Annotated in this window: 51 protein-coding genes (2 of these 51 cut by a window edge); 14 read left to right on the forward strand and 37 right to left on the reverse strand. The window is 73.1% G+C overall.

Features of this window, described 5'->3' with window-relative positions; all coding sequences use genetic code 11:
- The 5 genes from ACIQ9G_RS15925 to ACIQ9G_RS15945 all read right to left on the reverse strand — a co-directional run.
- Positions 1-49 carry the 5' portion of an MBL fold metallo-hydrolase gene (locus ACIQ9G_RS15925; RefSeq protein WP_403609205.1) on the reverse strand. It extends 1,142 nt beyond the left edge of the window, so only the first 49 of its 1,191 coding nucleotides appear in the window; the start codon lies at positions 47-49; its stop codon lies off the left edge, out of view.
- Positions 46-1,293, reverse strand: coding sequence for an aminotransferase class I/II-fold pyridoxal phosphate-dependent enzyme (locus tag ACIQ9G_RS15930; protein ID WP_403609208.1), 1,248 nt, complete (start codon positions 1,291-1,293; stop codon positions 46-48). The genes ACIQ9G_RS15925 and ACIQ9G_RS15930 overlap by 4 nt, the downstream gene beginning before the upstream one ends.
- Positions 1,294-1,482: 189 nt before the next feature.
- Entirely contained in the window at positions 1,483-1,626 is a 144-nt protein-coding gene (locus ACIQ9G_RS15935; protein WP_403609210.1) for a hypothetical protein, read from the reverse strand.
- Entirely contained in the window at positions 1,623-2,600 is a 978-nt protein-coding gene (locus ACIQ9G_RS15940; RefSeq protein ID WP_403609212.1) for a hypothetical protein, read from the reverse strand. Before ACIQ9G_RS15940 ends, ACIQ9G_RS15935 begins: the two co-directional genes overlap by 4 nt.
- A 167-nt stretch (positions 2,601-2,767) precedes the next feature.
- Positions 2,768-3,562: an RNA polymerase sigma factor SigF gene (locus ACIQ9G_RS15945; RefSeq protein ID WP_403609215.1), complete on the reverse strand. Its 795-nt coding sequence runs from the start codon at positions 3,560-3,562 to the stop codon at positions 2,768-2,770.
- A gap of 346 nt (positions 3,563-3,908) precedes the next feature.
- Here ACIQ9G_RS15945 and ACIQ9G_RS15950 point away from each other — a divergent pair, with 346 nt between their 5' ends.
- Together ACIQ9G_RS15950 and ACIQ9G_RS15955 are read left to right on the forward strand one after the other, a co-directional pair.
- Positions 3,909-4,325 carry a DUF2795 domain-containing protein gene (locus ACIQ9G_RS15950; RefSeq protein ID WP_403609217.1) on the forward strand — a complete coding sequence of 139 codons (417 nt, stop codon included), beginning with the start codon at positions 3,909-3,911 and terminating at the stop codon, positions 4,323-4,325.
- A 141-nt stretch (positions 4,326-4,466) separates the two neighbouring features.
- On the forward strand, positions 4,467-5,018 hold the full coding sequence (locus ACIQ9G_RS15955; protein WP_403609220.1) for a type 1 glutamine amidotransferase domain-containing protein: 552 nt from the start codon (positions 4,467-4,469) through the stop codon (positions 5,016-5,018).
- 132 nt (positions 5,019-5,150) lie between these two features.
- On the opposite strand, the gene ACIQ9G_RS15960 is transcribed toward ACIQ9G_RS15955, so the two are convergent.
- Positions 5,151-5,429, reverse strand: coding sequence for a DUF6158 family protein (locus ACIQ9G_RS15960; protein WP_403609223.1), 279 nt, complete (start codon positions 5,427-5,429; stop codon positions 5,151-5,153).
- Between the two features lie 54 nt (positions 5,430-5,483).
- On the opposite strand from ACIQ9G_RS15960, the gene ACIQ9G_RS15965 reads away from it, so the two are divergent.
- Positions 5,484-6,602 carry a Vms1/Ankzf1 family peptidyl-tRNA hydrolase gene (locus ACIQ9G_RS15965; RefSeq protein ID WP_403609225.1) on the forward strand — a complete coding sequence of 373 codons (1,119 nt, stop codon included), beginning with the start codon at positions 5,484-5,486 and terminating at the stop codon, positions 6,600-6,602.
- A gap of 263 nt (positions 6,603-6,865) precedes the next feature.
- Here the strand turns inward: ACIQ9G_RS15965 and ACIQ9G_RS15970 are convergent, their stop codons facing one another.
- Entirely contained in the window at positions 6,866-8,485 is a 1,620-nt protein-coding gene (locus ACIQ9G_RS15970; RefSeq protein ID WP_403609227.1) for an ATP-binding cassette domain-containing protein, read from the reverse strand.
- Positions 8,486-8,588: 103 nt separating this feature from the next.
- Between ACIQ9G_RS15970 and ACIQ9G_RS15975 the strand changes: the two genes are divergently transcribed.
- Positions 8,589-10,079, forward strand: a complete 1,491-nt coding sequence (locus tag ACIQ9G_RS15975; RefSeq protein WP_403609230.1) for a bifunctional phosphatase PAP2/diacylglycerol kinase family protein — start codon at positions 8,589-8,591, stop codon at positions 10,077-10,079.
- Between the two features lie 136 nt (positions 10,080-10,215).
- On the forward strand, positions 10,216-11,052 hold the full coding sequence (locus tag ACIQ9G_RS15980) for a class I SAM-dependent methyltransferase (RefSeq protein ID WP_403609232.1): 837 nt from the start codon (positions 10,216-10,218) through the stop codon (positions 11,050-11,052).
- 85 nt (positions 11,053-11,137) lie between these two features.
- Here the strand turns inward: ACIQ9G_RS15980 and ACIQ9G_RS15985 are convergent, their stop codons facing one another.
- From ACIQ9G_RS15985 to ACIQ9G_RS16065, 17 genes are all read right to left on the reverse strand, one after another.
- Entirely contained in the window at positions 11,138-11,428 is a 291-nt protein-coding gene (locus ACIQ9G_RS15985; protein ID WP_356183713.1) for a gas vesicle protein K, read from the reverse strand.
- A 1-nt stretch (position 11,429) separates the two neighbouring features.
- Positions 11,430-11,612 carry a gas vesicle protein gene (locus ACIQ9G_RS15990; protein WP_356183716.1) on the reverse strand — a complete coding sequence of 61 codons (183 nt, stop codon included), beginning with the start codon at positions 11,610-11,612 and terminating at the stop codon, positions 11,430-11,432.
- Positions 11,609-12,415 carry a GvpL/GvpF family gas vesicle protein gene (locus ACIQ9G_RS15995; RefSeq protein ID WP_403609234.1) on the reverse strand — a complete coding sequence of 269 codons (807 nt, stop codon included), beginning with the start codon at positions 12,413-12,415 and terminating at the stop codon, positions 11,609-11,611. The genes ACIQ9G_RS15990 and ACIQ9G_RS15995 overlap by 4 nt, the downstream gene beginning before the upstream one ends.
- Positions 12,412-12,756 (reverse strand): gas vesicle protein, encoded by a 345-nt coding sequence (locus tag ACIQ9G_RS16000; RefSeq protein WP_403609237.1) that lies wholly within the window; start codon positions 12,754-12,756, stop codon positions 12,412-12,414. Before ACIQ9G_RS16000 ends, ACIQ9G_RS15995 begins: the two co-directional genes overlap by 4 nt.
- A complete protein-coding gene (locus tag ACIQ9G_RS16005; protein WP_403609239.1) occupies positions 12,753-13,916 on the reverse strand; it encodes an SRPBCC family protein in 1,164 nt (387 codons plus the stop codon). Before ACIQ9G_RS16005 ends, ACIQ9G_RS16000 begins: the two co-directional genes overlap by 4 nt.
- A complete protein-coding gene (locus ACIQ9G_RS16010; protein WP_356183727.1) occupies positions 13,913-14,569 on the reverse strand; it encodes a DNA primase in 657 nt (218 codons plus the stop codon). Before ACIQ9G_RS16010 ends, ACIQ9G_RS16005 begins: the two co-directional genes overlap by 4 nt.
- Positions 14,566-14,829, reverse strand: coding sequence for a gas vesicle protein GvpG (locus ACIQ9G_RS16015; RefSeq protein ID WP_403609242.1), 264 nt, complete (start codon positions 14,827-14,829; stop codon positions 14,566-14,568). Before ACIQ9G_RS16015 ends, ACIQ9G_RS16010 begins: the two co-directional genes overlap by 4 nt.
- 4 nt (positions 14,830-14,833) lie before the next feature.
- The gene (locus ACIQ9G_RS16020; protein ID WP_403609244.1) at positions 14,834-15,604 is read right to left on the reverse strand and encodes a GvpL/GvpF family gas vesicle protein; all 771 of its coding nucleotides are present in this window, start codon (positions 15,602-15,604) and stop codon (positions 14,834-14,836) included.
- Positions 15,601-16,026, reverse strand: coding sequence for a gas vesicle structural protein GvpA (locus ACIQ9G_RS16025; RefSeq protein WP_403609246.1), 426 nt, complete (start codon positions 16,024-16,026; stop codon positions 15,601-15,603). Before ACIQ9G_RS16025 ends, ACIQ9G_RS16020 begins: the two co-directional genes overlap by 4 nt.
- Positions 16,027-16,092: 66 nt before the next feature.
- On the reverse strand, positions 16,093-16,452 hold the full coding sequence (locus ACIQ9G_RS16030) for a gas vesicle protein (RefSeq protein ID WP_403609249.1): 360 nt from the start codon (positions 16,450-16,452) through the stop codon (positions 16,093-16,095).
- 103 nt (positions 16,453-16,555) lie between these two features.
- Positions 16,556-17,566, reverse strand: coding sequence for a non-homologous end-joining DNA ligase (gene ligD / locus ACIQ9G_RS16035; protein ID WP_403609252.1), 1,011 nt, complete (start codon positions 17,564-17,566; stop codon positions 16,556-16,558).
- A complete protein-coding gene (locus ACIQ9G_RS16040) occupies positions 17,563-19,410 on the reverse strand; it encodes a transketolase (protein WP_403609254.1) in 1,848 nt (615 codons plus the stop codon). Before ACIQ9G_RS16040 ends, ligD begins: the two co-directional genes overlap by 4 nt.
- Positions 19,407-20,807, reverse strand: coding sequence for an NAD(P)/FAD-dependent oxidoreductase (locus ACIQ9G_RS16045; RefSeq protein ID WP_403609256.1), 1,401 nt, complete (start codon positions 20,805-20,807; stop codon positions 19,407-19,409). The genes ACIQ9G_RS16040 and ACIQ9G_RS16045 overlap by 4 nt, the downstream gene beginning before the upstream one ends.
- A gap of 705 nt (positions 20,808-21,512) precedes the next feature.
- Positions 21,513-22,034, reverse strand: a complete 522-nt coding sequence (locus tag ACIQ9G_RS16050) for a phage holin family protein (protein ID WP_403609258.1) — start codon at positions 22,032-22,034, stop codon at positions 21,513-21,515.
- A 66-nt stretch (positions 22,035-22,100) separates the two neighbouring features.
- Positions 22,101-22,448, reverse strand: coding sequence for a VOC family protein (locus ACIQ9G_RS16055; protein WP_403609260.1), 348 nt, complete (start codon positions 22,446-22,448; stop codon positions 22,101-22,103).
- Between the two features lie 127 nt (positions 22,449-22,575).
- Complete coding sequence (locus ACIQ9G_RS16060; protein ID WP_403609262.1) at positions 22,576-24,552, reverse strand: DUF5107 domain-containing protein; 1,977 nt, start codon at positions 24,550-24,552, stop codon at positions 22,576-22,578.
- 69 nt (positions 24,553-24,621) lie between these two features.
- The gene (locus ACIQ9G_RS16065) at positions 24,622-25,164 is read right to left on the reverse strand and encodes a GNAT family N-acetyltransferase (protein ID WP_403609265.1); all 543 of its coding nucleotides are present in this window, start codon (positions 25,162-25,164) and stop codon (positions 24,622-24,624) included.
- 190 nt (positions 25,165-25,354) lie between these two features.
- On the opposite strand from ACIQ9G_RS16065, the gene ACIQ9G_RS16070 reads away from it, so the two are divergent.
- The 3 genes from ACIQ9G_RS16070 (at position 25,355) to ACIQ9G_RS16080 (ending at position 28,134) form a co-directional block, all read left to right on the forward strand.
- Complete coding sequence (locus ACIQ9G_RS16070) at positions 25,355-25,765, forward strand: PepSY domain-containing protein (RefSeq protein ID WP_403609268.1); 411 nt, start codon at positions 25,355-25,357, stop codon at positions 25,763-25,765.
- A gap of 153 nt (positions 25,766-25,918) precedes the next feature.
- Positions 25,919-26,680, forward strand: coding sequence for a response regulator transcription factor (locus tag ACIQ9G_RS16075; RefSeq protein WP_403609270.1), 762 nt, complete (start codon positions 25,919-25,921; stop codon positions 26,678-26,680).
- On the forward strand, positions 26,677-28,134 hold the full coding sequence (locus ACIQ9G_RS16080; RefSeq protein WP_403609272.1) for an ATP-binding protein: 1,458 nt from the start codon (positions 26,677-26,679) through the stop codon (positions 28,132-28,134). Before ACIQ9G_RS16075 ends, ACIQ9G_RS16080 begins: the two co-directional genes overlap by 4 nt.
- A gap of 92 nt (positions 28,135-28,226) precedes the next feature.
- Here ACIQ9G_RS16080 and ACIQ9G_RS16085 read toward each other — a convergent pair whose 3' ends face one another.
- From ACIQ9G_RS16085 to ACIQ9G_RS16140, 12 genes are all read right to left on the reverse strand, one after another.
- Complete coding sequence (locus ACIQ9G_RS16085; protein WP_403609274.1) at positions 28,227-29,150, reverse strand: LD-carboxypeptidase; 924 nt, start codon at positions 29,148-29,150, stop codon at positions 28,227-28,229.
- 105 nt (positions 29,151-29,255) lie between these two features.
- Positions 29,256-31,298, reverse strand: coding sequence for an LpqB family beta-propeller domain-containing protein (locus tag ACIQ9G_RS16090; RefSeq protein ID WP_403609276.1), 2,043 nt, complete (start codon positions 31,296-31,298; stop codon positions 29,256-29,258).
- Between the two features lie 18 nt (positions 31,299-31,316).
- Positions 31,317-32,621 carry a M20/M25/M40 family metallo-hydrolase gene (locus tag ACIQ9G_RS16095; protein WP_403609279.1) on the reverse strand — a complete coding sequence of 435 codons (1,305 nt, stop codon included), beginning with the start codon at positions 32,619-32,621 and terminating at the stop codon, positions 31,317-31,319.
- Positions 32,614-33,447: a M55 family metallopeptidase gene (locus ACIQ9G_RS16100; RefSeq protein ID WP_403609280.1), complete on the reverse strand. Its 834-nt coding sequence runs from the start codon at positions 33,445-33,447 to the stop codon at positions 32,614-32,616. Before ACIQ9G_RS16100 ends, ACIQ9G_RS16095 begins: the two co-directional genes overlap by 8 nt.
- A 116-nt stretch (positions 33,448-33,563) precedes the next feature.
- Positions 33,564-34,697, reverse strand: coding sequence for a glycosyltransferase (locus ACIQ9G_RS16105; protein ID WP_403609282.1), 1,134 nt, complete (start codon positions 34,695-34,697; stop codon positions 33,564-33,566).
- Positions 34,694-37,570, reverse strand: a complete 2,877-nt coding sequence (locus tag ACIQ9G_RS16110; RefSeq protein ID WP_403609284.1) for a CDP-glycerol glycerophosphotransferase family protein — start codon at positions 37,568-37,570, stop codon at positions 34,694-34,696. Before ACIQ9G_RS16110 ends, ACIQ9G_RS16105 begins: the two co-directional genes overlap by 4 nt.
- A gap of 243 nt (positions 37,571-37,813) precedes the next feature.
- Entirely contained in the window at positions 37,814-38,350 is a 537-nt protein-coding gene (locus ACIQ9G_RS16115) for a hypothetical protein (protein WP_403609287.1), read from the reverse strand.
- A 110-nt stretch (positions 38,351-38,460) separates the two neighbouring features.
- Positions 38,461-40,104: a hypothetical protein gene (locus tag ACIQ9G_RS16120; RefSeq protein WP_403609289.1), complete on the reverse strand. Its 1,644-nt coding sequence runs from the start codon at positions 40,102-40,104 to the stop codon at positions 38,461-38,463.
- A gap of 650 nt (positions 40,105-40,754) precedes the next feature.
- Entirely contained in the window at positions 40,755-41,480 is a 726-nt protein-coding gene (locus ACIQ9G_RS16125; protein ID WP_403609292.1) for a class I SAM-dependent methyltransferase, read from the reverse strand.
- Between the two features lie 215 nt (positions 41,481-41,695).
- Positions 41,696-44,245, reverse strand: coding sequence for a SpoIIE family protein phosphatase (locus tag ACIQ9G_RS16130; protein ID WP_403609294.1), 2,550 nt, complete (start codon positions 44,243-44,245; stop codon positions 41,696-41,698).
- Between the two features lie 146 nt (positions 44,246-44,391).
- Positions 44,392-46,794: an MFS transporter gene (locus ACIQ9G_RS16135; RefSeq protein WP_403609297.1), complete on the reverse strand. Its 2,403-nt coding sequence runs from the start codon at positions 46,792-46,794 to the stop codon at positions 44,392-44,394.
- 211 nt (positions 46,795-47,005) lie between these two features.
- Positions 47,006-47,449: an SRPBCC family protein gene (locus ACIQ9G_RS16140; RefSeq protein WP_403609299.1), complete on the reverse strand. Its 444-nt coding sequence runs from the start codon at positions 47,447-47,449 to the stop codon at positions 47,006-47,008.
- A 182-nt stretch (positions 47,450-47,631) separates the two neighbouring features.
- On the opposite strand from ACIQ9G_RS16140, the gene ACIQ9G_RS16145 reads away from it, so the two are divergent.
- The 3 genes from ACIQ9G_RS16145 to ACIQ9G_RS16155 all read left to right on the forward strand — a co-directional run bounded on the left by ACIQ9G_RS16145 (position 47,632) and on the right by ACIQ9G_RS16155 (position 51,188).
- Entirely contained in the window at positions 47,632-48,705 is a 1,074-nt protein-coding gene (locus tag ACIQ9G_RS16145; RefSeq protein ID WP_403609303.1) for an Rv2578c family radical SAM protein, read from the forward strand.
- A gap of 135 nt (positions 48,706-48,840) precedes the next feature.
- On the forward strand, positions 48,841-50,454 hold the full coding sequence (locus ACIQ9G_RS16150) for an alpha/beta hydrolase (protein WP_403609306.1): 1,614 nt from the start codon (positions 48,841-48,843) through the stop codon (positions 50,452-50,454).
- Positions 50,455-50,615: 161 nt separating this feature from the next.
- Positions 50,616-51,188, forward strand: coding sequence for a GNAT family N-acetyltransferase (locus tag ACIQ9G_RS16155; protein ID WP_403609308.1), 573 nt, complete (start codon positions 50,616-50,618; stop codon positions 51,186-51,188).
- 48 nt (positions 51,189-51,236) lie between these two features.
- Here ACIQ9G_RS16155 and ACIQ9G_RS16160 read toward each other — a convergent pair whose 3' ends face one another.
- On the reverse strand, positions 51,237-51,812 hold the full coding sequence (locus ACIQ9G_RS16160; protein ID WP_403609310.1) for an adenylosuccinate lyase: 576 nt from the start codon (positions 51,810-51,812) through the stop codon (positions 51,237-51,239).
- A 370-nt stretch (positions 51,813-52,182) separates the two neighbouring features.
- Between ACIQ9G_RS16160 and ACIQ9G_RS16165 the strand changes: the two genes are divergently transcribed.
- From ACIQ9G_RS16165 to ccrA, 3 genes are all read left to right on the forward strand, one after another.
- Complete coding sequence (locus ACIQ9G_RS16165) at positions 52,183-53,988, forward strand: 3-hydroxyacyl-CoA dehydrogenase family protein (RefSeq protein ID WP_403609312.1); 1,806 nt, start codon at positions 52,183-52,185, stop codon at positions 53,986-53,988.
- A 145-nt stretch (positions 53,989-54,133) separates the two neighbouring features.
- A complete protein-coding gene (locus ACIQ9G_RS16170; RefSeq protein WP_403609314.1) occupies positions 54,134-54,952 on the forward strand; it encodes a TetR family transcriptional regulator in 819 nt (272 codons plus the stop codon).
- A 458-nt stretch (positions 54,953-55,410) separates the two neighbouring features.
- A protein-coding gene (gene ccrA / locus ACIQ9G_RS16175; protein WP_403610043.1) for a crotonyl-CoA carboxylase/reductase crosses the window boundary here: on the forward strand, positions 55,411-55,960 show its start. It continues 788 nt past the right edge of the window; 550 of the gene's 1,338 nt are visible here — the first part of the coding sequence; its start codon is at positions 55,411-55,413; its stop codon lies beyond the right edge, outside the window.

Consider the following 55,960-nt stretch of genomic DNA (forward strand, 5'->3'; position numbering starts at 1 on the left):
AGGACCCGGGCGAGGTCGTGGACGTGGGCGGCTCGGACTGCTGCGTCATCGAGGAGGCTCCCATCGCTGAGCGTCGTCGCGGAGATCGTCGAAGACCGACCTCAAGGAGTTCAACGCGCGTTGCACATGCGGCAGTTCCAACGGCACGGGTGACGTGAGGCATTCCGCGCGCTCCTCTTCGGTGCGGCCGAGCAGCTCGCCGGTGGACAGCCGCACGCGCAGCGCGCCGAGGTCGTCGCCGAAGCGGTGGCCGCCCGGCGCGGGCATCTGGAGGCGGGCGCCGAGGAAGTCCTCCAGTTCCTGCGCGTCCCCGACCTCGCGGGCGGCGAGCGCGGAGCGCAGCGGGCCGAGTTCGGCGTACAGGTGCCGGCCCGCCTGGGGCGGCCGGGCCAGCGCGCCCCCGGCGACCACGGCGGCGTACACGGCCTGCGCCAGGCGCGCGTGCAGGCCGACGGAGGTGGTCAGGCGCGCGGTGACCGGGCCCGGTTCGTCGAGGGCGTAGGCCGCCGCGGCGGCGACCGGGTCGGCGACGCGGGCGTCGAGCGCGGTGAGCACGTCGAGCACCCGCGCGTGCAGGTCGTCTCCCGCGTCGCCGGCGGGGAAACGGGCGACGGCGGCGGGCCAGCCGGTCGGCAGGAGCGCGCCGGCGAGGTCGGTGACGACGGTGACCCGGCCGGGCAGCATCTCGGCGGGGCTGAGCAGCACCGTCCGGTGCGGCGCGTGCACGGTGTCGCGCCAGGTCTCGTCGCTGACCAGGTGCAGGCCCTCGCCCGCCGCGGCCTCCACGGTCTCGTGCAGCACCTCCGGGGGCGCGACGGTGGCGGTGGGGTCGTCGGCCACCGACAGCACGAGCAACCGAGGGTCGCCGCCCTCGGCGCGGACCCGGCGGACGGTCTCCAGCAGGGCGTAGGGGTCGGGAACGCCGCCGCACTCGGCCGGCGTCGCCACATGGAAGGCGGGCCGTCCCAGCAGGCGTGCGTACGGCGCCCACCAGGCGGCGCAGGGGCGCGGCACCAGGACGTCGCCGCCGAGCGCGGCGGTCAGCGCGAGCAGCAGGGAGGGCGCGCCGGGCGCGGCCGCGACTCGGTCGGGTTCGGTGGGCAGCCCGCGCCGGGTCCAGTAGCCGCAGGCGGCGGCGAGGAGGGGCCGGCCGCCACCGATCGGCCGCTCCGTGGTGTGGCCCGCGGCGGTGGCGACCGCCTCGGACAGTTCGGGGAGCACGGGGAGGCCGTCGCCGGGGAGGCCCGGACCGTAGCGGACGGGGCCGTGTCCTTCCGGGGCCGTCCGCCGCATGGGTACCTCCGCGCAGTCCCTGGGTGCCGTGCCGTGCGTGCCGTGCGCTGCCGTGTGCCGTCGCCGTCGCTGTCGTGTCGTACGGTCCGTGAGGGGCTGGTGTGCGCTCCGCGCGGCGCGGGGCCGGGCCCTCGGCCTCTGAGTACCCAGGGGGGCGCCGTCCCATGACCGTGTCCCGGGTCGCGCGAGTCACACGGGAGCCCGCTCCCGGGCGCGGAGGTCGACTTCGGCCCGCCGTTCGCCGGGCCCTCCGCCCGTCGGCGGTACGCCCTTCAGCCGTACGTGCGTGAGCCGTACCTGCGTGAGCCGTACCTGCGTGAGCCGCCCGCTCATCGGACGTCCGTTCGCCCGCGTCGCCACAGCCGGTGTCCCGCGGCGCCGAACGCCGCCGCGATCAGTACCCCGCCGGTGACCAGGGCCGGCAGCGACGGGGCGAAGGTGCCGCCCTCCCCGGCCTGCACACCGTGGTCCATCATGCCGCCGTCGCCGGAGCCCTGGTCACGGCCGGAGCCCTGGTCACGGCCGGAGTCGTGGCCGCCCGTGCCCTTGGAGGGGTCGCCGCCCGGCACCTGGCCGTGGGACGGATCGTAGGAGCCCTCCTTGCCGCCGTCCTGGTCGGAGGCGTCGGAGGCGTCGGGGGCGGAGTCCTGCGAGGACGACGAGGCCGGGGGACGCGACGGCTCGCGGGCGGTCTCGTCGCGGGACGGTTCGGGGGCGGCGCCCTGCGACTGCTGCGGACGGGCGAGCCCGTCCGCCCCCTCGTCCTTCGGCACCGCGTCCTGCTGCACCGTGTCCTGCTGCACCGTGTCCTGCGCCTCGGAGTCCGGCTGTTCTCCGTCCTGCGCCGAGGAATCCTGCCCGGTCGAGCCCTGGGGGTCCGCCGAGCCCCGCACGTCCTGCGTGGCCGTCGAGTCCGGCGTGGCGCGCAGGCCCAGCGCGTCCGGCGCGGCCTGCGCGTCGCGCGTGGCCGGCCCCGGTGCGGCCGGCTCGTGCGCTGCCCGGCCCTGCGAGCCGGTCGAGCCGTGCGTGGACGGGGAGCCGGTCGAGCCCTGTGTGGACCGGGAGCCGGTCGGGCCCGTCGCGCCATGCGTGGACCGGGAGCTCGGCGAGCCTCGCATCACCTGCGGTGCCCGCGTCGCCTGCGAGGCCGGCTCCGATGCGGGCGCCGGCTCCCGGGGAGCGTCCGGTCGTACGGTGGTCGCGCCGGCCGCCGGGTCCGGGGACGGGGCCGCCACGGCCGGGGCTGCTGCGCCCGCTATGACGCCCGCCAGGACGACGGCGGGCAGGGCACGAGGGGTGAGGCGCATGAGCGGGGCTCCTTGGACCGACGGCGGCTGGCGGCACGGCGTACGCGCCGTGCACAGCCATCACATCCGCTCGGGCCGCGGACCGCGCGCCGCCGGACCCCATTAGCGGGACACGAACGGCCTATCGGGTGACCCCGAGGGCCATCGCCCCACCCCGGGCCGGGCGGCTACGCCCCGTCCCGCATCACCTGGTCGCGCAGCCGGTCGCAGCACCGGGAGATCAGCCGGGACACGTGCATCTGCGAGATGCCCATCCGCTCGGCGATCCGGCTCTGCGTCATGTCGTCGAAGAAGCGCATGTAGAGAATGGCCCGCTCGCGCTCAGGCAGGGCCGCGAGCCGGGGCTTGACGGCCTCGCGGTCCACCACGGTGTCCAGGGCCGGGTCGGGCGAGCCGAGGGCGTCGCTCAGTGAGTAGCCGTCGTCGCTGCCGGGCAGTTCGGCGTCGAGCGAGAGAGCCGTGAAGCTCTCCAGAGCCTCCAGGCCCGCCCGGACGTCCTCCTCGCTCAGGTCGGTGTGCTGGGCGATCTCGGCGACCGTGGGCTGCCGGCCCGGGATCGTCTGCGAGAGTTCCTGGCGGGCGAACCGGACGCGGTTGCGCAGGTCCTGCACCCGGCGCGGCACGTGCAGGGTCCACATGTGGTCGCGGAAGTGCCGCTTGATCTCACCGGTGACGGTGGGGACGGCGTAGCTCTCGAAGGCGTGGCCGCGTTCGGGGTCGTAGCGGTCCACCGCCTTGACCAGGCCGAGAGCCGCGACCTGGCGCAGGTCGTCGTAGCTTTCGCCGCGGCTGCGGAAGCGGCCCGCGATCCGTTCGGCCATGGGCAGCCAGGCTTCGGTGATCTCCTCGCGCAGTGCGTCGCGCTCGGGGCCTGCCGACAGCGCGGCGAGCCTGCGGAAGTCCTCCGCGGTGTCGGGGGCGTCGTCGTGCGGGTGGTGCTTCGCGATCGCTTGAGTTCGCATGGTGCGTCGCAGCTCCCTCGGAGTGCTCTGGGGTGGACGGTCACCGCAGGAGATCGACGCGATCAGGCCGGACGCAGAGGTGGCGGCTCTCGGTGCCGCTCCCACGGGGGTGCCTCCGGTCCGAAGCACTGATTGTGCGCCTGCCCCGGACCCCCGGGCCCAAACACCCCGTCATGTCCGGGAAGGACACAGGGCACTCGCCTTCCGACGAAGATCCCGGGAAGATCCCGGGAAGAACCCGGGAAGACCCAGGGAAGCGCCCTCGAGGACCCACTCCCCGAAAGGCCGTGTCGGCTCCCCCTGCACGGGTACGCGGTGGCCACCCTTGAGATCTGGAGGGAGCACCATGCAGCGAGGCAGTGACCGGCTGAGCGTCCACCGTGACGACGAGATGAAGCACGAACTGCAGGGCCTGCTCAGGTCCGGCCATCCCACACGGAGCGAGGAGTGGCACGACCCCGAGCCGACCGCCGACGACGACCCGGAGTTCTGGGGCGGGCCGGTGACGCCGGGCGGTTCCCGCGCGTCCCTGGAGACCATCCGGCTGGAGCTGGTCCGGTTCCTGGGGCGCAGCTCCTTCCCGGCGGGTCCGGGCGACCTGGTCCCCGCCCTGCGCCGGAAGAACGCGCCGGACGCCCTGGTCGAGGCCGTGGAGCGGCTGCCGCGCAAGGCGCGCTGGGCCAACGTCCAGGAGCTGGCCCGGGAGCTGACGCACGGCGCGCCCGAGCGGCTCGACTGGCCCGCGCGCGAGGGCCGGACCTAGGGGGACGAAGGGCAGGGGGAACGCCGGGCGCAGCCCTCCGCACCACCGCACCGCCGCGTCCGCGGCTTCGCACCGCGCGCGGCCGCACCGCGGCGGGGAGCCGCCCGGAAAGGCCCGACAGAGAAAGGACGCTGGATCATCATGCGCATCGCATTTCTGACCGCACCAGAGGGTGTCGAGCAGGTCGAGCTGACCGAGCCGTGGAAGGCGGCCACCGACGCCGGGCACGAGCCCGTGCTGGTGTCGACGAAGCCCGGGAAGGTCCAGGGCTTCCACCACCTGGACAAGGCGGACACGTTCCCCGTCGACGCGGTCGTCGCGGACGTCACCGCCGACTCCTTCGACGGGCTCGTCCTGCCGGGCGGCGTGGCCAACCCGGACTTCCTGCGGCTGGACGAGAAGGCCGTGGCGTTCGTACGGGACTTCTTCGAGCAGGGCCGTCCGGTGGCCGCGATCTGTCACGCACCGTGGACGCTGGTCGAGGCCGACGTCGTACGCGGCCGGGTGCTCACCTCCTGGCCGAGCCTGCGGACGGACATCCGCAACGCGGGCGGCACCTGGGTGGACGAGCAGGTGAAGGTCTGCGACCACGGCCCGAACAAGCTGGTCACCAGCCGCAAGCCGGACGACCTGAAGGCGTTCTGCGAGGCCTTCCTGGAAGTGTTCGCCGAGAAGGGCGCGCAGACCGGCTGAGCCGACCTGCCGGGCGGACCGGCTGAGCCGACCGGCCGGGCGGAGCGCCCGGCGGCACGGGCGGGCGACGCCCGGCGGAGCGGGCGGGCGACGCCCGGCGGAGCGGGCGGCCGGACGGCCTGCGCAGAGGTGTCAGGTGCGGGGAGTCACGGACTCCCCGCACCGGCGTTCCCGCGCCCCTTCGCGGGTGCGGCCCGAGGCGACGGCCCGCCGCGGATTGCGGCGCAGCCACTCGCCCTCGAGCTGGGCCATGCGCTGGTTGTGGGCCCGCAGCGCGTCGTTCGAGCCGTAGAGCAGCGTGTCGTGGCGGGTGCGGTGGATGGTCTCCAGCTCCTTCATGAGCTGCTGATCGTCCAGCCGGCCCGGGTCGACTCCGGTCATCGTGGTGCCCCGCTCGTCGTGTTCGTCCATGCGGTACGGGTACCCGCCCGGAAGCACTTCTCCGACGGCACCCGGGAGGGAGCCATGGATCTCGCCTTTCTGCATCCACTGTACGAACACCCGGGCCCCTGGGCCTCCGTGTACGTCGACACCTCCCGGCACGCCGAGGACACGCCCCACGAGCTGCGTCTGACGGCCCAGGCGATGGCCCGTGAGCTGTCGGGGCAGGGTGCGGACGAGGCCACCTGCCGAGCCGTGGCGAGTGCGCTCGAGGATCTGCGCCACTCCCCCGATCCGCACGGACGTGCCCTGTTCGCGCGGGCCGGGAAGGTGGTCCTCGACCCGTGTCTGGCCCGGCGTCCGCCGGGCGGCAGCCGGGCCGTGTGGGCTCCGCTGCCGCGCATGGCGCCGCTGCTGGACCTGGCGGGCGAGGATCCGGTCGCGATCGTGGCGTACGTCGACCGCAGGGGCGCGGACTTCGAACTGCGCCGCGCGCCGGCCCGTCAGCGGGCCGGCGCGGTCGTGCGGCAGCAATGGCCCCTCCGCCGCACGAGCAGCCTCGACTGGTCGGAGCGGCACTTCCAGCTCAAGGTGGAGAACGCCTGGGAGCACAACGCGGCCGAGATCGCCGACGCGCTCAGTGTGAGCCAGGACGAGGCCGCGGCAGACCTGCTCGTCCTCGTCGGGGAGGAGCGTGAGCGGCGCGAGGTGCGCGGGCGGCTGCCGAAGCGGTTGCAGGACCGCGTGGCGGAGGCCGCACACGGGGCGGGGAGCCGGCTGCTGGACGAGGACGTGGAGCGGATCCGCGCCGCGCACGTCCGCCGCCGGGTCGAGGCCGGGCTGGACCGGTTCCGGGCGGCCCGCGCGCCGGACGCCGAGGGGCGGGCCGGGGCGGCCGAGGGCGTGCCCGCGCTGGTGGCGGCGGCCCGTGAGCACCGGATCGAGGAGCTCCTGGTCCGTCCGGACGGCCCCGACCTGCACCGCGAGGTGTGGATCGGGGAGGAACCGGACCAGCTGGCGGTGCGCCGTACGGAGCTGCGGATCCTCGGCGAGCAGCACTCCTGGGCGGCCCGCGCCGACGACGCGCTGATCCGGTCCGCAGCCGCCACGGACGCCACGGCGCTGTCCACGGCCCCGGTGACGGCCGCGACGGAGGAGGACGTGCCGGCCGGCGGACTGGGTGCCGTCCTCCGCTGGAGGTGACCCGTGTCCGGATGACGCCGATGCCCTGCCAGGCGCGCGCCTGGCGAGACGCCGACGCGCCGCCGGGCGAGCGCTGACGGGCCGCTGCCCGACGCGGCGCCCGAGCGCCACCAAGCGCGGCGCGTCCCTGCGTCACCGGGTCGTGTCCGGCACGCGCCGGCGGGCTCGGCCGGCGTAGCGCCCGCGCCGACCGAGTGAGCGCTGACGGGTCCCTGCCCGACGCGGCACCTCACCCCACCGGGGCCGTGCCCGGCGTCCGCCCCCTAGCGGGCCCGCTCCACGCGCCGCTCGTCCCAGACCGGGTCGGGGGTCTCACGGACGTGGCCGTCGCTGCCGAAGACCAGGAAGCGGTCGAAGGCACGGGCGAACCAGCGGTCGTGGGTGACCGCGAGGACCGTGCCGTCGAAGGCGTCCAGCCCCTCTTGGAGTGCCTCGGCGGACTCCAGGTCCAGGTTGTCGGTCGGCTCGTCCAGCAGCAGGGCGGTGGCACCCGCCAGTTCGAGGAGCAGGATCTGGAAGCGGGCCTGCTGCCCGCCGGAGAGGCGGTCGAAGCACTGCTCGGCCTGGCCGGTCAGCTCGTAGCGGCGCAGCCGGGACATGGCGGCGCCGCGGTCCTGTGCGTGCTCCTGCCACAGGATGTCGAGCAGGGTGCGGCCCTGGAGCTCGGGGTGGGCGTGGGTCTGGGCGAAGTGTCCGGGCACGACGCGCGCCCCGAGCTTCCACGTGCCGGTGTGCGCGACGTCCTCGCCGGCGAGGAGGCGCAGGAAGTGCGACTTGCCGGAGCCGTTGGAGCCGAGGACGGCGACGCGCTCGCCGTAGAAGACCTCCAGGTCGAACGGACGCATGAGGCCGGTGAGTTCCAGCCCCGCGCAGGTGACGGCCCGGACGCCGGTACGGCCGCCCCTCAGCCGCATGGTGATCTCCTGCTCCCGCGGCGGCTCCGGCGGCGGACCGGCCTCCTCGAACTTGCGCAGCCGGGTCTGGGCCGCCTGGTAGCGGGACGCCAACTCGTGGCTGACGCTGGCGGCCTGGCGCAGGCTGAGCACCAGCTTCTTCAGCTGTGCGTGCTTCTCGTCCCAGCGCCTGCGCAGTTCCTCGAAGCGCGCGAAGCGCTCGCGCCGGGCCTCGTGGTAGGTGGCGAACCCGCCGCCGTGCACCCAGGCGTCGGCGCCGGCCGGGCCCGGTTCGACCGACACGATCTTCTCGGCGGCGCGGGAGAGGAGTTCGCGGTCGTGGGAGACGAAGAGGACGGTCTTGCGGGTCTCCTTCAGACGCTCCTCCAGCCAGCGCTTGCCGGGCACGTCGAGGTAGTTGTCCGGCTCGTCGAGCAGCAGCACCTCGTCCGTGCCGCGCAGCAGCGCCTCCAGGACCAGCCGCTTCTGCTCACCGCCCGACAGGGTCCGCACCTGCCGCCACTGCGCCTTCTCGTAGGGCACGCCGAGCGCGGCCGTGGTGCAGATGTCCCACAGGGTCTCGGCCTCGTAGCCGCGTGCCTCCGCCCAGTCGGCGAGCGCCTGCGCGTAGCCGAGCTGGGCGGCCTCGTCGTCGACGGTCATGAGGGCGTGCTCGGCGGCGTCGACGGCCCGCGCCGCCTCCCGGATACGCGGCGGCGCGACCGAGACGAGCAGGTCCCGTACGGTCGTCTCGTCGCGCACCGATCCCACGAACTGCCGCATCACGCCCAGCCCGCCCCCGACGGTGACCGTGCCGCCGTGCGGCTTCAGCTCGCCGGAGATCAGCCGGAGCAGGGTCGTCTTGCCGGCCCCGTTGGGCCCGACGAGGGCCACGACGGCCCCTTCCCCCACCCGGAAGGAGACGTCGCCGAGCAGCGCCCTCCCGTCGGGGAGGAAGTACTCCAGATGCGCGGCTTCGAGATGTCCCATGGGGCGAGATTCTGCGTGCGCCACCGCACCCGGGGCAAACCCATATCCCGCCCGGGGCCTGGAGGCGCACAAGGAACGGCGAGTTTCGGGTAACGGTCCCTGTATGAGGAGCCCAGACATCGACCTGACCGCCCCGATGAACGGTGCCCACGCCGCCTTCAAGCGGGTGCTGGACCTGGACAGCCGCCTGTTCGAGTTCGCCGCCGAGCGGCACTGGCCCGCCGCCGCGCCCGTCCTGCCGCGGCTGAGCCGGAGCGCCAACCACGGGGTGCTGTGGTTCGCGGCGGCGGCCGCCATCGCGGCCAGCCGCACGCCGCGGGCCCGGCGCGCCGCCGCGCGGGGCCTCGCCTCCCTGAGTCTGGCCTCCCTGACCGTCAACACGCTCGGCAAGCGCTCGGTGCGCCGTCCCCGGCCCGAGCTGGACCCGGTCCCGCTGATGCGCCGGCTGAAGCGGCAGCCGATCACCACCTCCTTCCCATCCGGTCACGCGGCCTCCGCCGCCGCCTTCGCCACCGGCGTCGCCCTGGAGTCCCCGGCCTGGGGCGCGGTGGTCGCGCCGATCGCCTTCTCGGTGGCGGCCTCCCGCGTCTACACCGGCGCCCACTTCCCGAGCGACGTCCTGGCGGGTGCCGCCCTCGGCGCGGGCGCCGCGTTCGCCGTACGGGGCATGGTGCCCACGCGTGCCCAGGTCGCCTCGCCGCCCCGGCCGCGCGCCGACCTGCCGGCGCTGCCCGAGGGCGAGGGCCTGGTGGTGGTGGCGAACACCGCCTCGGGCACCGCGGACCGGGCCCGTGCGCTGCGCGACGCGCTGCCGAAGGCGGAGGTCGTCGAGTGCGCGCCCGAGGACATCGCGGCCGAGATGGAGAAGGCGGCGGCCCGTGCCCGGGTGCTCGGGGTGTGCGGCGGCGACGGCACGGTGAACACGGCCGCCGCGGTCGCGCTGCGCCACCGCCTGCCGCTCGCCGTGCTGCCCGGCGGCACGCTGAACCACTTCGCCTACGACCTGGGCGTGGAGGACGTACGGGACCTGTGCCGGGCCCTGGAGCAGGGCGACGGGGTCCGCGTGGACGTCGGCAGCTTCACCTCCGGGCACAAGCGCGGGGTCTTCGTGAACACGTTCAGCCTGGGCGTCTACCCGGAGCTGGTGCGCGAGCGGGAGCGCTGGTCGGACCGTATCGGCGGCTGGCCGGCCGGGGTGCTGGCGGCGATGCGGGTGCTGCGCGCGGACCGGCATCCGCTGGAGGCCGAGTTCGAGGGGCGGCGCCGGCCGCTGTGGCTGCTGTTCGCCGGCAACGGCACGTACCACCGCATGGGCCTGGCGCCGGCCCGGCGCAAGGATCTGGCGGACGGGAAGCTCGACGTGCGGGTGGTGCACGGCGGCCGCAGGCCGGCCCTGCGGCTGCTCGCCGCGGCCTTCGCGGGCCCGCTCACCCGTTCCCCCGCGCACGCGGCCGTCCATGTGGGCCGGCTCCGTCTGACCGGCGTCGCACCGGGCACGCTGCTCGCCTACGACGGTGAGGTCATGGAGGTGGAGGACGAGGTGTTGCTGGAGAAGCTGCCCGAGGCGCTGGAGGTGTACCGCCCACTTACCTGACGCTACGTCAGTCCACATTCCAAAACGTGGGTCTCAGCATTCGGCTCACCCGCGTACCGTGATCCTCACCGTCCCGGGGCCCGCGGGTTCCCGCAGGCCGGTACGAGGTGACCGGTACGACAGAAGGGGCACAGCCATGCCGAAGCCGAGGGAGACCGCCGTCTACACGCACGGGCACCACGCGTCCGTGCTGCGTTCCCACACCTGGCGCACCGCCGCCAACTCGGCCGCCTACCTGCTCGGTTCGCTCAAGCCCCACATGCGGATCCTGGACATCGGCTGCGGCCCGGGCACCATCACCGCCGATCTGGCGGAGCTGGTCCCCGACGGGCACGTCACGGGTGTCGACCGGGTACCCGGCATCCTGGAGCGGGCCCGGGCCACGGCATCCGAACGGGGGCTGGCCAACGTCGACTTCGCGGTCGCGGACGTCCACGCCCTGGACTACCCGGACGACACGTTCTGCGTCGTCCACGCCCACCAGGTGCTGCAGCACGTGGGCGACCCCGTGCAGGCGCTGCGCGAGATGAAGCGGGTGACGAGGCCGGGCGGCTTCGTCGCCGCGCGCGACGGGGACTACGCGGCGATGACCTGGTATCCCGAGGTGCCTGGGATGGACGCCTGGCTGGACCTGTACCGACGGGTGGCCCGCGCCAACGGCGGCGAGCCCGACGCGGGGCGCCGGCTGCGGTCCTGGGCGCTGAGCGCCGGTCTGCCGGACGTGACGGCCACGTCCGGCACCTGGACCTTCTCCACCCCGCGGGAGCGGGAGTGGTGGAGCGAGCTGTGGGCCGAACGCACCCTGGCGCCGGTCTACGCGAAGCGCGCCGTCGAGGGCGGCCATGCGACCGAGCGGGAGCTGCGGGCGGTGTCGGAGGCCTGGCGCGAGTGGGGGCGGCGGGAGGACGGCTGGTTCGCCGTCCTGCACGGCGAGATCCTGTGCCGCAAGGAGGCCGCGCCGTCCGGCCGCTGAGATCACGGCACGCCGGCTCATCCGCCACTCCTGACACGCCCGACCCGCCTCCCCCGCTCGGTCGTGCCGGGCGGGGAGGCGGGTCTCAGTCGCGGGGAAGCAGGGGGCCCAGCGGTCCCAGATCCAGGTTCAGGTCCTCGGGCCGCAGACCGTAGCGGTCGCGCAGTTCGGCCATGCGGTCCTCCAGCAGCATGAGCGTGAGCCCGATCCGTTCCTCCTGCTCCTCCGTCAGGTCCCCGGTGTCGAAGCGGCGCACCGCCTGCCGTTCCATGAGCTGGCGCAGCAGTTCCACCACGGTCAGCACGAGCTTGACCAGGTCGCGTTCGACCGTGTCGGGTTCGAGGTCCAGCCGGTTGTGCCGGGCCGGTGACGCCACGTCAATCACCCCAGGGAGACGGAACTTGCTCGTTGACCGAGCTGATCAGCGCGTTCAGGTCGATGCGGACGAGGTCGACGTCCGCGATGCGCAGCGTGATGTCCCCCTTGATCACCACTCCCCCGGCCAGCAGCCGGTCGAGCAGGTCCACCAGGGCGATCTCACGCCGTTCGACGACGGTCACTCCCCCTCCTTCGCGGACACCCCGACGGACGAAGGAGTGTCCTCCCGGTCGGTGTCCTGGGCGAAGGAGTAGGCGGCCCAGGGGCCGGTGAGTTCGACGCGCAGCCCCGGTACGTCGTCCTTCGTGCGGTCGACGAGCTCCACGAACTCCTCGGAGTGGGTGCGCGGGACGAGGTAGGCGGCGTTCAGCACGTTCCTCCCCGAGGCGCCGGACAGGGCCGTGTTCTGCGGCGCGTGCAGCCGGGAGTCCTCGGCGAAGGCGGAGAGCGTCTCGTGCAGATGCGTGGCGAACCGCTCGGCCTTCTGCCAATGGCTCTCGTGCGCCCGGGTCTGCTGCCGCCGCTGCCGCAGGTAGTCCCGGCCCGACGTGGCCTTCGGCGCGGGCTCCGCCGCGCTCTCCTGCGTCTCCTCCTCCAGGAAGACCTTGACCCCCCACTCCACGCGCCCCTCCAGCCGCTCCAGGGTGCGCAGGAAGTGCTCCTCGCGGGCCTCGATCATGCTGCGGACGCCGCTGTCGTCGTGGAAGACCGTGGCGAGCCGCAGCGGCAGGGGGGTGACGACGGCGGTGAGCGCGTCGATCACCCCCTGGTGGGCCCGCGCGGTGGCGGCGAGCCAGTCCAGGTCCTCCAGATGGGCGCGCAGCGGCTCCTCGGCGAAGTCCCGCTCCGGCACCTCGCTGAGGACGGCGACCAGCCCGTGGTGGTGGAGCAGCTTCGCCGGCGCGCCGGCCACCCCCGTCAACTGCGCCTGGAGGGGCGCGCCGAGGGGGCGGCAGACGGCGTAGACGTACCGCAGTCCGGTCATGGTGCCTCCTCCTCACGGGCGCGGCCCTGTTCCAGGCCCAGTTCCTCCAGCCGCGCCAGACGTTCACGCAACTCGGCGTTCTCCCGGGAGAGTTCGTCGCGCCGGGCCTGCGAGGAGAGCGCGGGATCGCTCTCCCACCAGTCGATGCCCATCTCCTTCGCCTTGTCGACGGAGGCGACGATCAGCCGGAGCTTGATCGTGAGCAGTTCGATGTCGAGCAGGTTGATGCGGATGTCACCCGCGATGACGACGCCCTTGTCGAGGACGCGTTCGAGGATGTCGGCGAGGTTGGCGCCGCTGCCCGACCCGTACGGATCGGGCAGCCGACCTGGTGTCGTCATCGACGGCTCCCGTGCCCGGCGTACTCGCCCTCATCCTCTTCCTCGTACTCGTCCTCGGGCTCGCCGTTCTCCTCCTCGGGCTCCTCCTCGTACTCCGCGTTCTCCTCGTCCTCGTACTCGCCCTCGGGCTCGGACTCCTCGTCCTCGTAGGCGCCCTCTTCCTCCTCGGGCTCCTCTCCCTCCTCGTACTCCTCCTCGGGCTCCTCTCCCTCCTCGTACTCCTCCTCGGGCTCCTCCTGCTCCTCCTCGGCCGAGGCGCCCTCCTCCTGCTCGCGCTCTTCCTCTTCCACCGCGTCCTCGTGGCTGCGCACGACCTCGCCGTCGCGGATCTCTCCGCGCCAACTGTCCTCCGCCTCGCCCTTCATGGTGATGAAGCGGGAGAAGTGCTTGAGATCGAGCCGGGCCCGGCGGCCCTGGGCGCGCCAGATGTTGCCGGTCTTCTCGAACAGTCCGCTCGGGTAGTACTCCATGACCAGCAGGACGCGGGTCAGGTTGTCGCCGAGCGGGTGGAAGGAGACGACGCCCTTCGTGGTGCCCTTGGCCCCCTCCGACTGCCACTGGATGCGGTAGTCGGGTATCTGCTCGGTGGTTTTGGCCTTCCAGCTGCGGTTGGACCAGAAGACCTTCAGCTGCCAGTCGGAGGTCGTGTCGTCGGCGCGGCTCGCGCTCTTGACACCCTTGGCGAAGGTGCTGAAGTCCTGGTACTGGGTCCACTGGTCGTACGCCGTGCGCAGCGGCACGCCGACGTCGATGGACTCCATGATGACGGTGGGCTTGTTGCCCCCGCGGCCCTTGCGCTTGCCCTTGCCGCCCCCCAGGTTCTTCAGCGCACCCATGACGTTCTCCTTGGCGCGGGAGGCCCCGACCTCCAGGGCGGAGCGCAGCGGGCCCTTGCCTTCGGCGATCTTGCGGCCGCCCTCCAGGGCCAGCTTGGCGAAGCCGGGGCTGTTGCCCTCGGCGATGTCGGTCAGCTTGCCCGTGGTCTCGCCGAGTTTGCGGCCGACGCCGGTCAGCAGCCGGGTGGCCTGGGCGGCGAGGAAGTCCTGGGCCTCGGCCTTCAGCCGGTCGGCGGCCTCACTGTGGGCGAGATCGCTCAGGGGGCTCGCCTTGCCCGCGCCCTTGCCGGCGGCGGACGTCGCGGATCCGAGTGTCTCGGTCATCGGTCACCGCCACCCTTCGCCCGCCGGGAGGCGGCGCTCCCGGTCGCGGCCGTCTTCTTCGCGGCCGTCTTCTTCGCGGCGGCCGTCTTCTTGGCCGGAGCCTTCTTGGCCGCCGCCTTCTTCGCGGGAGCCTTGCGCGCCGGTGCCTTCTTGGCGGCCTTCTTCGCCGTGGTCTTCTTCGCCGCAGCCTTCTTCGCGGGAGCCTCCTCCGGCTCCTCCTCGGGCTCCTCCTCGGGCTCCTCAGCGGCCTCGCGACCCTCCCGGTCCTCGTACTCCTCCTCGTACTCCTCCTCGGGCTCGCCCTCGGACTCCCGCTCGCCGCCGGTCTCCGGCACGACGCCCGAGAGCTGGTCGCGGACCTTGGACGTCCGGCCGTGCAGCCGGTCGGCCAGCGCGTTCATCTGCCGCTCGACCATCGCGCCGGACGCCGCCTTGCCGACGCCCCGCAGGTCCTGCCGCAGCTGGTCCCCGATCTCCTTGAACTGCGGGTTGTTCTTGAGCTGCTGGTTCAGCAGCTCCCCCACCATCCTCGGACTGAGATTCAGCTTCTTGCCGGCCACCAAGGAACCCACAGCGAAGGCGAGTTTCAGTTTCTTCGTACGTCCCAGGAGATATCCGGCCCCTACCGCGAGGCCGATTCCCGTTCGATTCATCGTGCCGTCCCCTCACCTGTTCCCGCGCCGCCGCGCATGCCGATCTCCAGCCGGTCCAGCAGCTCGTCCTCCCGGCGGTCGAACTCCTCCTCGGTGATCTCCCCCGCGTCCAATTGCTCTTCCAGCCGGGCGAGTTCGGCCCGGACCGCGGCGGGGTCGTAGTAGAGGCGCTCGGCCTCCTCGACTACCTTTCCGATCACCCAGGCGCTGCCGCGCGCCGGAGCGAGCGGCAGCAGCAGCACCTCCGAGATGAGCCCCATGGCTTTACTCCGCTCCGGCGTCCGCGCCGATCGAGGTGCCCGCGGGCTGCGCGGGACCGGGCTCGACGAAGCTGTAGGGCGGCAGCGGCCCGTTGACGCGCAGTTCGACGTGTGGAAGGTCCTTGCGGGCCTGCTCGACGGCGGCCAGGAACTCCTCCGCCGTGGCCCGGTCCACCAGGAACGAGGCGTTGACCAGCCACCCCGTGGACTCCGGTCCCTCACTGAGGGCGGCCGCGGCCGGCTCCAGGACGTGGAGCACCTCGGCGGCGTCCGCGGCCTCCCGGGCCTTCACCGCGTTGGCGACCAGCTCGCCGAGCCGGATCTTGTCGTCGTAACCGCCGCCACCCGACTGCCGGTTGGCCTCGACCTGGGCGCGCAGCTCCGGGTTCTCGGCCATCACGCGGTGCAGCACCGCGTCTTCCAGGTGGCTGCCCTTGACGTTGTACTCGACCTTGCCGTCGAGCGCCCGCAGGCGCTCCTGATAGTGGTCGGCGCGCTCACCGAGCACCCCGGTGACCGTGTCGTCGTCCGGTGCGACGCTGCCGAACCGCATCGGCAGCACACAGCCGGCGCCCTCCGCCTCGGTGAGCACGGTCTGGTGGGCGAGGAGGTCCCTGCGCTTGGGGCGCAGCCCCTCCGGGGCGTCGCTGACGATCGCCGCCAGCCCGCCCGCCTTCAGGATGCGGATCGGACGAGGCGGGTCACCGACTCCCCCCATGTCCTCGGGCAGGGAGGGGTGCGATGCGGCGGTGATCCCGTAGACGTAGGTGCTCACTCCTGCTCCTCCTTCCGCCGGGACGACGTGCTCTTGCGGGCGCGCGGCCGGGACTCGCCCGAGCCTTCCTCACGCGCCTGGCTGAAGGCCTCGGAGACCGTCTGGGCGGCGCCGGACAGCGCCCCCTTGGACTTGCCCTTCGCTCCGGACTCGGTGACCTCGCCGACTATCTCGGGCAGGCCCGGGCTCTTGTTCGGGCCGGACTCCAGGTCCAGCCGGTTGCAGGCCTCGGCGAAGCGCAGATACGTGTCCACGCTGGCGACGACCACCCGCACGTCGATCTTCAGAATCTCGATACCGACCAGGGAAACCCTGACGAACGCGTCGATCACGAGCCCCCTGTCGAGGACGAGTTCGAGTACGTCGTAGAGGCCGCTGCTGCCGCCTCCACCGCCGGACGTCTGTGCCGGAACAACGGTCATGCCGACCGCGCCTCCTTGTCTGTGTACGGAAATTTCTGTGCATGCGACCGCGCGGGCACCGGTCGCCTATCGGCGTGTGTCGGCACGCCCTCGCTCGTATCTGCGGACCCGCCGGTAGCCGGTGAGCATTCCCTCGGAGTCGAGTTCGACCTGGTAGGTCGCCATCAGGCTCATCGTGTCGGGCACACGCTCGAGCTCCAGGACCTCGACCTCGAGCGACCAGCCGTCCTCCGTCCGCTCGAACGACGAGACGGACTCGGCGGTCATGCCGGTCAGCTCGGCGAGCTGGGCACGCGCCTCGCGCAGCACCTCCATGGGCCGCGGCGGACGGGGGGCCGCGGTCTTGCGGGCCCGCGTTCCCGACCCCTGGGATTTCTGTTGCCTCGGTGAATCTTGCGATTCTTCCGTGTTGTTTGTGTTCGACATGACCACCTCTCCCTTCCGTGTGGCCGCAGGTTCGTCGGCCAAACATCCATGGGTGCAGGCGTCTTTCACGTCGGTCGCCGGCGCCTGGGTCTCGGGCGTGCGATCATCGGTGGCGCAGCGCGTCGAGCCGGCGCCGCGCCGGGCCCAGGGCGCGCCCCCGGCTCATGAGGTCGGCCCAGGGGCGGGTCCGGGCCTGGTCGACTGCGTTCTCGACGGTCCAGCGGCGCGGGCCGAGGTCCGGATCGTCGAGCTGGTCCCGGGAGATCGGCACCGCGACCGGCGCGCCGGACAGCGCGCGGACCGTGAAGGGGGCGACGGCGGTCTGCGCGTAAGCGTTGCGCTGCACGTCGAGGTAGAGGCGGCCGCCGCGCTCCTGCTTGCGGACGGCGGTGGTGAGCCGGTCGGGACGGTCCGCGGCGAGCACCTCGGCGACGTCCCGGGCGAAGACGCGCACCGTGTCGAAGTCGTCGCGCCCGTCGAGCGGCACGACCACGTGCAGACCGCGCGAGCCTGTCGTCATCGGCGCCGCCGGGAGCCTCAGCCGGTCGAGCAGCTCGGTCACCTGCCGGGCCGCCTCACGCACCGGTGCGAAGTCGTCGCCGGCCGGATCGAGGTCGAAGACCATCCGGTCCGGCCGTTCGGCACGGCCGGACCGGGAAAGCCAGCGGTGCAGGGTGAGGCACGCCTGGTCGGCGAGGTACACGAGGGTGGCCGTTTCGTCGCAGACGGTGTGCACGACCGTACCGCCCTCCTTGGCGACCTCGGTGCGGGTGATCCAGTCCGGGTAGTGCTCCGGGGTGTTCTTCTGCATGAACGTCGGGCCGCCGAGGCCGTCCGGGTGCCGCTCCAGCATGAGCGGGCGGCCGCGCAGGTGCGGCAGCAGGAACGGCGCGACGGACCGGTAGTAGTCGACCAGGTCGGCCTTGGTGTACTCCCTGGCCTCGCCTGTACGGCCGCCGTGGCCGCCACGCTCATCGCCACCGCCACCGCCACCGCCCCCGCCGCCGCTCTCCTCGCCGTCGCCGTCCCCGTCGCCGGGGAAGAGCACCTTGTCCGGCCGGTGCACGGTCACCGTGCGGCGGCCGGCCCGGACGGTCCGCTCGTCGCCGCTCACGGCACCATCGCCTGCTCCACCAGCAGCCGTACGGAAGCGGCGATCGACTCGGCGTCGATGCCCGCGGCGTGCAACTGCTCGGCGGGCGTGGCGGAGCCCGGCATCGTACGGACCGCGAGCCGCACCAGACGCGGCACCGGGCGCCCGTCCAGGAAGGCGTCGAGCACCGCGTCGCCGAGGCCGCCCTCCTCCCGGTGGTCCTCGACGGTGAGCAGACCCCCGGTCTCCTCCGCGGCCCGCCGGAGCGTGGCGCGGTCGACCGGCTTGACCGAGTACAGGTCGATCACCCGGACCGGGATGTCCTCCCGGGCGAGGGCGTCCGCGGCCGCGAGCGCCTCGAAGACGGTCACTCCGGCGGCGACGATCGTCAGCCGGTCCCGGCCGGAGGAGCGCAGTACCTTGCTGCCGCCGACGGGGAACTCCTCGTCCGGGCCGTAGAGCACCGTGCTCTCGCCGCGCGAGGTGCGCAGATACCGGACGCCGTCCAGGTCGGCCATGGCGGCGACCAGCCGCGCGGTCTGGTTGGCGTCGCACGGGTACAGCACGGTCGAGCCGTGGACCGCGCGCATCATCGCCAGGTCCTCGAGGCCCATCTGACTGGGACCGTCCTGCCCGATGGCGACGCCCGCGTGGGAGCCGTTCAGGTTGATGCCGGAGCCGCTGACGGAGGCCATGCGCACGAAGTCGTGGGCGCGGGTGAGGAAGGCCGCGAACGTGGAGGCGTACGGCACCCAGCCGCGCGCCGCCATTCCCACCGCCGCCGCGACCATCTGCTGCTCGGCGATGTAGCACTCGAAGTAGCGCTGGGGGTGTTCCTTCTCGAAGAACTCCGTGCGCGTGGAGTCGCCGACCTCGCCGTCGAGCGCGACGACGTCGCCGCGCGCGGTGCCGAGCGCGGCGAGCGCCTGGCCGTAGGCGTTGCGGGTGGCGACCTCCTCGCCCTTCTCCCAGCGGGGCAGCTCCAGGCTGCCGTCGCCGACCGCGTGCAGCGACCGCACCGACGGCGGCCCGTGCACCGTGACGCGCAGGTCTCGCTCGCCGCCGAGCTCCTCGATCGCCTCGTCGGGGTCCTTCAGCGGCTTGCCGTGCAGTCCCTCGCGGTCCTCGGTGGCCGCGACGCCCCTGCCCTTGAGGGTGCGGGCAAGGATCGCGGTGGGCTGGCCGTTGGTGGAGATCGCCTCGCCGTAGGCGCGGTCGACGGCGTCCACGTCGTGCCCGTCGATCTCGATCGTGTGCCAGTCGAAGGCGCGGAAACGGCGGGCATAGGCGTCGAGGTCGTGGCCGTGCCGGGTGGGTCCGCGCTGGCCGAGCCGGTTGACGTCGACGACCACGGTCAGGTTGTCCAGCCGCTCGTGACCGGCGTGCTCGGCGGCCTCCCAGATCGAGCCCTCGGCCATCTCGCTGTCGCCGCACAGCACCCACACCCGGTAGTCGGCGTGGTCCAGCCGCTTGCCGGCCAGCGCGATGCCGACGCCGATCGGCAGGCCCTGCCCGAGCGAGCCGGTCGCCGTCTCCACCCACGGGAGCCGCCGGGGCGTGGGGTGGCCTTCGAGGCGGCTGCCCAGCTTGCGGAAGGTCAGCAGTTCCTCGTCGTCGATGGCGCCGGCCGCCTTGTAGGCGGAGTAGAGCAGGGGTGAGGCGTGTCCCTTGGACAGGACGAAGCGGTCGTTGCCCGGGTGGTCGGGGCGGCCGAAGTCGTAGCGGAGGTGGTTGGCCAGCAGGACGGCCACCAGGTCCGCGGCGGACATGGAGGACGTCGGGTGGCCGGAGCCCGCCGCTGCGGCGGCCCGCACGCTGTCCACGCGCAGTTGCTGCCCGAGGTCGACGAGTTCGGCGGTGTTCATGGGTCTCCTTCGGCGGTTCGGGGTCGAGGTCGGGGTGAGGCGGGGGGTTCGGGGCCGGGCTCACGTGATTGGTCCGGTCGGCCCGGCGGGTGCCGGCCCGGCAGGCGGGCCGACTCCGGGGAGGCCGTGTCCAGCGGCACCGACCAGGACCGAACGAGCCCCAACTGGACGGCCTGGCGCGGCAGTACGGCGTCGAGCAGCCAGTCCGCGGCCACCCGGACGCGGTTGCCCGGCATGGCCGCGAGGTGGTACCCGCGGGTGACCGCGCCCGCCAGGGGGCCGGAGAGCACCACGCCGAGCGGGTTGGCGGCGGCCCGCACCCCGCCGAGGTCCACGAGGAAGCCGAGGTCGCGATGGCGGTACGGCCGCGGCTCGCCGGCACCGAGCGAGGCGGCGACGTTGTGCGCGGCCGTCCTACCCTGCCGCCAGGCGTGCTGGGCCGTCATCGGGGTGTACTCGCCGGGCCTCTCCAGATCCGGCACGGCCGCGGCGTCACCGCAGGCGAACACCTCGGGACGTCCCGGCACCTGCAGCGTCGGTTCCACGAGCAGCCGGCCGCGCTCCATCGGCAGCCCGAGGGAATCGGCGAGCGGGTCGGGCCGCACGCCCACGCACCACACCAGGGTCCGGGTGTCGACGAACTCGCCGTCCGTCAGCAGCACCCCCCGGGAGGTGGCCTCCTTCACGGAGGTGCCCGTCCGCACGTCGACGCCCCGGCGGCGCAGCACGTCGGCGGCGGTGCGCGAGAGCCGTTCGTCCAGTTCGGGCAGGACGCGCCCGGCGATGTCCAGCAGCAGCCACCGGGGCCGCAGACCGGTCCGCAGCGGGTGGCCGCGCACCAGCTCGTCGGTGAACATCTGCCCCTGCGCGGCGACTTCGGTCCCCGTGTACCCGGCCCCGACCACGACGAAGGTGCACCGGGCGGCACAGGTGCCGGGGTCGTCCGCCGGGGCGGCGAGCTCCACCTGGCGGGTGATGTGGTCGCGCAGGTAGAGGGCCTCGGGCAGGCCCCGGAAGCCGTGTGCGTGCTCGGCGACCCCGGGGATCGGCAGCAGCTTGTTCACGCTGCCCGCGGCGAGCACCAGCCGGTCGTACGTCAGGGTGCCGGCGGTGCCCTCGGGGTCGGTGAAGTGCACGGTGCGCGCGTCGAGGTCGATGCCGTCGGCCTCACCGAGGACCAGGCGTACGCGGCGCAGGGTGCCGGAGAGGGAGACGGTGACCCGGCGCGGCTCCAGGATTCCCACGGCGACCTGGGGCAGCAGGGGCAGGTACAGGAAGTAGTCGGTCGGGTTGAGCAGGGTGATCTCGGCCTTGCCCCGGGCCATCCGGGACAGGGTGCGGGCCGTCCGGTATCCGGCGAAACCGGCACCGACGATCACGATGCGGGGTCGACTCACGGTTCGCCTCCCCACGCTGTCGCGTACCCGGTCGGAGCTTTCCGCGTCCCCAGGGGCCGGGGGCGCAAACACGGGGCGGCGGGGCGCCGGCCGCGAAAAGGAGCCGTGACACCGGCGGGGGTGTCACGGCTCCTTCGCCGGTGCGCAGGCGGGACCGTGCGGCAGGCACGGCGGCGCGGCCAGACGCGGGGGCGCGCCAGGCGCGGCGGCGCGGCAGACACGGGGGTGCGGCAGACACGGGGGTGCGCCAGACACGACGGTGCGGCAGACACGGGGGTGCGCCAGACACGACGGTGCGGCAGACACGGGGGTGCGCCAGACACGACGGCGCTGCAGACACGGGGGTGCGCCAGACACGACGGCGCGCCAAACACGACGGCGCGGCAGACACGGGGGTGCGCCAGACACGACGGCGCGCCAAACACGACGGCGCGCCAAACACGGGGGTGCGCCAGACACGACGGCGCGCCAAACACGGGGGTGCGCCAGACACGACGGCGCGCCAGACACGGGGGTGCGGCAGACACGGGGGTGCGCCAGACACGACGGCGCGGCAAACACGGCGGCGCGCCAGACACGGCGGTCCCGTCTTCCGCGCCCGCGCGCCTTGCTTCGGCGCGTCACGGGCATGGCGTCGCGTCCAGTCCTTCTTCCTTCACGCGCTGCGCGTCATGCGCTGGGCGTGACGCGCTCCGGCGCTGGGCGTCACGCGCGGTGGTGCGGTGTCTCCGGGTCGATGATGTCCGGGCGCGGCGGCCGTACGGCGGCCTCGCCGGGGGCGACGGGCGGCTTCGGCGGGACGGGCGCGCCGCCCGCCGCGGCGTGCGGTCCGGCCGGTGCCGTGGCGCCGGGGGCACGGCCCGGCCCGGCGGCCGGTCCGGCCGCCGTTTCGGCGGCGGGCCCGGGGGCCGGCGCCGACGACGCGTATCCGGCGGCGGAGGGCCGGGCGGCGTTGCGCAGCGCGTAGGCGACGCCGGCCAGGATCACCGCCGTGATCAGGGCGGCCACCCAGCCGGGCAGGCCGATGGCCAGGACCAGTCCGAGGGCAAGTGCGAGGGACGCGCCCGCGTAGAGGGCGGCGGCGCCGGACGCGGCGTACAGCGTGGCCGAGCGGCGCCGTTCACGGGCCTGCCGGCTCAGCTCGTCGCGCACGGCCTCGCGTGCCACCTGCGCCAGCTGGTCGACCAGGTGCTTGTCGAGATGCTGCAGATGATCCGAGCGCTCCATACCCTTCGCATACCCGTACAGACGTGCGAGTAACGCCGTCGGTCCGTCCGGGCGGGGGCGGCTGCGTCAGGCGCGGCGGTCCACATACTCGTACACCGCGCCGTCCGGATGCATGGCGATCAGGTTGCGGCCCACGGGCGTCGGGACCGGGCCCGCGACGACATGGGCACCCAGCTCGGTCAGCACCCGGTGGGCCTCGTCGACGTCCTCCACGGCGATCGTCGCGGCCACCTTGCGCAGGACCTCCAGCTCGGCCTCGGGGCCGCTCATCAGCAGGAAGCAGCCGACCGCGGCCACCTGCACGCCGCCGCGCTCGAAGCGGAGCGCAGTGCCGCCAGCGAGACGTTCGTAGAAGGGGACCGCGGTCTCCAGATCGTCGACGCAGACGCGCAGCGTGGCTCCGAGAATCTCCATGCGGACGAGAGTAGTTGCGGGCGGCCCGGAAGGAGATCGTTTCCGGCGATCGGCCGGGCCGGGCGGAGGCGCCCCCCGCCCGGCGGCCGCGCGCCCGCTCCCCCGTCAGCCCCCGTCAATCCCCCCGTCAGTCCCCGTCCCCTCGGAGGGACGGGCGCATCCGGAAGTCGTAGCGCTCCGGCAGGTCTCCGCCGCCGGCCCGCTCCCACACCCGGCCGATCCGCTCGTCCCCCTCCCGCAGGTCGGCGACCTCGAAGCCCTCGTCGAAGACGGCCCGCGCCTGCTCGGGCCGGCCCTCGGCGAGCAGCAGCTCGGCCTCGATCAGCCGGAACCGGCCGCGCGCCCGGGTCGCGGGGTGCAGCCGCTCCCAGACGGCGCGCGCGTCCGCGGGGCGCCGGACCCTCAGCAGCGCCTCGATGGCCTCCCGGCCGAGTGCGGCGGTGGCCGCCGTCCACCGTTCGCCGTCGTCGCGCCGTTCGGCGCACAGGTCGTCGAAGGCCTCGACGTAGCGTTCCGCGGCGCGCTCGTGGTGGCCGGACTCCTGGTCGGCGACGGCGAGGCAGCGCAGCAACGGCCAGAGGGACGGCGCGAGTTCAAGGGCACGCTCCCAACTGCGCACCGCCTGCGCCCGGTCGCCGGCGTGCCACTGGGCCACGCCGAGGTGGTACTCGGTGAGCGGGGTGGCGGGCGCCGTCTCCAGCATGTCCCGCCAGTGCGGGGCGACGAGCGTCTGTCCGGGCGGAGCGGCCCGGCGCGGCTCCGGGAAGGTACCGGTGCGCAGCAGTTCCCGCCAGGGCGCCTGGGCCTCGCCGAGGGTGGCGGCGGGGAAGGGGGTTCCGGGCAGCTTCAGGTCACCGTGCAGCACTTCGAGCGCGCCCCAGCCGGAGCCGGTGGCGAGGATCTCGCCGGGTTCGGCGTCGGCGTGCGCCCGCCACGCCTCGTAGGCGGCCTCGACGTCGGCGCGCGGCAGGACGGCTTCGAGACGCGCCTCGGTCCGCCGTACGACGGTGTCCCACTCCCCGGCCGGCGGCGGCCCGGCGAGCGGCCCGTACGCCTCCAGCCAGGCCACCTCGCTCTCCGCCTCCAGCCGGACGTGTTCCAGCTGGGTGCGGGCGAGTCCGGCCTGGATCTCGCAGTAGCCTCCGGTGCCGGGCTCGGTGAGCCACCGCTGCCAGCTCCGCCCGCCGGGGCCGCTGCCCCAGACGAACAGCTTGCGGCCGCGCAGCACATCGGTCGACGTCTGCACCAGCCCCTCGCCGTGCTCGTCGAGCGCGGCGATCCAGCGGCGGCGCCCGTCGGGCACCTCGTAGAAGTAGTCGGCGGCGTAGGTGCTGTTCGGCGGATACGTGCGGTCGACGCCGTCGTGGGCGGGGACCGGGACCCGCTGCAGACTGCGTTCGTAACCGAAGAGCCAGGCCTCGGTGGCGGGGGCGAGGACCCGGCGCTGCTCGGGGACGGCGATGTTGGACCACCAGTAGGTGGGCACCGGGTGCTCGTGCGGATTGCGGACGCGGACGCCGACGAGGAGGAAGTCCGAGCCCTCGGGCAGCCACAGGTCGATCTGGAAGGGCAGGTCGCGCAGCCGGTCCCACTCCCACAGGCGCAGCATCTCCCCGCCGCCGGGCGCGGGGACGCGGGCCGCGTGCAGGGGTGCGCAGGAGAGGGGGGTGTGACCGGTCGCGCCGATGTTCCACTCGATGCCGCCGGAGAACCAGGCGCCGTTGAGGGCGAAGTTGGCCGGCTGCAACACCGGGTTGCGGTAGAGGAGTTCGCGGCCGGTGGGCCGGTGGACGAGGGAGGCGACCCGGCCGCCGAGGCCCGGCAGGACGGTGGCGCGCAGCCGGTCGTTCTCCAGGACCAGGGCGTCGATCGGGCGGGGTTCGCGTGTTCTGCCGTAACCGTCGCGGATCCGCACCGGGAGCAGGCTGTTCAGGGGGGCGTACCCGACCTGCCGGGCCATGTCGCGGGGCAGGTCCTGCCGGTCCCGGTCCTCGATGTGGTGCACCTCGTCGAGCGGCCTGAGCGGGGGCAGCGGATTGTCCGGACCCAACTCGGCGGCGGGCAGCGTCAGTACCTCACGTCGGATCGTCGTCACGATGACCATGGAACCCGGTCCCCGGTGAGCTGACCAGGGGCGCTGCCGGTCAGGATTGCGCAAAGGCCCGCGCGGGGCTCACCTCCGCATCTCGGCGGTGATCGCCCACCGCTCGTGGTCCCGCCACGCGCCGTCGATGTACAGCATGTCGGGCGAGAAGCCCTCCAGGCGGAATCCGCACGCCCGGGCCAGGGCGATCGAGGCGGTGTTGCGCGGCTGGACGTTGATCTCCAGGCGGTGCAGCCCCATCGGGCCGAAGGCGTGTCCGACGACCAGGTCCAGCCCTTCGCGCATCAGTCCGCGCCCGGCCGCGTGCGCGAAGGCTCCGTATCCCAGGGCGCCGGACTGGAAGGCGCCCCCGACGATGTTGTTGATGTTGACGAATCCGGCGATGCCGCCGTCCTTCTCGCAGACGAGGAACCCGGCCTTCGCCGGGTCCTCGATCAGCCGCCCCGCGTACGCCGCGTAGGCCCTCGCGGTGTCGGGCGGGAACAGCCACGGGTGGTGCAGGTCCTTGCTCTCCCGCACCCGCGCGACGAACTCGGCGCCGTCCTCCTGGGTGAAGTGCCGTATGCCCACCCGGGGCCCCTCGGCGACGAGACGTGAAGCGGTGTACGGCATTCCGTCACTCTACTCGGCCGCGGTACCCGGACATCCCCGTCACCGCATCCGGACGATGGCGAAAGATTGGCGTTTCGCTGGTCTGTTGCTGTCGCTTGCCGGCCTTGCCCTGGAGGGCGTCTTTCTAGGGTCGTCGGTGTCCCCCGGTGGTCCGACCGTCGGACTCCGACCCGATCTTCTGGAGACGCCGATGTCTGTATCCCCTCGTCGTGCCCTGCTCGCCGCTCCCGCTGCCGTGTTGATGTTCGCCCTGGTGGCCTGTGGCGGAGGGTCCGACTCCGAGAGCTCCAAGGCCGCGGACACTCAGCAGTCGGAGCAGAGCGCCGGAGACGCTCAGGCGGCCGGGAAGGGGGGAGAGGAGGCCGGCGAGGAGAAGGAGACCCCGCTGACCGGTGAGATCAAGCAGAAGGCCGAGGCCGCGGCGCTCGCCAAGTACCCGGGCACGGTACTGAAGTCCGAGAACGACACCGAGAAGCCCGGCATGTACGCGGTGGAGATCAAGAAGTCCGACGGTACGACCGTGGAGGTCTACCTGGACAAGAGCTACACCGTCAGCGGCACCAAGCAGGAGGCCGCCGAGGAGACCGAGAACGGCGGCTGAACCGCCGTCCGGCCGATCCCTCACTCCCGCCGGGATCGGCCGGAGGGCTTCCTCTGCTCCGGCAGACCTGTCACATCGTCCATTCTCCCTGGCTCCCAGCGGGTTGTGATGAACACTTCGGCTCCTGCCGCACCGCTGTGCGAGCCTGTCGCCATGCGGCTGCTACTGATCGAAGACGACGACCGGATCGCGGGTCCCCTCACCGAAGGGCTCGGTCGGTACGGGTTCAGCGTCGACCGGGTGCGCACGGGCGCCGCCGGGCTCGCCGCCACCGGTGAGACACCCGACCTGGTCCTGCTGGATCTGGGGCTGCCGGACATGGACGGCCTGGACGTCTGCCGCGGGCTGCGGGCCCGGTCGGCGATCCCCATCATCATGATCACAGCCCGGGGGGAGGAAGCGGACCGGGTCGTCGGACTGGAGCTGGGAGCGGACGACTATCTCGCCAAGCCGTTCGGCGTACGGGAGTTGGTGGCCCGGATCCGGGCGGTCACCCGTCGCACGGGCACCCTGACGGCGCTGCCGGACGCGGCAGATGCACTCGCGGCGGCTCGGACGCCGCCCGCGTCCCCGCCGTCGGCCGCCGCACCGCAACGGCTGGGACCGCTGGAGATCGACCGACGCACCCGGCAGGTCCATCTCGAAGGCCGCGGCATAGCCCTTTCCCCACGTGAGTTCGATCTGCTGGCCTACCTGGCCCAGGACGCCGGCGCCGTGCTGTCGCGGCAGCAGATCATGGACGCGGTGTGGGACCCGCACTTCTTCGGCCCCACCAAGACCCTCGACGCACATGTCGCCGCCCTGCGCCGCAAACTCGGGGACCCCGCGTGGATAATCACCGCGCGCGGAGTCGGCTTTCGGCTCACCGTGCCCGGCGACCACGACGAGACGGGGCCTGGTGAGGGGGTGTCATGACCCGGCGCCTGATGCTCAGCTACCTCGCGTTGACCCTGTTGGTGCTGGCCGTTCTGGAGATACCTCTTGGCTACCTCTACGCCCGCGGGGAGGAGTCCCGCTTCTCCCAGAGCGTCGAACGGGACGCTTCGATGCTGGCCGAAGCCGCCGAGGAGAACATCGAAAAGGGCGATCTCGAGGCTCTGCCCGAGCTGGCCCGGGAGTATGCCGACGACACCGGCGCCCGGGTCGTGGTCGTCGACCGTGACGGCCGGCTGCTGACCGACTCCGCGGGCACCACCGCAGGCGGAACCGACCTCTCCGGGCAGCCGGACATCGCCGCGGCCCTGCGCAACCAGGCCAACGTCGCGACCCGCACGGACACGAGCAGCGGTGACGACGTCCTGGCGGCGACCATGCCCGGCTCCTCCGGAACCACCATTCGCGGCGCTCTGCGAGTGACGTACCCGATGACAATGGTCACCGACCGCGAGCACCGCATCTGGGCGACCCTCGCGCTCGCCGGAGCGTGCATCCTGGCAGCCGTGGCCCTCCTGGCGTTCAGCCTCGCCCGCTGGATCACCCGCCCGCTGCGCGCCCTGGAGCGCGCCACCGCCCAGCTCGCCGGCGGCCACCTGGCCAACCCGCCCGACGCCACCAGCGGGCCGCCCGAACTGCGCAGTCTGGCCGCGTCCTTCACCCGTACCGCGACGCGGCTTCAGCATCTGCTCGAAGCCCAGCACGGATTCGCCGCCGAAGCCTCCCACCAGCTCAAGACGCCGCTGACCTCGCTGCGGCTGCGGCTGGAGAACTTCGAGCCCCACCTCGACGCGCGCGCTCACGCCGCCCTCGACGAGACCATCGGCGAGGTCGAGCGGCTCGCCCGCATGGTCCACGGCCTGCTCGCACTGGCCCGCCTGGAGAACACCGCCACCACACCCGAGCCGACCGATCTGGACGCCGTCCTGGCCGAACGGGCCACCACGTGGGAGTCACTCGCCGCCGAACAGCACGTCACCCTCACCGTCACCGGTACGCCGTCCGGCGCGGTCTGGGCCATCCCCGGGGCACTGGAGCAGATCATCGACAACCTCCTCGCCAACGCCCTGCGCGTCTCTCCGCCCGGCACCACCATCACCCTGCACCGCGCCCCCGGTAGCGACCTCCATGTCGTCGACCAGGGCCCCGGCATGTCCCCGGCCGACCGGGAACGCGCCTTCGACCGCTTCTGGCGCGCCTCCGACTCCCACCACGACGGCACCGGCCTGGGCCTTCCCATCGTCCGCCACCTGGTCGACGCCTCCGGAGGAGCGATCACCCTCAACGCCGCCCCCGGCGGCGGCCTGGACGCCCACGTCCGCCTGCGCCCCGTCGGCCGGGAACGCCGCCTCGGCGCGACCGCCGCTCCCGGTCGCGACCAGCGGCGTGCCGCTCACCGTGCCCACCGCGCGGCGCAGGCGGTCGGACGGGAATGACCGATGCCGCGGCGGCAAGGCCCGACGCACCGCGCCGATGAGGCCTTCGACGTCAGCCTTCCCCCGGTCCGGGGCGGCAGGCACCGTCCCGGTCAGCGCAGGGCGGGTTCCTCCAGGGTCAAGGTGCCCCGGTCCGCGTCGAGTTCGGCGGCGGCTCCGAAGGGGACGGTCCACGCGCCGTCGCAGTGGCCGAAGCCGAACTCCTCGGCGACGGGGACGCCGAGGCCGGCGAGCCGGTCGGCGAGCAGCGCACGCACCCGGCCGGCGTCCTCGCACCCCGTCCACGACCCGAGCAGGACCCCGCGCACCCCGTCCAGCCAGCCCGCGCGCAGGAGCTGGGTCAGGTAGCGATCGAGGCGGTACGTCTCCTCGCCCACGTCCTCCAGGCACAGCAGGCCCCCGCCTGCCGAGGGCCGGGCGTGCGGGGTGCCGAGCTCGGCGGCGAGCAGGCTCAGGCAGCCGCCGAGCGTGACGCCCCGGGCCCGTCCCGGAACCAGGGCCGCGCCGTCGGAGACGAGGGTGCGGACCGACTCCGGCGCGAACAGGGTCGCCCGCAGGTGCTCCTGGGCCCGCGCGTTCTTGATGAAGTCGATGCCCGCCGCCATCGGCCCGTGCAGCGTGACGAGCCCGAGGCGGGTGGCGAAGGCCTCGTGCAGCGCGGTGATGTCGCTGAAGCCGACGAACACCTTCGGCCCCGCCGCGCGCATCGCCTCCCAGTCGAGCAGGTCGACCGTCCGCTGCGCCCCGTATCCGCCGCGGGCGCACAGCACCGCGTCCACGGACGGGTCGCACCACGCGCTCTGCAGGTCGGCGGCACGATCGGCGTCCGGGCCCGCCAGATAGGCGAAGGTGCCGTCGCGGTCCAGTACGTGGGGTGCCACCACCGGGTCCAGGTCCCAGCCGCGCAGCACGTCGAGCCCGGCCTGCAGCCGCTCCTCGGGGACGGGGCCGCTGGGCGCGACGACGGCCACACGGGCGCCGGGGGCGAGTCGGGACGGACGGACGAGCGGCTTCACGGGTCGGGCTCCAGGGTCGTTCTCTCTCGGGTGGCCTGCGGGGCCGGCCGCCGCACGAGCGGCCGTTCCACGGACGGGTCCTCGTGACACGGACCGCCGGTGGCGTCAGGGACCTCCAGTATCGGCGGTGCCCGCAGCCGCTCTCCCCCCGCCGTGGCCCGGGGTCAGCTCCAGCGTGGGCACCCCGGGTGGGCGCAGCCGGAGCACCTGGGCGTAGAGGGACAGTTCGGCCTCCAGCGCGCGCACCATGGTCTCGGCCCGGCGGAAACCGTGCCCCTCGCCCTCGAAGGCGATGTACGCGTGCGGCACCCGCCCGCCCGCCGCCACCCGTTCCAGGAACCGCTCGCACTGGGCCGGCGGGCAGATCACGTCGTCCAGGCCCTGGAGCAGCAGGAAGGGCACGGTGATGCGGTCGGCGTGCTCGACGGGCGAGCGCTCGGCGTACCGGCCGGGCACCTCGGCGTAGGGCCCGACCAGGGTCTCCAGATACCGCGACTCGAAGTCGTGGGTCGCCTCCGCGCCCCAGGTCGCCAGGTCCAGGACCGGGTAGATGATCGTGCCGCAGGCGTAGACGTCGGTTCCGGTGAGCGAGGCGGCCGTGGTCCAGCCGCCCGCGCTGCCGCCCCGGATCGCCAGCCGGGCCCGGTCGGCGGTGCCCTCCTCGGCGAGGGCGAGCGCGACGGCGGCGCAGTCCTCCACGTCGACGACACCCCACTGCTCACGCAGCCGGTTGCGGTACTCCCGGCCGTACCCGGTCGAGCCGCCGTAGTCGACCTCGGCGACGCCGATCCCCCGGGAGGTGAAGTAGGCGATCTCCAGGTCGAGCACCAGCGGCGCCCTTCCGGTGGGGCCTCCGTGCGCCCACACGACGTAGGGCGGCAGCTCGCCGCCGGGTGCCACGCACGCCGGATGGTGCGGCGGATAGATGTGGGCGTGGATGTCGCGCCCGTCCGGCCCGGTGAAGGTGCGGATCTGCGGCTCGGGGTAGTACGTGGGGTCGACGGGGTCGTCGTGGGCGGCGCCGATCACCCGGGCCGCCCCGGCCGGGATGCCGCCGGGCCCGTCCGGGGCGGCCCGCGGGGAGGTGTCCAGCTCGACGACCTCGTAGGCGCTGCGGGGGCTGGCGCCCACCGCGAAGACCCGTCCGCCCCGCGTCGCGAGCGTCGGCTCGAACTCGGTCCAGGGCCCGTCCGCGTCGACGATCTCGCCGGTCTCCGGGTCGAGGGTGCCGAGCGCGCCGGCGCCGCGGCCGTGCACCACCGCGATCAGCCCGTTGTCCAGCGGGGCGAACCAGCGCCGGCCGAGCTTCCAGAGCGGGCCGCCGAACTCCTCGTCGCGGGGACACAGCGGCTCACCGTCGCGGTAGAGGTTCCACCAGCCGCCGCGGTCGCTGCAGTACAGCAGCGACCCGTCCGGCGCCCATTCGGCCTGGCAGACGGATTCGTCGGGGCCGCCGGCGACGGTGCGGGGCCGGTCCAGCGTGCCCTCGCCGCCCACGTCGGCCATGACCAGTTCGGTGCCGTCCCACGGCATCCTCGGGTGGTCCCAGGCCAGCCACACCGCCCGCCGCCCGTCGGGGGAGAGACGGGGTCCGGTCACGAAGCGGTGCCGGCCGTCGGTGAGTTCGCGCACCGCCGCCCGGTCTTCGGCGGCCGAGCCGTCCAGCGGTACCGCGGCCAGGACCCGTCGTACGTCCGTGGGCCGGTCGCCGGTGAACTCCTCCAGCACGCACCAGACCTCGTCGTGCTCCTGACGGAACCGCGGTTCCGCCCAGCGCAGTCCGCCGCCCACCGCGGACAGCGGGGTGAGCGGACGGGGGGCGGTGCCGGGCCGCCAGCGGTACAGCCGCTGGTCGGCGAAGTTCACGAACACCACCAGCGGCGCGCCGTTCCGCACCTGCCCGGCCCACGGCAGACCGCCGTACTCGACGACCCGGCTGCGCACGTTCCACGGCGGGGGCAGCACGGACTCCTCGGCGCCTCCGGTGTGCCGGCGGACCAGGGTGCGGCGCCCGCCCTCGGTGGGCCGCGGCTCGGTCCACCACACCTCGTCGCCGACGAGGCCCACCCACTCCGGCCGGCCGTCGTGCGCGGCGGTGAGGGCGGCCTCGACGGGCGAGGGCCAGGAACCGTACGGCAGGGTCTGCACGTTCTCCTCCTCGCGGCTTCAGACGGTCCGCAGGAAGCGGTCGAGGACGCGGACGCCGAAGTGGAGCGCCTCCACGGGCACCCGTTCGTCGACCCCGTGGAACAGGTTGTGGTAGTCGAAGCCCTCGGGCAGCTTCAGCGGCGCGAATCCGTACCCGGTGATGCCGAGGCGGGAGAACTGCTTGGCGTCGGTACCGCCCGCCATGCAGTACGGCACCACATGCCCCTCGGGAGCGAACGCCTGCACGGCGGCGCGCATGGCCGCGAACGTCGGCGAGTCCACCGGCGCCTGGAGCGCCACCTCGCGGTGCTCGAACTCCCAGGCCACGTCCGGGCCGGTCAGGCGGTCTAGGGTGGCGCGGAACTCCTCCTCGCCGCCGGGCAGATACCGTCCGTCGACGTGCGCCACGGCCTCGCCCGGGATGACGTTGACCTTGTAACCCGCCTCGAACATGGTGGGGTTGGCGCTGTTGCGGACGGTGGCCCCGACCAGGTCGGCGGCCGGGCCCAGCTTCTCCAGCAGCAGGTCGACGTCCCGCAGGTCGGTCTCGACGCCGTACAGGGCGGCGAGTTCGGTGAGGGCCGCGCGGACCGTCGGGGTGAGCCGCAGCGGCCACTCGTGGGCGCCGATCCGGGCGACCGCGGCGGCGAGCCGCGTCACCGCGTTCTCCCGGTTGACGCGGGAGCCGTGGCCGGCCCGGCCGCGCGCGGTGAGCCGCAGCCACGCCGTGCCGCGCTCGCCGGCCGCGATCGGGTAGAGCTGCCGGCCGGCGCCGTCGTGGAAGGTGAACGCGCCCGACTCGCCGATGCCCTCGGTGCAGCCGTCGAACAGCCCGGCGTGCCGGTCGGCCAGGAACCCCGCGCCGTCCTCGGCGCTGGCCTCCTCGTCGGCGGTGAAGGCGATCACCACGTCGCGCCGGGGCCGCACGCCGAGCCGGGCCCAGGAGCGGACCACGGCGAGGATCATCGCGTCCATGTTCTTCATGTCGACCGCGCCCCGGCCCCACACGACGCCGTCGCGGACCTCCCCGGAGAAGGGGTGCACGCTCCAGTCCCCGGCCTGCGCGGGCACCACGTCCAGGTGGCCGTGGACGAGCAGCGCGTCCGCCGACGGGTCGGTGCCCTCCACGCGGGCGACCACGTTGGTCCGGCCCGGGGCGCGCTCCAGGAGCGTGGGTTCGAGGCCGGCCCCGGCCAGCCGCTCGGCGGCGTACTCGGCGGCCGGGCGCTCCCGGCAGTCCCCGCCGCCGCGGTTGGTGGTGTCGACGCGGATCAGGTCCGAGGTGAACCGCACGACCTCGTCCAGTGCCTGCTCGTCAGCCATACTGCTCCTCCACCGCGGCCGAGACGATCGTGGTGACCGCCTTGAAGGCGCGGATCGCCTCGTACATGGTGGCGCTGGTGTACGCCACCTTGCGCTCCCCGATCCGGTCCACTCCGGGGACGACCGTGGCGGCCATCGCCAGGTGCTCGGCGTCGAACTCCAGCGCGACGGTGTGCGGGCCGCCGACGACCGGCTCGTGCCGGACCGCCAGCGCCGCCGCCTCCTTGGCCGCCGCGCGGATGTCGGCGGCGGTGCGGGCCGGTGTGCGGCACACCGCCGCGTACCGCGACACATGGTCCTTGACGGCCACCTTCAGCGCCTCGGGCGCGTAGCCGAGCGCCTCCTCGCAGGCCACGTCGTCGCCGGTGACGAGGACGACGGGGACGCCGTACTCGGCGACCACCCGCGCGTTCAGCAGGCCCTCGCCGGCCCGTACGTCGTTCAGCCACACGCCGGTGATGGAGTTCGCGAGGTACGTGTGGGCGAGCACGCCCTCCATGCCGGCGCCCGCGTGGTAGCCGACGAACGCGATGCCGTCCACGTCGCCGTGCTGCACGCCCTCGACCATGGACAGCGTCTTGTGCCGCCCGGTGAGCATCCGCGCCCGTTCGTCCAGCCGCTCCAGGAGCAGGTTGCGCATGGTCGAGTGGGCCTCGTTGATCAGCACCTCGTCGGCGCCGCCGTCGAAGAAACCCAGCACGGCTGCGTCGACGTCCGAGGTGAACATCGCTCTGCACCGCTCCCACTGGGGCGTCCCCGGCAGCACGTCGGCCGGCCAGGTCACGCCGGTCGCGCCCTCCATGTCGGCGCTGATCAGGATCTTCATGACGCCTCACGCTACGCGGTGCGCCGGAATCCCGCCCGGACCTGTGGAAAACTCTCACCGGTCCAGACCAACAGCGGCGCCCCGGTCACCGAGGTGCCGGGGCGCGCCGTGCCAGGTCAGCGGTCCAGGAAGTCGAAGAGCTCCTCCCAGCGGCGGGTGATGGCGTCCGGCTCGAAGCGCTGGACGCTGCGCAGGGCCTCGTCGCCCATGGCGTCGCGCAGGGCCTCGTCGGACATCAACCGCACCAGATGACGGGCGAGTTCGGTGGTGTTGCCGGGGCGGGCCAGCAGGCCGTCGCGGTCGTGGCCGACGATCTCGCGCACGCCGGGCGCGCAGTCGAACGCCACGCACGGCACGCCGCAGGCCATCGCCTCCAGCAGGACCAGCGGGAAGCCCTCGCCCCGGGAGGACTGCACGAACACGGAGGAGGCGCGCAGCGCGCCGGGCACGTCGTCGGTCTGCCCGGCGAAGTCCACCGAGTCGTCGAGGCCGAGCTGGGCGCACTGCTGCCGCAGCTCCGCCTCGGCCTCTCCCCTGCCGTACAGGCGCAGGGTCCAGCCGGGCTGCTTGGGGGCGGCCTCGGCCCACGCGTCGAGGAGCAGGTCGACGCCCTTCTCGTGGGAGAGGCGGCCGATGCTCGCCACCACCTTCTCGGTGCGCGGTGACGGCGCGTCGGGCACGATCGGCAGCGGGTTCGGCATGAAGCCGACGTTGTTCATGCCCTCGCCCACCCAGCGGTCGGCGTCCTCCTGGGTGAGGGCGAGCAGCCGGTCGGCGTCCTGGTAGTACTTCTTCACCCGCGCGAATCGGGACGACTTGCGGGCCGTCTCGAAGGATTCGTGGGTCATGCCGATGATCCGGTGCCCGGTGGTGTCCGCGAGCGCCACCCACTCCATCGCCCACACCTGGGTGACGATGATCATCGCGCCGGGACGGGCGGCGCGGAACAGCGCCGTGAGCCGGTCGGCGGCGGTCCGCATGTGCGCGTCGTGACGGCGCACGGCCGGGTCGGCGGCGCCGAGCAGCCTGCGCGGCCGGGGGCGGCCGGGCGGGCGCCGGGCGTACAGGGTCACCGTGCGGAACGGCGGGTCCTCGCCGAGGTCCATCGGGTGGTTGGCCGGGGCGATGCCGGCGATCGTGACCCGGTGGCCGCGTTCGGCCAGCAGCTTGGCCAGCTGTGCCTGCCAGCGGCCCACGCCGCCGAGCTCGTTGACCTCGTTGGCCACGAAGAAGATGTCACGCTCGGTCATCGGGCCTCTCCAGCGGGTCCGAAGAAACGGTCCACGATCCGAGCCGCCGCGTCGCCGCGGTCGTACTCGCCGTACTTGTCCACGAACTCCTTCAGCCGCGCCTCGTACTTGGCCTGTACGGCGCCCAGGTCGCCGAGGGCGGCGAAGAGCTCGTCCTCGGTGCGCGGCACCGGTCCGGGTGCTTCGGCCAGCAGGTCGAAGTACGTGCCGCGGGTGTCCTCGGCGTACTCCTCCCAGTCGTAGGCGTAGAACACCAGCGGGCGTTGCAGCAGCGCGTAGTCGAACATCACCGAGGAGTAGTCCGTGATGAGGCCGTCGGCGAGCAGCAGCAGCGGGGTGATGTCCGGTTCGGTGCTCACGTCGATGACGCGGCCCGCCACCGACGGCGGCAGGGTGAGCCGGTTCAGATAGTGCGCCCGTACGAGGAGGGTGTACTCCTCACCGAAGCGGGCGGCAAAGCGCTCGACGTCGAAGCCGAACTCGAACCCGCGCACCCGGCCGTCGGAGTTCGCGCGGAACGTGGGCGCGTACAGCAGCACCCGGCGGGCGGGGTCCAGGCCGAGGCGTTCGGCGAGGCGCTGCGCCTCGGGGCCGGGCGCGGCGCCCTCACGGGCCCGCACCAGGGCGTCGTTGCGCGGGTAGCCGGTGCGCAGCAGCTTGTCCTCGGGGATGCGGTAGGCGCGGGCGAGGGTGAGCACGTCGTGCTCGCCGCGGACCACGAAGTGGTCGAAGCGGTCCAGCGCCTGCTGGTAGGCGCGCTGCTCCGGCTCGGACATCATCCGGTGGGTGGGCTCGTGGAAGCCCATCCGCTTCAGGGCCGAGCCGTGCCAGGTCTGGATGTAGGTGGTCTCCGGGCGCTTGGTCAACCGCAGCGGGAAGCCCTGGTTGTCGATCCAGAACTCGGCCTGGGCGAGCGCCCTGAGGTAGCGCCAGGACCACCGGCGCACCAGCTCGGCGTCCTCGGGGAAGCCCTCGGGGCGCTCCCCCGCGTAGGACCAGATCGGGGTGATCGGCACGCCGCGGCGACGCAGCTCCTCGTAGACGGCCCGGGGGCTGTCGCTGTACTGCTTGCCGAGGTGGCTCTCGAAGACGACCGTGCCCTTGCGGACCGGCAGTCTGCGCAGCATGCGCTCGTAGATTTGAAGCTTGCGGTCGCCGGAGTTCAGGTCCTTGCGGACGGCCCGCAGCTTGCGGTAGGCCCCCTTGGCGGCGCGCGCGGGGCGGCCGTGCAGGTTGCGCTCCACGGCGGCGCGCCCGACGCGGGCGACCTGGCCGTGCTGGGTGAGCCGGAAGGCCAGGTGCCCCTTGGCCGACACCTGGACCTCGAGCCGGTCGGCCATCAGCCGGGTGAGCCGCGGGCGCACGGGCACCGCCTCGGCGTGCTCCAGGTCGACGGTGCCGACGGTGAGCCGGCTCGTGGTGCGCCGGCCGTCCGCCGTGAGGTGCAGCCGGACGTCCCAGACGTCGTCGACGATGCCCAGCGGCCGCAGCCGCCGGGCCAGCGGCACCTCGGCCCGCCAGGCGATGGTGTCGCCCTGGTGGCGCGGCGTCTCCACCGGGAAGCGGAAGGTCTGCAGGCTGCGGCGGCGGGCGCGGAACTCCAGCTCGGCCGTGAGCTTCGCGTCCGCGGGGACGGTGTGCAGCGGGTTGACGATCTCCCCGGCGAGGACGACGGTGTCGCCGCTCGCCGTGTACTCGGTGAGCCGGTTGCGCAGGGCCATCTGGTCCAGCCGCTTGGCGTGGTAGCCGAGGGTGGTGACGTCGAGGACGGCGCGCATCTCGGGGTCGTCGAGATAGCGGTCGGTCCAGTAGACGCGGCCGTCCCGCTCGGTGAGCGGCGCGGAGATCTTGTGCCGGTTGATCAGTGTGTCGATGGCCGGCATGAGGTCGGTCCAGTCCTCGCGCAGCAGCAGCTGGGCGCAGATCGCGTGGACCCGGTCGAGCTCGTCGTACGCCGCGTCCGGGAAGTCCTGGACGTAGGCGCGGGCCAGCTCGGCGAAGCGGTGGCGGTACTCGTCGTCGAGGAAGGGCAGTTCCCGCAGGTAGAGCACGAGGTCGTGCTTGAGGAACTTGATGTCCTTCCACAGCTTGAGCCCGTCGAGGCCCTTGCGCTCCAGGATCGCGTCGATCCGGCGGTGGATCTCCACCCGGTCCGCGAAGTTGTTGATCTCACGGCGCCGGTTGCTGATCGACTTCACGGCCGTCTTCTCGACGACGTTCCAGTAGTAGACCGTGTTGGGGATCAGGGTGATCCGCCGGGCGGCGAGGTAGGCCTGGGCCGAGAAGAGCAGGTCCTCGTAATGGATGCCGCGCGGGAAGGCGAGGTCGTTGTCGAGGAGGAAGTCGCGCCGGTAGCACTTGTTGGTCGACAGGGTGTCGAAGACGAACAGGTCCGGCAGCTCGCTGACCGAGTCCACCGTACGGGTGCTGCGGTACAGCCAGGGGTACCAGGCCACGCGCTTGTCGTGGCGGCTGTCGGTGTGAACCCGGACACACAGGCCCGAGATCAGCTCGGCGCCGGTGCGGTCGCCCGCCTCGACCATGTTGCGGCACGCGTTCGGTTCCAGGGTGTCGTCGCTGTCCAGGAACATGACGTAGCGGCCCCGGGCGACCTTGACGCCCTGGTTGCGCGGCTCCCCGCAGCCCCCGCTGTTCTCCGGGAGCCGGATCGCGCGGACCCGGTCGGGGTGGGCCGCGGCGAGCGCCTGCGCGACCTCGTGGGAGCCGTCCGTCGAGCAGTCGTCGGCGATGATCACCTCGACATTGCGCAGTGTTTGCTCAAGGACGGAACCTACGGCCGCCGGAAGTCGCTCTTCGTCGTTGTAGACGATGACGACAACACTGACGTCCGGATCGGGCGCGACGGTCGACACGGCCACCTCTCGTCTCTGTTCCGTTCGGTGTGCGGCAGGGTGGACGCAACCCTACAGGGTGTAGGGATCACGGAAGCACGCACCCCCTCCAAACTACGTCAATGCGACAATACGCCGTCCTCCTGACACGCAGAACCAGCCAGCCGGACACGCGGGGTGACACCCGCGGGCCCGGCACGGCCGGCGAACTCGGCCACCCGGAGCGGCGGTTGGGCCGACGGCGCACCGGGTGTTCCGTCCACGCTAGCGGGTGACCACCACGGTGACCTCGAAGCGGTCCTGGCCGGCCGGGCAGCGCATCGCCTCACCGCACGAGGTGCGCCGGGCGGTGACCCGCACGGTACCGGGCCGGAGGGCGGTGAACCGCGCGGAGGACGCGCCGCAGCTCCGCCCCGGCGGACAGGTCGGGGCGGGGGTGGGGCCGGCTCCGCCGCCGGAGGGGGCGAGCACCCGGGGGTCCGAGCCGGCCGGGACCGACCAGTAGCCCCCGCGCAGGCGCACCTCGACGAGTGTGCCGGTGCTCACACGGATCGTGGTTCCCCGTGCCCGCTCGCCGAGGACGACCCGACCGGAGGACGGCGCGGCGGACGCCGGGGGTGACGCGGACGGCGTGGGTGAGGTGGAGGACACGGAGGACGGAGATGCCGCGGAAGAACCCGACGGCGGCGGGGGCGGCGAGCCCGGGGACCCGGACGAGCAGCCGCCCAGGACGGCCGTGAGTGCGGCGAGCGCCAGGCATACGGCGAAGCGGGGCGCCATGCGGATGCGCGGGAGCGTCATGGACGGGCTCCCCTTTCGGGCTGGTTTGTGCCGCTGAGACGGTTCCGCCCCGGCAGTGGTTCCCTGCCGGGGCGGAACACGTCGCGCTGTGGCCAGGTGACCTCGTGGGGTCAGGAGGCGTTGAGGGCGGTGTCGTCGACCACGAAGCTGGTCTGGAGGCTGGAGTCCTCGGTACCGGTGAACTTCAGGGTCACCGTCTGACCGGCGTAGCTGGACAGGTCGAACGACTTGAGCGCATAGCCGCTCGCCGCGTTCAGGTTGGAGTAGGTGGCCAGGGTGGTGGAGCCGACCTGGACGGTCAGCTTGTCGTAGGCGCTGCTCGTGGTGGTCTCGGCGGTGTCGGTGTGCAGGTAGAAGGAGAAGGTGGCGCTGCATCCGGACGGGATGGTCACGGATTGTGACAAGGTGTCGGTGTGGGCGCTGCCGTAGCCGTCCATCCAGGCGTCCCAGCTGCCGGAGCGGGCAGGCTCACTCGTGGAGCTGTTGATCACGCTGGTGCTGGCCGTCCAGGGCGAAGCAGTACCCGTCTCGAAGCCGGGATTGCCGAGCTTCTGACCCGGGCTGGCGCACGTGCCGCCACCGCCGCCGCCACCGACGATCGCGTGGGAGATGGCGCAGTTGTTGGTGTCGTTGGACCAGTTCGCCTGCTCCGCGAAGGAGCCGGTACCCATGGTGACGTTGGCCGCGCCGCCCGTGCTGCCCGGGGAGATCCAGGCGCATTCGTCGGCGTTCTCCTGGCCGCTGTACGAGCTGGTGGTGTGGTTGGTCCAGCCCCCCGCCGGGTTCTGGTCCGACATCATCTCCTGCCACTCGTGGCCGAGGGTCATCGTCCACCCGTCCAGCGTACCGGGCGAGTTGACGAAGCCCACGCCGCAGCCGGCGCCGGAGTCCATGTTGTACGGCTGGTTGCTGAACGCGATGTCGCCGTAGGAGGAGGTCACGGCGCCGCCGGTCAGCGTGGTGTCACCGTTCCAGTCGTGCCAGGCGCAGTAGCTGCCCTGGTAGTTGTCCGGGTTGGTGCCGTGCGGCGAGAGCACCACGTAGTACGCGTCGCGGTTGGACGCGGCGGTGGTGTTGCCGAAGTGGCCGGCCGCCTTCACCGCCTCCGCGCCCAGCTGGTGCCCGGTCGCGGCACTCGGCGAGGCGGCCGAGTTGTCGTACCACACGCCGGAGAGGACGCCGCCGCTCTGGTACGGGATGAAGTTGGCGTTGGACGGGCAACTCGTGGCGCCGCTCGCCACGTTCGGGCCGTCGCACCACTGGGTGAGGTCTGCGGACCACCGCTCGCTTCCGGTGCCGATGTCCTTGAACATCTCCTGGGCCACCGGGGCCGCGCCGTCCGGGTCGCCGGAGAACGTGGCGTCGCCGCTGGAGTTGGTGCCCTGCGTGCCCCACTGGGAGCCGTAGAAGACCAGGTAGACCTTGGAGTGGCCGCTCTGCACGCCGATGCCGTCGACGCCGCCGCCGTAGGACAGCGTCTGCGGTCCGGTCGCCGCCGTGGTCGCGGTCGTCGCCGGGTGCTTGGCCGCCCAGTCCTTCATCTGCGCGTGGCGCTGGATGGTCGGCAGGGCGCCATGCCGGTAGGGGTGCTGGTAGGCCGGGCTGTAGGGGTTGGATCTCACGGACGGGCCTGCGGCCTGGGTGGCGGCTGCCGCCTGGGGTATAGAGGCGAGTGCCACACCGGTGAGCAGGGACAGCGACGCGAGACCGGTCAGGGTCGCTCGGAGCGCGCCGCGGACGTGGGGTTTACCCATGGAGGGTGAGACCTTTCTGCGTACAGACCTCCGCCGCGGGGACGGCCGAGGTCGGCTGCATGGACTCCGACGCGGCAGCTCACCAGGCGCACCGGATCCGGGGCGTCGGGTTCGACGCCCCTGCACCGCCGGGCAGGAGGGCAGGTCCCAGTGGCACCACTCGACCGCGCGGACGCCTGGCAGGCAGCCGGGAATCCGCGGAGGTGTCGCAATTCGCTGGGAAACTAAAACCCTTGACCGAAAAGACGCTTGATAAGTGATGCCTTGTCAGACGTCCGAAGCAAAGCAGCATTGACGTGCGCCGGTCAATCACTTGAAAAGGCGCCTTACTTTCTTCTTACAGAGGGCGTTCACGGCCTTCCAGACACGGCCGTCCGACCCTCGATGAACCGCCCTTTCCCCTGGTCGGAGCACCAGCAGGCGAGGGCAACGGCGTCGATGCGAACATCCGACCGACGGCCGCGCACCGCTCGCCGTCACCGGCGCCCACTCGGCGTTCCAAACCTGCGCCAAGAAAAGAAAAGGAATGCGTTTCGTCAAGTGCCGTTTTTCAGAAACCCAGTTGTTCCCCCGTGAGTTTCTTGTCCCTTTCCTTCGCGGGTCGCTCGGGCCTGAAGGCCGCTTCCCGCCCGCCGGCTCGTCCCGGTCCGTCAGCGAACGCGCCCCGCCACGAACCACCGCGAGGGCAACTCGATCCTGGTCCCGTCGGTCCCGAACTCGGTCGTCGTCAGCGGAAGTTCACCGCTCGCCAAGACGGCGAGGCCGGCCGAGCGCAGGTACTTGGCCACGGCGTCGTCCGCGACGTCGCCGGGCACGATGCCGTGCCGGAGGACGGGCGCCAGCTTGGACGGCGGCCCGGCGGGGCTCCGCGCCAGACCGCCCAGGAGGGCACGGGCCGCCTCGGAGGGCTCGGCCAGGAAGACCCGCCCGCGCCGTCCGGCCAGGGCGGCGAGCGCGTCCACGAGCGGCTGCCGGTCGTCCGGCTCGCACTGGTGCAGCACGCCCCGCATGTAGACGTTCGCGTCGCCCAGCTCCGCGTGCAGCGTCTCCGCCTCGCGCTTGTCGGTGGCGTCCAGCACCCGGTACGCGGCCTGCCCGGCCGGGTCGGAGCGCCGGGCGCGATCGACGGCCGCGGCCGACAGGTCGGCGCCGAGGACGCGCGGGAAGCGGTCGGCGAGGAAGCGGGTCTGGGTGCCGTTGCCGCAGCCGAGATCGACCAGCGGCAGCCCGGGATCGGTGAGGTGCGGGTGGAACAGGGGCAGGTGGAGACCGGCGGTCAGCGCGGGCTCGGCGTCCCAGAACACCGCGCCCTCCTTCTCGGGCGCCTCGCGCCAGAAACCCTCCCAGGCCAGGCGGTACCGACTCGTCACGCTCATGCCCAACTCCCCAGGGTCCGGGGCCGATCCGTCGTCCTGACGGGCCCGTACGGCCGGTCTACCGCGCGCCGGTCGCGCTCACAAGCGCCGGGCGCGTTCCTTCGCCACGCGTGTCACCGACGTACCAGAGCGGCACACCTGGCCGCGTCGGCGCTCGGGCGCGGACCGGCCCCGGGCGCCGCGCGCCCGTGCGCGGGCGACGGACGCCCCCGGTCTCAGCGACGCGGCAGCGTCAGCTCGAACCAGACCGTCTTGCCGGTGCCCGTCCGGCTGGTGCCCCACTCCCGGGCGAGGGCGCTGACCACGCGCAGCCCGCGCCCGGACTCGTCGCCGGGACCGGCGCTCGTCAGCGTGGGCAGCTCGTGGTCGTCGTCGTCCACCTCGCACAGCAGCGTGTCGCCGCGGACGAGCCGCAGCTCGACCGCTCCGCCGCGGGAGTGCCGTAAGGCGTTGGTGACCAGCTCGCTGACCAGCAGCTCGGCCGGGTCGGCGAGCCGGGCCAGACCCCACACGTGGAGCTGCTCCCGGACCACGGCACGGGCGCGGGCGGCCTGCCCGGGATCGCGGGCGAGCCGCCACTCGGCGACGTCGTCCGGCGCGATGCCGCCCAGGCGGGCCATCAGCAGCGCCACGTCGTCCTTGCGGCCGCCGCGCGTGTTCAGGGCACGGATGATCGTGTCGCAGGCCTCGTCCATGGCCGCCGCCGGGTGGGCGGCGGACTCGCACAGCGTGGCGAGGCCGACACCGATGTCCTCGCCGCGCACCTCGACCAGCCCGTCGGTGCACATCACCAGGCGGTCGCCGGGCCGCACCCGCACGCGTACGGTCTCGAAGGGCACTCCGCCGACGCCGATGGGCGCGCCGGTGGGCAGGTCGAGCAGCTCGCTGCGGCCGTCCCCGGCACGGACCAGGACCGGCGGGATGTGGCCCGCGTTGGCGAGGCTGAGCTCGCTCGCGATGGGGTCGTACACGGCGTACAGGCAGGTCGCGAGGTAGGTGTCGCCGAGCCGCTGGGCGAGGTCGTCGAGGTGGCGCAGCAGTTGGGCGGGCGGCAGGTCGAGCGCGGCCATGGTCTGCACGGCGGTGCGCAACTGGCCCATCGTCGCGGCCGAGTTCAGGCCGTGGCCCATGACGTCGCCGACGACGAGGGCGGTGCGCGCGCCGGGCAGCTTCACCGAGTCGAACCAGTCGCCGCCGACCCGGCCGAGCAGCGTGCCGGGGAGGTAGCGGGTGGCGATGTCGCAGCCCGTCCGGCGCGCCGGGATGCGCGGCAGCATGCTGTCCTGGAGGGTCTCGGCGACGCTCTCCTGGTGGGTGTACATACGGGCGTTGTCGAGCACGAGGCCCGCGCGGGCGGCGAGTTCGGCGCCGGTGACCCGGTCCATGTCGTTGAACTCGGCGCGCTCGGGATGGCGCAGCAGGACCATGAAGCCGAGGACGACGTTACGGGCCTTGAGGGGCACCACGAGCATGGAGCGGTGGGTGATCAGGGGCCGGATGTCGCGCTTCTCGAACTGCGAGGCGATGGCGTGCCCCATCGGCGCGCTGATGCGCGGCACCAGCACGGGCTCACCGGTGGTCATGCACTGGAAGAACGGGGTCCGCGCCGGGAACGGCATGGCCTCGCCGACGGGCACGACGTCGTCCCAGCGGTCCGGTTCGTCGGTGTGCTCCACGGCCACCCGGTGCCACAGGGTGGTGGTGTCCGGCACGCCGTCGGGGAACCCCTCACCGGCGACGACCTGTTCGCGCAGATAGGTCCCGGCGACGTCGGTGAAGCGCGGTACGACGGCCTTGCTGACCTCGACGACGGTCCGGGCCAGGTCCAGCGAGGTGCCGATCCGGCCGCTCACCTCGTTGAGGAACTCCAGGCGCTCGCGGACCGCCGCGTGCTCGAGGTCCTCGCCGGTGTCGCCGGCGTCCTCCTCGGGCGCGGGCAGCCCCTGGGCCGCGGCCCGCGCGGCCCGTTCACGGCGCGCCCTGCGCTCGGCGCGCCGGGGCACGCCCCAGTCGGGCGTGACGGGCACTCGGTCGTTCTGGCTGAACTCCAGTACCGGATAGCCCAGTTCGAGCACCTGGGCGACGATCCGGGCGCTCTCCTCGACGCTCATGCTGGGCAGGATCTCGGGCAGCCGCCGGGCGAGGTCCTCGGCGCCGGGGAAGTCGGTGTGCAGGGCGAAGGCGGGCGCGATCCGCTCGGGCGCCGGTCTTCCACCGGCTTCCCCGGGGTCGTCGGGGCGCAGTCCGTCCGCGTCGGCGGCGAGCACGAGCAGCCGCTCCCGTCCCGGACCCACCAGCGGGTACGCCCACCACAGCACGTCGGCCCGCCCCGGCTCCCCGGACGCCCGTGCTCCGGAGTCGTCCCGCTCGTGCGCGTGCGCGTGCGCATGCCCGTGATCGGGCACGGGCACGGTGAGGCGGGCGCGGCCCGCGGCCGGGTAGGACAGCCGTCCGTCGAGGGAGGACTCCAGGCCCGGCCCGAGCCCGTCGTAGGCGGGGTACGACCGGTGGGGCACGTCGTCGGTCTCCTCCGGAAGCGCGCCGGAGACGGGCAGCAGGTCGGCCGCCGGACGGCCGATCGCCTCCTCCTTGGCGGTGCCGAACAACCGCCGCGCGCCCCTGCTCCAGTGCGAGACCAGCCCGTCGCGGTCGACCACGACCACGGCCAGCGGGACGCGGCCCGCCACGGCCTCCCCCGCCCCCACCGCCGCGCCGCCCCCCGCTCCGCGGCTGGGAGGTGCGTCCCTGTCGGTGCCACGGTCCATGGCCCGGCCCTCTCTCCGCACGGCTCCGCAAGATCTGTTCCCCCGCCGACCACGGTACGGCGACGGTCCGTCACGATGTGCGGCAACAGCGGAATTCGTACCGGCCGGTCACACCGGCGCACCGGCGTGCGCCCCCCGTGGACGGGTCAGTCCTCGTGGCCGAGCTGAAGATCCCGTTCCGTCCGTCCGCCGCCCGCCACCTGGAGCACGGTGGCCACCGGCGGATAGCCCGCCGCGATCACGGTGTACTCGCCGGAGGCCAGGTCGACGAACCGGAACGTTCCGTCGGGCCCGGTGGTGAGCGTGTCGACCACGTTGCCCGCGGCGTCCAGCAGGGTGACCCGCGCGTCCTCGACGGGCCGCCCGCCGGGGGCGCGAACCGTCCCCCGGAGCACGGCGCCGCCCGCGAGTTCGACGTCCTGCCGGGTCTCCCGCGCGGCCTTCACGCCGACCGGGAGCGCGGCGGGGCGGAAGGCGTGCGCGCCGGCGGCGAGGGTGTATTCCCCGGCGACCAGTTCGGTGAGGACGTAGCCGCCGTCAGGTCCGCTGCGGGTGCCGGCGACGACCTCTCCGTGCACGTTGGTCAGCGTCAGGGTGGCGTCCCGCACGGGGGTGCCGTCCGCGGTGCGCACACAGCCCGCGAGGCGTCCGGCGCCGCCGAGCACGACATCGAGGTCGACGGGCCGCTCGCCGACGGTCACGCTCACGGCCTGCGGCTGGTGCCCGCCGGCCGCCGCGATCAGGACGTAGGCGCCGGCGCCCGGGGTGGACAGGGCGTAGCGTCCGTCCTCGCCGCTCGCGCCCCGCCCGACCTGCTGCCCGGTCACATCGATGAGGGTGAGCGCCGCGCGGGGGACGGCCGTGCCGTCGGCGTGCCGCACCGTGCCGCACACGGGGACGCCCGCGGGCACGCCCGCGGCGTACGCCGAACGGGCCTGCGGGACGACGGTGTCGGCCTGGGCGGTCTCCGTCTCGGGGGCGGGTGTGTGGTGGGACACCAGGGGTTTCTCCTTGAGGAAGAAGGCGATGAGCAGACCGAGGACGAGCACCGGCACCAGGTAGAGGAAGATCCGCGGCATGGAGTCGGCGTACGCGTGGACGTAGGCGTCGCGCAGGGCCGGCGGCAGCGCGTGCACCCGCTGCGGCGTGATCGACTCGGGGTCTGGGAGCGCTGCCCCGGTGCGCGGGGGGACGCGCGCGGCCAGGGCGTCGGTGAGCCGGCCGGCGAAGAGGGTGCCGAAGACCGCGGCGCCGACGCTGCCTCCGATCTGCCGGAAGTAGTTGTTGGCGCTGGTGGCGGTGCCGAGATCGGCGGGGCGCACGGAGTTCTGCACGGCCAGGACCAGGACCGGCATCACCAGGCCGATCCCGGCCCCGAGGACGGCCATCCACACGCTGTAGTGCAGCCGGGGGGTGTCGGTCTGGAGGCGGGAGAGCAGCCACATGCCGACGGCGGACAGGGCGCAGCCGAGGAGGGGGTAGGGCCGGTAGCGGCCGGTGCGGCTGATGAGCTGACCCGAGGCGACGGACGCCACCACGATGCCGCCCATCATGGGCAGCATCAGCAGGCCCGACTCGGTGGCCGAGGCGCCGTCGACCATCTGGAGGAACGTGGGCAGATAGCCGGCGGCGCCGAACAGCGCGACACCGACCACGAATCCGACCGACGCGGTGACGTTGAAGACGGAGTCCCGGAACAGCCGTGGTGGGATGAGGGGTTCGGCGGCGGACCGCTCGGCGACGAGGAAGAGGGCGGCGCACAGGGCGGCGCCCGCGGCGAGACCGAGAATGACCCGCGAGTCCCAGGCGTACTCGGTGCCGCCCCAACTGGTCAGCAGCACCAGGCAGGTCGAGGCCCCCGCGAGCAGCAGGGTGCCCGGCACGTCGAGGCGGCCCCGCGCCACCGGCCTCGGCAGCTTGAGCACCACGGTGACCACCGCGAGGGTCACCAGGCCGAAGGGGACGTTGATGTAGAAGCACCAGCGCCACGAGAGGTGGTCGGTGAAGTAGCCGCCGAGCAGCGGCCCCGCGACGGAGGCGAGGCCGAAGGCGGCGCCGATGAGCCCCATGAACCGCCCGCGCCGCCGGGGCGGCACGATGTCCGCGATGATGGCCTGCACGCCGATCATCAGCCCGCCCGCGCCGACGCCCTGGAGGGCGCGGAAGGCGATCAGCTGGTCCATGGTCCGCGCCCGGCCGGCGAGCCCTGAGCCGACGACGAAGACGACGATGGCGAACTGGAAGACGCCCTTGCGGCCGAGGAGATCGCCGAGCTTGCCGTAGACCGGCAGACCGACGGTGGCGGTGAGCAGGTAGGCGGTGATCGCCCAGGACATCCGGTCCAGGCCGTGCAGCTCACCGACGATCTTCGGGAGCGCGGTGGCGACGATCATCTGCTCCAGCGCCGCGAGGAGCAGCGCGAGCATCAGCCCGACGAAGACCAGCCGCACCCGGCGGGGGTCGAGGTGGGCGGCCGGGGCCGGTGGCGCGAGGGGGACCTCCGGCGGCGCGACGGCCGGTTCGTCCTGCACCAAAGTGATCCCGCCCACGTCGCCGCTCCCTCGTCACGCCTGCCGCACGATTTCCGCGTGAAGCGACAACTGTGGGCAAGCGCGACGAGTTACGGCACCGAGCCGGGCGCCAGGGAGATCCACTCGAACCGGTGAGGGTCCAACGGGCCCTGGCGGCCGACCCGTTGGGCTCGCCGCGCGACGGGTGGCGCGCGGACCGGGTGCTTCCCGGCCGCTTCCCGCGCCCCGGCTACTTCTCGGTCTCGGCGGCGAGGTTGGCGAGCACGGCGTCGTAGATCCGGGCGAGGCCCTTGGGCGCGAAGGTGCGCTCGAAGAAGCCGCCGATGCCGCCGGCGCCGTTCCAGGTGGTCGTGACGACGACCCGCGAGCTGCCCTCGCCGGCCGGGGTGACCAGCCAGGTGGTGACCATCGAGGAGTTGCGGTCCTTCTCCACTAGCTCGCCGTCGGTGGGCTCGGTCACCTCCAGCAGGCAGTCGCGGATCCGCTTGCTGGTGGCCTGGAGCTTCCAGTGGACGAGGGTGCCCTCGCCGTCGCCGCCCTCGCGCACCTCGTACTCGCTGAAGTGCTCGGGCAGCAGCCTCCCGCGGGTGCCGCTGTAGTCGGCGAGGGCGTCGAACACCTTCTCCGCGTCCGCCGCGACGACCCGCTCCGTAGTGGCCTCGACCTGCGCCATCAGGTTCCTCCAGGGCATCCGTTCTCAAGGTCGGGACAAAGCCAACCACCCCGCTCCCCGGCCCCCCAAATCGGGGTCGGCAAGTGATCGATCCAGGTGCGTTCGGCGATCGGGTACGACCCTCGCACGATCAAGCGAACGAATGTTCTATTCTGTGCGGCAGTGCTACCCGAGGAGGCGTCATGCGCTGGGAGAACCTCACCGTGGACCCGGACCACCGCCGGGCGGATGCCGCGCTGTTCGGCGCGGACGCCGTGGTCACCCGCACCGTCGACACGCCCGAGTTCCACGGCATCACCTTCCACGAGATCCGGGCCCGCTCGATCATCAACCGGGTCCCGGGCGCCTCGCGGATGCCCTTCGAGTGGACGGTCAACCCCTACCGCGGCTGCTCGCACGCGTGTGTGTACTGCTTCGCCCGCAAAACGCACGGCTACCTGGACCTGGACACCGGCATCGGCTTCGACACCCAGATCGTGGTCAAGGTGAACGCGCCGGAGCTGCTGCGCCGCCAGCTGGCCTCGCGCCGCTGGCGGGGCGAGCACATCGCGATGGGCACCAACGTGGACTGCTACCAGCGCGCCGAGGGCCGCTACCGCCTGATGCCGGGCATCCTGACCGCCCTGCGCGACCACGCGAACCCCTTCTCGATCCTCACCAAGGGCACGCTGATCCTGCGCGATCTCGACCTGCTGAAGCAGGCCGCCGAGGTGACCGAGGTCGGCGTCTCGGTCTCCGTGGGCTTCACCGACCCCGAGCTGTGGCGCACCGTGGAGCCGGGCACGCCCGCGCCCCAGCGCCGGCTGGACGTCGTGCGCGTCCTCGGCGAGCACGGCATCGGCTGCGGTGTGCTGATGGCGCCGGTGATTCCCTTCCTGAGCGACGACCCGGCCCAACTGCGCGCCACGGTACGGGCGATCGCGGAGGCGGGGGCCACCTCCGTCACGCCGCTGGCGCTGCATCTGCGGCCCGGCGCCCGTGAGTGGTTCATGGCCTGGCTCGGGGAGCACCACCCCCATCTGGTGCGCCGCTACGAACGGCTCTACGCCGACGGCGCCTATGCCCCGAAGTGGTACCAGCGCCGGATCACCCGTCAGGTCCACGAGCTGGCCCAGGAGTACGGCATCGGGCCCGCGCGCGCGGAGATGCCGCGCCGCGTCCGCCCGTCCGGACCGGCGCCCGAGCCGGAGCCCGGCTGGACACCCGAGTCGACGCCACCCTCGATGACCGAACCGACTCAACTCAGCCTCATTTGAGCTCATTCGAGGGCATAGCGCGACCCAATCGGGTCAAGAATTGACGGAACGCGCTCTTCCGGCGGTGCCATCCGGGACGATGCGGCGAGGATCGCGAGACCCGCGGTCCGCAGCCTTTCCGTTCTGGGAGCACGCATGAGAAAACGCGCTGCCGTACTGTGCGGCGCCGCCGTCGTCGTGGCCGGATCGTTCACGGCCGTCCCCGCCGACGCGAGCACCACGCACTCCGCGGTCACCGCTCAGCCCGCCAAGGTGAGCTGGAAGAAGTGCGGCACCACCGAACACCCGACGCTCCAGTGCGGGACCCTGCGGGTGCCGCTGGACTACCGGCATCCGTCCGGACAGAAGATCACGCTGGCACTGTCCAGCGTCCCGCACACCGCCAAGACGTACCAGGGGCCGCTGCTGGTGAACCCCGGCGGGCCCGGCGGCAGCGGTCTGTCGCTGGCCGGATTCGTCGCCTCCTCGCTGCCCAAGGCGGTCGCGGCCCAGTACGACGTGATCGGCTTCGATCCGCGCGGAGTGGGCGCGAGCAAGCCGGCCCTCGACTGCAAGCCGGGCTACTTCAAGCCGGTGCGCCCGGACTCGGTGCCGAGCACGCAGGCCGTCGAGAGGGCCAACCTCAACCGCGCCAAGTCCTTCGCCGCGGCCTGCGGCAAGAAGTACGCGAGCGTGCTGCCGTACATCGACACGGTCAGCGCCGCCACGGACATGGACTCGATCCGCAGGTCCCTCGGCGCCAAGAAGATCAACTACTTCGGCTACTCCTACGGCACCTACCTCGGCTCGGTGTACGCCAAGCTGTTCCCGCAGCGGGTGCGCCGGCTGGTGCTGGACTCCATCGTCGACCCGACCGGCGTCTGGTACGACGACAACATCCAGCAGGACTACGCCTTCAACGACCGCCACCGCGCCTTCATGGCCTGGATCGCCAAGTACGACGCGACCTACAGGCTGGGCACCGACCCGGCCAAGGTCGAGGCCAAGTGGTACGCGATGCGCGCGGCGCTCGCGAAGAAGCCCGCGGGCGGGAAGGTCGGCGCCTCGGAGCTGGAGGACACCTTCATCCCGGGCGGCTACTACAACGGCTACTGGCCCACCCTCGCCCAGGCGTTCGCGGCATACGTCAACGGCAAGCAGACCGGCCCGCTGGTGACGGCCTACAACAACATGGCCGCCGTCGACGCCTCGGGCGACAACGGCTACAGCGTCTACACCGCGGTGCAGTGCCGTGACGCCTCCTGGCCGCGCGACTGGAACCAGTGGCGCAAGGACAACTGGTCGGTGTATGCAAAGGCACCGTTCATGGCCTGGAACAACGCCTGGTACAACGCACCGTGCGCGTTCTGGCCGACGAAGACGCTGCGCCCGGTCAACATCGCCAACGGCAAGCTGCCGCCGGTCCTGCTGTTCCAGGCGACCGACGACGCGGCCACCCCGTACGAGGGCGGTGTCACGGTGCACCACCTGCTGGCGCGCTCCAGCCTGGTCGTCGAGCAGGGTGGCGGCAACCACGGCATCACGCTGAGCGGGAACTCCTGCCTGGACAAGTACCTGTCGGCGTACCTGAGCAAGGGCACGGTTCCGCGCGGCCACCACGGCGACGCCGACGCGGTCTGCCAGAAGCTGCCCGACCCCAAGCCGGCGGCCGCGAAGACGAAGGCGGCCTCCACGTCCGAGGCGGTCGCGCCGACGTCGGACTCCCCGCGCGGTGCGACGTTGCACGGGCTGCTGGGCTTCCGCAACTGACGTACGCCTGAGGGCCCTTCGGGGGCGGGAGCGATCGGACCCGTGGTCCATCATGGACCCATGAGTCGTCCGACCGAGATCCCCGCCCCCGAAGGGCTCGCCCGTGCCGGGCGGTTCCGCCGGACCGCCCTTCGGGTCGGGACCCTCGTGGTGGTGGGCCCATGACGCCCCCACCCCAGCCCCCGCGTGTACGGGAGATGACGCTCGCCGACTGCGGCCGGGTGGCGGAGATCCGGGTGCGCGGCTGGCAGACCGCCTATCGGGGGCTCGTACCGCAGTCCCACCTCGACGCCCTCAGCGTGGAGCGGGACGCCGAAGTGCGCCGCACCCTTCTCACCCGGGACGCGGGCCGCGCGGTGAACCTGGTCGCCGTGGGGCCTCCCAGGCCGTCCGGGCACGGGGGGAAGGACGGCGAGATCCTCGGCTGGGCCTGCCACGGCCCCTACCGGGAGGGCGAGGTCCACACGGAGGACGCCGAGTTGTACGCCGTCTACGTGGCCCCGGGCCACTGGTCGGCGGGTGTCGGGCAGGCCCTTCTGCGGGAGTCGACGCGGCGCTGCGCGGCCGCGGGGCACCCGAGGATGCTCCTGTGGGTGCTCAAGGAGAACACCCGGGCCCGCCGGTTCTACGAGCGGGCCGGCTTCCGTCCCGACGGCGCCGAGGAGTCCTTCGAGGTGGACGGTGTCGCCGTGCCCGAGGTGCGGTACGCGCGGTCGCTGACGACCGTCGGCTGAGGGGTCGGCGCGGGCCCGGAGTGCGCGCCGTGCGGTCGCGAGGCGCGGTCAGCGCTGACGCGGGATGCGGGACAGGGCGTGGGCCGCCGCTTCGGCGAGGGCCGGGTGGGCGAGGGCCTCGGTCAGGACGGGCCGGGCGCGGGCGTCGCCCAGCGAGCCGAGGCCCTCCACACAGGCCAGGGCCACCCGCCGGTACGAATCGTGCGGGCGCAGCCGGCGCTCCAGGGTGGTGATCAGCGCGGGCACGGCCTCGGGGGCGCGCAGCTCGGTCAGCAGGCGCACCGGGTGCAGCGCGTACGCCACGCGCAGCTCGTTGGTGGCGAGGGCGGCCGCGGCGCGGGCGGTGCGGGGGTCGCCGAGGCGCGCCAGGGCGTAGGCGGCACCGGCGCAGCGCTGCGGGTCGCGGTGGTTGAGGAACAGCACGAGGGACTCGAAGGCGCGCCGGTCCCCCGTCAGCCCCAGCCGGAACGCGGCCAGTTCCCTGGCCCACAGCGGCTGCCCGGGTGCGGTGAGCACCTCGGCCAGTACGTCCGGGTCCCCGGTCGCGACCAGATGCCCGTAGGCCGCCGAGTCGCCGGACTCCTGCCGTAAGCGCTCCGTGAGTGATCGCAACTCCTCGTCCACGAAACCCACCCTAGGACCGTCGGGCGGCGCGCGGGACCTACATCACAAACTCGGGGGCTGGCGCGCTCGTTACCCGCGGGTTAAGCTCAGACGAGCGAGTTACCCGCTCGCGCTTTCTTGCAGTGGCCTGGTGACGCAGCCACTGCGAGTGTTGTCGGTTCGGTACCTCAGGTACCGCAGTACGACCCGGCTCCGGGACAGAGCCGGTCGGATTCCGCCGGACCCCCGGACGTGTGCGCGTCCGCGGCGACGGCACCGGGCGTGTGCGCTCGCAGCCCGGCAACACCCGCACTCCTTTCCGCACCCGGTGCGCCCGACGGCGCACCGGGTCGCGCTCCCAGTCGTCACCCTCATTCTCTGGAGTCCCGCGATGGCCACTCCCCTCTCCGACACCTCCCTGTCCCCGCTGAAGACCGTCGCCGTCGTCGGCCTCGGCACCATGGGCACCGGCATCACCGAAGTCCTCGCCCGCGCCGGCCGCGAGGTCGTCGGCATCGACGTCAGCGAGGCCGCGGCGGCCACCGCCGTCGCCGCCCTGGAGTCCTCCACCGCCCGCGCCGTCGAGCGCGGCCGCCTGACCGAGCGGGAGCGCGCGGACGTCCTCGCCCGGGTCCGCACCTCCACCGACCTCGGGGCCGCGGCCGACGCCGACCTGGTCATCGAGGTGGTGCCGGAGTCGTACGAGATCAAGCACCAGATCTTCCGGGAACTGGACGGCATCGTGCGGCCCGGGACGATCCTGGCCACCGGCACCAACGCGCTGTCGGTGACCCGGCTGGCCGCCGACTCGGCGCGCCCGGAGCGGGTGCTGGGCCTGCACTTCTTCAACCCGGCGCCGGCGATGAAGCTGGTGGAGGTCGTCTCCTCCGTGCTGACCGCCCCGCAGGCCGTCCAGGCGGTCACCGACCTCGCCCTGGAACTGGGCAAGGAGCCCGTCGCGGTCGGCGACCGGCCCGGCTTCGTCGCCGACGGCCTGCTGTTCGGCTACCTCAACCAGGCAGCCGCGATGTACGAGGCGAAGTACGCCTCGCGCGAGGACATCGACGCCGCGATGCGGCTGGGCTGCGGCCTGCCGATGGGCCCGCTGGCGCTGCTGGACCTGATCGGCATCGACACCGCGCGCACGGTCCTGGAGGCCATGTACGCAGAGTCGCGCGACCGTCTGCACGCCCCGGCGCCGATCCTCAAGCAGCTCAGCGAGGCGGGCCTGACCGGCCGCAAGTCGGGCCGCGGCTTCTACACCTACGAGGCGCCGGGCGGCGGCAGCGTCGTGCGGGACGCCCTCACCCCGCTCGACGGGGACAGCCTCGCCCCGGGCCGCGCGGTCCGCTCGGTGGGCGTCGCCGGCTCCGGCACCATGGCCTCCGGCATCGCCGAGGTCTTCGCCAAGGGCGGGTACGAGGTGGTCCTGGCCGCCCGCAGCGCGGAGAAGGCGCAGGCCGCCAAGGCCCGGATCGGCAAGTCGCTGACCCGCTCGGTCGACAAGGGCCGTATGACGGCGGAGGCCGCCGCGCAGACCCTGGACCGGATCACCGCCACCGGCAGCTACGACGACTTCGCCGACGTCGACCTGGCCGTGGAGGCCGTCGCCGAGGACCTGCAGGTCAAGCAGCAGCTGTTCGCCACGCTGGACAAGGTCTGCAAGCCGGGCGCGGTCCTGGCCACCACCACCTCCTCGCTGCCCGTGGTCGCCTGCGCCCGCGCCACCTCGCGCCCGCAGGACGTGATCGGCATGCACTTCTTCAACCCGGCGCCGGCGATGAAGCTGGTCGAGGTGGTGCGCACGGTCCTGACGGCGGACGACGTCCACGCCACGGTCCGCGAGGTCTGCGGCCGGATCAGGAAGCACGCCGTCGACTGCGGCGACCGGGCCGGGTTCATCGTGAACGCGCTGCTGTTCCCGTACCTCAACAACGCGATCAAGATGGTGGAGGAGCACTACGCCTCCCTCGACGACATCGACGCCGCGATGAAGCTCGGCGGCGGCTACCCGATGGGCCCCTTCGAGCTGCTGGACGTCGTCGGCCTGGACGTCTCGCTGGCCATCGAGAAGGTCCTCCACCGCGAGTTCCGCGACCCGGGCCTGGCCCCGGCGCCGCTCCTGGAGCACCTGGTGGCCGCGGGCTGCCTCGGCCGCAAGACGGGCCGCGGCTTCCGCGAATATGCCCGGCGCTGACCGTCCCGGCGACTGGTTCCGCGGCGGGCGGGACGGGCGGGAGTGGGGCGGACTGCTGGACCCGGCAGCCGCCCCGTCGCCCGCCGGGGACGGCGGAGGCCGGGGACATGCGCACCAAGCTGCGCGGATGCAGTACGTTCGGGTCATGTCCCAGCCCGCCAGGTCCTCCCGCACACCAGCTACGCCCGACGCGCCGGAAAGTGCCGCAGGCTCTCGCGCCGCCGCCCAACGGCTCAAGATGCGCCGGGAACTGGCGGCCGCCGCGATGGAACTCTTCGCGACGAAGGGCTACGAGGCGACCACCGTCGACGAGATCGCGGCGGCGGCCGGTGTCGCCCGCCGCACCTTCTTCCGCCACTTCCGCTCCAAGGAAGAGGCGATCTTCCCGGACCACGACGACACCCTGATCCGCGCCGAGGCCGTCCTCAACGCCGCCCCGGCGCACGAGCACCCGCTCGACACCGTGTGCCGCGGCATCAAGGAGGTCATGCGGATGTACGCGGCCCGGCCGGAGATCTCGGTCGCCCGCTACAAGCTGACCCGCGAGGTGCCCACGCTGCGCGAGGCGGAGATCGCCTCCGTGGCCCGCTACGAGCGCCTCTTCACGCGCTATCTGCTCGGCCACTTCGACGAGCGGGCGCACGCCGACGACGCCAACGACGACCCGCTGCTCGCCGAGGTGGCCGCCTCCGCCGTGGTCACCGCGCACAACCACGTGCTCCGCCGCTGGCTGCGGGCGGGCGGCCAGGGGGACGTCGAGGCGCAGCTGGACCACGCCTTCGCCATCGTCCGCAAGACCTTCGGCACCGGGATCGGCGCCGGCCGCACCACGGCCCCCGCGGCGGCCGAGGCACCCCCCGCCGCGGTCTCCCAGCAGGGCGAGGTGCTGGTGGCACTGGCCCGCACCGATGCGCCGCTGGACGAGGTGATGCGGACCATCGAGGAGGCGCTGAAGGAGCGCTGAGCCCCTCCGCCGCACGGCGGGCGCTGTGATGACGGCCACCCCTCGGGGTGGCCGTTTTGGCATGTCAGGGGCCCTTTTCTGGGAGCTTGGCGAGCCGATTCGATCGATCATCGCTCATTTGTTACGTAAAGATTTCGCCTGAGCGAAAGTTCTGGCACTCAGTGCCTTGCGAGGTGACACGCGGTGTCATACGTTGAAAGGAGTCCGGGCGGCCGGCGTGCAGAGACCGTACGCACGCCGGCTGTCCCAGCAAGCCGCCCCCAAGCTCTTCGAGCAGGGGGGACCCCCGGCCTGCCCGCCCGGACGCCTGCGTCACAGGCACCTCCCGCGCCACAAAGCGCTGCCGAAGCACCACCCGCCGAACCGACGGCACACCCTCACCCAACCCTCAGCAGCACCGACGTAACCCTCAGCGCCCCTCCCTCAGGGCGCTCTTCGCCGGAGGCAACACCGTGACCGTGAAGGACATCCTGGACGCGATCCAGTCGTCGGACTCCACGTCCGCCGACTTCGCCGCTCTGCCGCTCCCCGAGTCGTACCGCGCGATCACCGTGCACAAGGACGAGACGGAGATGTTCGCGGGCATGCAGACCCGCGACAAGGACCCGCGCAAGTCGCTGCACCTGGACGAGGTGCCGCTGCCCGAGCTGGGCCCGGGCGAGGCCCTGGTGGCTGTCATGGCCTCCTCGGTCAACTACAACTCGGTGTGGACCTCGATCTTCGAGCCGCTGTCCACCTTCGGGTTCCTGGAGCGCTACGGGCGCACCAACGAGCTGGCCAAGCGCCACGACCTGCCGTACCACATCATCGGCTCCGACCTCGCGGGCGTCGTCCTGCGCACCGGCCCCGGTGTCAACGCCTGGCAGCCGGGCGACGAGGTCGTCGCGCACTGCCTGTCGGTCGAGCTGGAGTCGAGCGACGGCCACAACGACACGATGCTCGACCCCGAGCAGCGCATCTGGGGCTTCGAGACCAACTTCGGCGGCCTCGCCGAGATCGCCCTGGTCA

The organism is Streptomyces sp. NPDC096152, assembly GCF_044763235.1.
Taxonomy (GTDB): Bacteria; Actinomycetota; Actinomycetes; order Streptomycetales; family Streptomycetaceae; genus Streptomyces.

Coding starts and splice junctions, on each gene's coding strand:
- ACIQ9G_RS15930 (WP_403609208.1), bottom strand. CDS start 1,293: ATGCGGCGGACGGCCCCGGAAGGACACGGCCCCGTCCGCTACGGTCCG.
- ACIQ9G_RS15935 (WP_403609210.1), bottom strand. CDS start 1,626: ATGAGCGGGCGGCTCACGCAGGTACGGCTCACGCAGGTACGGCTCACG.
- ACIQ9G_RS15940 (WP_403609212.1), bottom strand. CDS start 2,600: ATGCGCCTCACCCCTCGTGCCCTGCCCGCCGTCGTCCTGGCGGGCGTC.
- ACIQ9G_RS15945 (WP_403609215.1), bottom strand. CDS start 3,562: ATGCGAACTCAAGCGATCGCGAAGCACCACCCGCACGACGACGCCCCC.
- ACIQ9G_RS15950 (WP_403609217.1), top strand. CDS start 3,909: ATGCAGCGAGGCAGTGACCGGCTGAGCGTCCACCGTGACGACGAGATG.
- ACIQ9G_RS15955 (WP_403609220.1), top strand. CDS start 4,467: ATGCGCATCGCATTTCTGACCGCACCAGAGGGTGTCGAGCAGGTCGAG.
- ACIQ9G_RS15960 (WP_403609223.1), bottom strand. CDS start 5,429: ATGGACGAACACGACGAGCGGGGCACCACGATGACCGGAGTCGACCCG.
- ACIQ9G_RS15965 (WP_403609225.1), top strand. CDS start 5,484: ATGGATCTCGCCTTTCTGCATCCACTGTACGAACACCCGGGCCCCTGG.
- ACIQ9G_RS15970 (WP_403609227.1), bottom strand. CDS start 8,485: ATGGGACATCTCGAAGCCGCGCATCTGGAGTACTTCCTCCCCGACGGG.
- ACIQ9G_RS15975 (WP_403609230.1), top strand. CDS start 8,589: ATGAGGAGCCCAGACATCGACCTGACCGCCCCGATGAACGGTGCCCAC.
- ACIQ9G_RS15980 (WP_403609232.1), top strand. CDS start 10,216: ATGCCGAAGCCGAGGGAGACCGCCGTCTACACGCACGGGCACCACGCG.
- ACIQ9G_RS15995 (WP_403609234.1), bottom strand. CDS start 12,415: ATGACCGGACTGCGGTACGTCTACGCCGTCTGCCGCCCCCTCGGCGCG.
- ACIQ9G_RS16000 (WP_403609237.1), bottom strand. CDS start 12,756: ATGACGACACCAGGTCGGCTGCCCGATCCGTACGGGTCGGGCAGCGGC.
- ACIQ9G_RS16005 (WP_403609239.1), bottom strand. CDS start 13,916: ATGACCGAGACACTCGGATCCGCGACGTCCGCCGCCGGCAAGGGCGCG.
- ACIQ9G_RS16010 (WP_356183727.1), bottom strand. CDS start 14,569: ATGAATCGAACGGGAATCGGCCTCGCGGTAGGGGCCGGATATCTCCTG.
- ACIQ9G_RS16015 (WP_403609242.1), bottom strand. CDS start 14,829: ATGGGGCTCATCTCGGAGGTGCTGCTGCTGCCGCTCGCTCCGGCGCGC.
- ACIQ9G_RS16025 (WP_403609246.1), bottom strand. CDS start 16,026: ATGACCGTTGTTCCGGCACAGACGTCCGGCGGTGGAGGCGGCAGCAGC.
- ACIQ9G_RS16030 (WP_403609249.1), bottom strand. CDS start 16,452: ATGTCGAACACAAACAACACGGAAGAATCGCAAGATTCACCGAGGCAA.
- ACIQ9G_RS16040 (WP_403609254.1), bottom strand. CDS start 19,410: ATGAACACCGCCGAACTCGTCGACCTCGGGCAGCAACTGCGCGTGGAC.
- ACIQ9G_RS16050 (WP_403609258.1), bottom strand. CDS start 22,034: ATGGAGCGCTCGGATCATCTGCAGCATCTCGACAAGCACCTGGTCGAC.
- ACIQ9G_RS16055 (WP_403609260.1), bottom strand. CDS start 22,448: ATGGAGATTCTCGGAGCCACGCTGCGCGTCTGCGTCGACGATCTGGAG.
- ACIQ9G_RS16060 (WP_403609262.1), bottom strand. CDS start 24,552: ATGGTCATCGTGACGACGATCCGACGTGAGGTACTGACGCTGCCCGCC.
- ACIQ9G_RS16065 (WP_403609265.1), bottom strand. CDS start 25,164: ATGCCGTACACCGCTTCACGTCTCGTCGCCGAGGGGCCCCGGGTGGGC.
- ACIQ9G_RS16070 (WP_403609268.1), top strand. CDS start 25,355: ATGTCTGTATCCCCTCGTCGTGCCCTGCTCGCCGCTCCCGCTGCCGTG.
- ACIQ9G_RS16075 (WP_403609270.1), top strand. CDS start 25,919: ATGCGGCTGCTACTGATCGAAGACGACGACCGGATCGCGGGTCCCCTC.
- ACIQ9G_RS16080 (WP_403609272.1), top strand. CDS start 26,677: ATGACCCGGCGCCTGATGCTCAGCTACCTCGCGTTGACCCTGTTGGTG.
- ACIQ9G_RS16095 (WP_403609279.1), bottom strand. CDS start 32,621: ATGGCTGACGAGCAGGCACTGGACGAGGTCGTGCGGTTCACCTCGGAC.
- ACIQ9G_RS16100 (WP_403609280.1), bottom strand. CDS start 33,447: ATGAAGATCCTGATCAGCGCCGACATGGAGGGCGCGACCGGCGTGACC.
- ACIQ9G_RS16105 (WP_403609282.1), bottom strand. CDS start 34,697: ATGACCGAGCGTGACATCTTCTTCGTGGCCAACGAGGTCAACGAGCTC.
- ACIQ9G_RS16115 (WP_403609287.1), bottom strand. CDS start 38,350: ATGACGCTCCCGCGCATCCGCATGGCGCCCCGCTTCGCCGTATGCCTG.
- ACIQ9G_RS16120 (WP_403609289.1), bottom strand. CDS start 40,104: ATGGGTAAACCCCACGTCCGCGGCGCGCTCCGAGCGACCCTGACCGGT.
- ACIQ9G_RS16125 (WP_403609292.1), bottom strand. CDS start 41,480: ATGAGCGTGACGAGTCGGTACCGCCTGGCCTGGGAGGGTTTCTGGCGC.
- ACIQ9G_RS16130 (WP_403609294.1), bottom strand. CDS start 44,245: ATGGACCGTGGCACCGACAGGGACGCACCTCCCAGCCGCGGAGCGGGG.
- ACIQ9G_RS16140 (WP_403609299.1), bottom strand. CDS start 47,449: ATGGCGCAGGTCGAGGCCACTACGGAGCGGGTCGTCGCGGCGGACGCG.
- ACIQ9G_RS16145 (WP_403609303.1), top strand. CDS start 47,632: ATGCGCTGGGAGAACCTCACCGTGGACCCGGACCACCGCCGGGCGGAT.
- ACIQ9G_RS16150 (WP_403609306.1), top strand. CDS start 48,841: ATGAGAAAACGCGCTGCCGTACTGTGCGGCGCCGCCGTCGTCGTGGCC.
- ACIQ9G_RS16155 (WP_403609308.1), top strand. CDS start 50,616: ATGACGCCCCCACCCCAGCCCCCGCGTGTACGGGAGATGACGCTCGCC.
- ACIQ9G_RS16165 (WP_403609312.1), top strand. CDS start 52,183: ATGGCCACTCCCCTCTCCGACACCTCCCTGTCCCCGCTGAAGACCGTC.
- ACIQ9G_RS16170 (WP_403609314.1), top strand. CDS start 54,134: ATGTCCCAGCCCGCCAGGTCCTCCCGCACACCAGCTACGCCCGACGCG.